General features: G+C 61.1%; 53 protein-coding genes and 2 riboswitches (1 of these 55 only partly in view). Of the genes, 40 read left to right on the plus strand and 13 right to left on the minus strand.

The window, feature by feature from the left end:
• From Q8M42_RS17980 to Q8M42_RS17990, 3 genes are all read right to left on the minus strand, one after another.
• On the minus strand, positions 1-255 hold a 255-nt coding region (locus Q8M42_RS17980; protein WP_305285102.1), incomplete at its 3' end, for a PilZ domain-containing protein.
• A 68-nt stretch (positions 256-323) separates the two neighbouring features.
• A complete protein-coding gene (locus tag Q8M42_RS17985) occupies positions 324-1,211 on the minus strand; it encodes a lysophospholipid acyltransferase (protein ID WP_304865017.1) in 888 nt (295 codons plus the stop codon).
• A 45-nt stretch (positions 1,212-1,256) separates the two neighbouring features.
• Complete coding sequence (locus tag Q8M42_RS17990) at positions 1,257-1,814, minus strand: DNA-3-methyladenine glycosylase I (RefSeq protein ID WP_304865015.1); 558 nt, start codon at positions 1,812-1,814, stop codon at positions 1,257-1,259.
• Between the two features lie 66 nt (positions 1,815-1,880).
• Here Q8M42_RS17990 and glyQ point away from each other — a divergent pair, with 66 nt between their 5' ends.
• The 4 genes from glyQ to Q8M42_RS18010 all read left to right on the plus strand — a co-directional run bounded on the left by glyQ (position 1,881) and on the right by Q8M42_RS18010 (position 6,309).
• The gene (gene glyQ, locus Q8M42_RS17995) at positions 1,881-2,828 is read left to right on the plus strand and encodes a glycine--tRNA ligase subunit alpha (RefSeq protein ID WP_170050290.1); all 948 of its coding nucleotides are present in this window, start codon (positions 1,881-1,883) and stop codon (positions 2,826-2,828) included.
• The gene (glyS, locus tag Q8M42_RS18000; RefSeq protein WP_304865010.1) at positions 2,825-4,879 is read left to right on the plus strand and encodes a glycine--tRNA ligase subunit beta; all 2,055 of its coding nucleotides are present in this window, start codon (positions 2,825-2,827) and stop codon (positions 4,877-4,879) included. The genes glyQ and glyS overlap by 4 nt, the downstream gene beginning before the upstream one ends.
• A gap of 90 nt (positions 4,880-4,969) precedes the next feature.
• On the plus strand, positions 4,970-5,503 hold the full coding sequence (gmhB, locus tag Q8M42_RS18005; protein ID WP_304865008.1) for a D-glycero-beta-D-manno-heptose 1,7-bisphosphate 7-phosphatase: 534 nt from the start codon (positions 4,970-4,972) through the stop codon (positions 5,501-5,503).
• Between the two features lie 32 nt (positions 5,504-5,535).
• Positions 5,536-6,309 (plus strand): 1-acyl-sn-glycerol-3-phosphate acyltransferase, encoded by a 774-nt coding sequence (locus Q8M42_RS18010; RefSeq protein WP_304865006.1) that lies wholly within the window; start codon positions 5,536-5,538, stop codon positions 6,307-6,309.
• 288 nt (positions 6,310-6,597) lie between these two features.
• Here Q8M42_RS18010 and gyrB read toward each other — a convergent pair whose 3' ends face one another.
• The 4 genes from gyrB to dnaA are packed head-to-tail and all read right to left on the minus strand — an operon-like array spanning position 6,598 to position 12,735.
• Complete coding sequence (gyrB, locus tag Q8M42_RS18015) at positions 6,598-9,015, minus strand: DNA topoisomerase (ATP-hydrolyzing) subunit B (protein WP_304865004.1); 2,418 nt, start codon at positions 9,013-9,015, stop codon at positions 6,598-6,600.
• Positions 9,016-9,019: 4 nt separating this feature from the next.
• Positions 9,020-10,123: a DNA replication/repair protein RecF gene (gene recF / locus Q8M42_RS18020; RefSeq protein WP_304865002.1), complete on the minus strand. Its 1,104-nt coding sequence runs from the start codon at positions 10,121-10,123 to the stop codon at positions 9,020-9,022.
• Positions 10,124-10,130: 7 nt separating this feature from the next.
• On the minus strand, positions 10,131-11,234 hold the full coding sequence (gene dnaN, locus Q8M42_RS18025; protein ID WP_304865001.1) for a DNA polymerase III subunit beta: 1,104 nt from the start codon (positions 11,232-11,234) through the stop codon (positions 10,131-10,133).
• Between the two features lie 31 nt (positions 11,235-11,265).
• Entirely contained in the window at positions 11,266-12,735 is a 1,470-nt protein-coding gene (dnaA, locus tag Q8M42_RS18030; protein WP_304864999.1) for a chromosomal replication initiator protein DnaA, read from the minus strand.
• Between the two features lie 522 nt (positions 12,736-13,257).
• Here dnaA and rpmH point away from each other — a divergent pair.
• The 23 genes from rpmH to Q8M42_RS18145 all read left to right on the plus strand — a co-directional run bounded on the left by rpmH (position 13,258) and on the right by Q8M42_RS18145 (position 34,875).
• Positions 13,258-13,392: a 50S ribosomal protein L34 gene (rpmH, locus tag Q8M42_RS18035; RefSeq protein ID WP_002551315.1), complete on the plus strand. Its 135-nt coding sequence runs from the start codon at positions 13,258-13,260 to the stop codon at positions 13,390-13,392.
• A gap of 11 nt (positions 13,393-13,403) precedes the next feature.
• Positions 13,404-13,808 carry a ribonuclease P protein component gene (gene rnpA / locus Q8M42_RS18040; protein ID WP_370692692.1) on the plus strand — a complete coding sequence of 135 codons (405 nt, stop codon included), beginning with the start codon at positions 13,404-13,406 and terminating at the stop codon, positions 13,806-13,808.
• A complete protein-coding gene (yidD, locus tag Q8M42_RS18045) occupies positions 13,801-14,046 on the plus strand; it encodes a membrane protein insertion efficiency factor YidD (protein ID WP_275960026.1) in 246 nt (81 codons plus the stop codon). Before rnpA ends, yidD begins: the two co-directional genes overlap by 8 nt.
• A 2-nt stretch (positions 14,047-14,048) precedes the next feature.
• The gene (gene yidC / locus Q8M42_RS18050; RefSeq protein ID WP_304864996.1) at positions 14,049-15,800 is read left to right on the plus strand and encodes a membrane protein insertase YidC; all 1,752 of its coding nucleotides are present in this window, start codon (positions 14,049-14,051) and stop codon (positions 15,798-15,800) included.
• 75 nt (positions 15,801-15,875) lie between these two features.
• Positions 15,876-17,243, plus strand: coding sequence for a tRNA uridine-5-carboxymethylaminomethyl(34) synthesis GTPase MnmE (gene mnmE / locus Q8M42_RS18055; RefSeq protein ID WP_304864994.1), 1,368 nt, complete (start codon positions 15,876-15,878; stop codon positions 17,241-17,243).
• A 645-nt stretch (positions 17,244-17,888) separates the two neighbouring features.
• Positions 17,889-19,781, plus strand: coding sequence for a tRNA uridine-5-carboxymethylaminomethyl(34) synthesis enzyme MnmG (mnmG, locus tag Q8M42_RS18060; protein WP_304864992.1), 1,893 nt, complete (start codon positions 17,889-17,891; stop codon positions 19,779-19,781).
• A complete protein-coding gene (gene rsmG, locus Q8M42_RS18065; RefSeq protein WP_304864990.1) occupies positions 19,781-20,428 on the plus strand; it encodes a 16S rRNA (guanine(527)-N(7))-methyltransferase RsmG in 648 nt (215 codons plus the stop codon). Before mnmG ends, rsmG begins: the two co-directional genes overlap by 1 nt.
• A 12-nt stretch (positions 20,429-20,440) precedes the next feature.
• Positions 20,441-21,229: a ParA family protein gene (locus Q8M42_RS18070; protein WP_304864989.1), complete on the plus strand. Its 789-nt coding sequence runs from the start codon at positions 20,441-20,443 to the stop codon at positions 21,227-21,229.
• 10 nt (positions 21,230-21,239) lie between these two features.
• Entirely contained in the window at positions 21,240-22,112 is an 873-nt protein-coding gene (locus Q8M42_RS18075) for a ParB/RepB/Spo0J family partition protein (protein WP_304864987.1), read from the plus strand.
• Positions 22,113-22,269: 157 nt separating this feature from the next.
• A complete protein-coding gene (locus tag Q8M42_RS18080; RefSeq protein ID WP_304864985.1) occupies positions 22,270-22,677 on the plus strand; it encodes a F0F1 ATP synthase subunit I in 408 nt (135 codons plus the stop codon).
• 14 nt (positions 22,678-22,691) lie between these two features.
• Positions 22,692-23,561, plus strand: coding sequence for a F0F1 ATP synthase subunit A (atpB, locus tag Q8M42_RS18085; RefSeq protein WP_304864983.1), 870 nt, complete (start codon positions 22,692-22,694; stop codon positions 23,559-23,561).
• A 116-nt stretch (positions 23,562-23,677) separates the two neighbouring features.
• Complete coding sequence (gene atpE, locus Q8M42_RS18090) at positions 23,678-23,935, plus strand: F0F1 ATP synthase subunit C (RefSeq protein WP_002555987.1); 258 nt, start codon at positions 23,678-23,680, stop codon at positions 23,933-23,935.
• Positions 23,936-23,990: 55 nt separating this feature from the next.
• The gene (locus Q8M42_RS18095) at positions 23,991-24,461 is read left to right on the plus strand and encodes a F0F1 ATP synthase subunit B (RefSeq protein WP_275960033.1); all 471 of its coding nucleotides are present in this window, start codon (positions 23,991-23,993) and stop codon (positions 24,459-24,461) included.
• Between the two features lie 15 nt (positions 24,462-24,476).
• Positions 24,477-25,013: a F0F1 ATP synthase subunit delta gene (locus Q8M42_RS18100; protein WP_304864980.1), complete on the plus strand. Its 537-nt coding sequence runs from the start codon at positions 24,477-24,479 to the stop codon at positions 25,011-25,013.
• 21 nt (positions 25,014-25,034) lie between these two features.
• A complete protein-coding gene (gene atpA, locus Q8M42_RS18105) occupies positions 25,035-26,579 on the plus strand; it encodes a F0F1 ATP synthase subunit alpha (protein ID WP_305285122.1) in 1,545 nt (514 codons plus the stop codon).
• Positions 26,580-26,629: 50 nt separating this feature from the next.
• The gene (atpG, locus tag Q8M42_RS18110) at positions 26,630-27,490 is read left to right on the plus strand and encodes a F0F1 ATP synthase subunit gamma (RefSeq protein ID WP_304869720.1); all 861 of its coding nucleotides are present in this window, start codon (positions 26,630-26,632) and stop codon (positions 27,488-27,490) included.
• A 47-nt stretch (positions 27,491-27,537) separates the two neighbouring features.
• Positions 27,538-28,914 carry a F0F1 ATP synthase subunit beta gene (gene atpD, locus Q8M42_RS18115; RefSeq protein ID WP_304869722.1) on the plus strand — a complete coding sequence of 459 codons (1,377 nt, stop codon included), beginning with the start codon at positions 27,538-27,540 and terminating at the stop codon, positions 28,912-28,914.
• An 83-nt stretch (positions 28,915-28,997) separates the two neighbouring features.
• Positions 28,998-29,423, plus strand: a complete 426-nt coding sequence (locus Q8M42_RS18120; protein ID WP_090254171.1) for a F0F1 ATP synthase subunit epsilon — start codon at positions 28,998-29,000, stop codon at positions 29,421-29,423.
• 142 nt (positions 29,424-29,565) lie between these two features.
• Positions 29,566-30,924 (plus strand): bifunctional UDP-N-acetylglucosamine diphosphorylase/glucosamine-1-phosphate N-acetyltransferase GlmU, encoded by a 1,359-nt coding sequence (gene glmU, locus Q8M42_RS18125; protein ID WP_304869725.1) that lies wholly within the window; start codon positions 29,566-29,568, stop codon positions 30,922-30,924.
• Between the two features lie 273 nt (positions 30,925-31,197).
• Positions 31,198-31,968 (plus strand): DeoR/GlpR family DNA-binding transcription regulator, encoded by a 771-nt coding sequence (locus Q8M42_RS18130; protein WP_304869727.1) that lies wholly within the window; start codon positions 31,198-31,200, stop codon positions 31,966-31,968.
• Between the two features lie 13 nt (positions 31,969-31,981).
• Positions 31,982-33,844: a glutamine--fructose-6-phosphate transaminase (isomerizing) gene (gene glmS / locus Q8M42_RS18135; RefSeq protein ID WP_304869729.1), complete on the plus strand. Its 1,863-nt coding sequence runs from the start codon at positions 31,982-31,984 to the stop codon at positions 33,842-33,844.
• 14 nt (positions 33,845-33,858) lie between these two features.
• A complete protein-coding gene (locus Q8M42_RS18140) occupies positions 33,859-34,089 on the plus strand; it encodes a hypothetical protein (protein ID WP_304869731.1) in 231 nt (76 codons plus the stop codon).
• A gap of 24 nt (positions 34,090-34,113) precedes the next feature.
• Entirely contained in the window at positions 34,114-34,875 is a 762-nt protein-coding gene (locus tag Q8M42_RS18145) for a YoaK family protein (protein ID WP_370692749.1), read from the plus strand.
• A 21-nt stretch (positions 34,876-34,896) separates the two neighbouring features.
• Here the strand turns inward: Q8M42_RS18145 and cobM are convergent, their stop codons facing one another.
• Both cobM and Q8M42_RS18155 read right to left on the minus strand, forming a co-directional pair.
• Positions 34,897-35,652, minus strand: coding sequence for a precorrin-4 C(11)-methyltransferase (gene cobM / locus Q8M42_RS18150; RefSeq protein WP_304869733.1), 756 nt, complete (start codon positions 35,650-35,652; stop codon positions 34,897-34,899).
• Positions 35,649-36,092 (minus strand): cobalamin biosynthesis protein, encoded by a 444-nt coding sequence (locus tag Q8M42_RS18155; protein ID WP_304869735.1) that lies wholly within the window; start codon positions 36,090-36,092, stop codon positions 35,649-35,651. Before Q8M42_RS18155 ends, cobM begins: the two co-directional genes overlap by 4 nt.
• Before the next feature lie 235 nt (positions 36,093-36,327).
• Positions 36,328-36,513: riboswitch (cobalamin riboswitch) on the plus strand.
• 99 nt (positions 36,514-36,612) lie between these two features.
• Here Q8M42_RS18155 and cobW point away from each other — a divergent pair.
• The 6 genes from cobW (at position 36,613) to Q8M42_RS18185 (ending at position 45,602) form a co-directional block, all read left to right on the plus strand.
• Positions 36,613-37,668 carry a cobalamin biosynthesis protein CobW gene (gene cobW, locus Q8M42_RS18160; protein WP_304869737.1) on the plus strand — a complete coding sequence of 352 codons (1,056 nt, stop codon included), beginning with the start codon at positions 36,613-36,615 and terminating at the stop codon, positions 37,666-37,668.
• 6 nt (positions 37,669-37,674) lie between these two features.
• The gene (gene cobN / locus Q8M42_RS18165) at positions 37,675-41,409 is read left to right on the plus strand and encodes a cobaltochelatase subunit CobN (RefSeq protein WP_304869738.1); all 3,735 of its coding nucleotides are present in this window, start codon (positions 37,675-37,677) and stop codon (positions 41,407-41,409) included.
• A gap of 343 nt (positions 41,410-41,752) precedes the next feature.
• Positions 41,753-42,769 carry an ATP-binding protein gene (locus tag Q8M42_RS18170; protein ID WP_304869740.1) on the plus strand — a complete coding sequence of 339 codons (1,017 nt, stop codon included), beginning with the start codon at positions 41,753-41,755 and terminating at the stop codon, positions 42,767-42,769.
• A 2-nt stretch (positions 42,770-42,771) separates the two neighbouring features.
• Entirely contained in the window at positions 42,772-43,458 is a 687-nt protein-coding gene (locus Q8M42_RS18175; RefSeq protein ID WP_304869871.1) for a VWA domain-containing protein, read from the plus strand.
• Positions 43,455-44,219, plus strand: a complete 765-nt coding sequence (cobF, locus tag Q8M42_RS18180) for a precorrin-6A synthase (deacetylating) (RefSeq protein ID WP_304869742.1) — start codon at positions 43,455-43,457, stop codon at positions 44,217-44,219. The genes Q8M42_RS18175 and cobF overlap by 4 nt, the downstream gene beginning before the upstream one ends.
• A gap of 219 nt (positions 44,220-44,438) precedes the next feature.
• Positions 44,439-45,602 (plus strand): ATP-binding protein, encoded by a 1,164-nt coding sequence (locus Q8M42_RS18185; protein ID WP_304869744.1) that lies wholly within the window; start codon positions 44,439-44,441, stop codon positions 45,600-45,602.
• 90 nt (positions 45,603-45,692) lie between these two features.
• On the opposite strand, the gene cobJ is transcribed toward Q8M42_RS18185, so the two are convergent.
• The 4 genes from cobJ to cobG form a co-directional block, all read right to left on the minus strand.
• Complete coding sequence (cobJ, locus tag Q8M42_RS18190; protein WP_304869746.1) at positions 45,693-47,354, minus strand: precorrin-3B C(17)-methyltransferase; 1,662 nt, start codon at positions 47,352-47,354, stop codon at positions 45,693-45,695.
• Between the two features lie 110 nt (positions 47,355-47,464).
• Positions 47,465-48,217, minus strand: a complete 753-nt coding sequence (locus Q8M42_RS18195; protein WP_304869748.1) for a precorrin-2 C(20)-methyltransferase — start codon at positions 48,215-48,217, stop codon at positions 47,465-47,467.
• Positions 48,214-48,840 carry a precorrin-8X methylmutase gene (locus Q8M42_RS18200; RefSeq protein ID WP_304869750.1) on the minus strand — a complete coding sequence of 209 codons (627 nt, stop codon included), beginning with the start codon at positions 48,838-48,840 and terminating at the stop codon, positions 48,214-48,216. The genes Q8M42_RS18195 and Q8M42_RS18200 overlap by 4 nt, the downstream gene beginning before the upstream one ends.
• Positions 48,833-50,188, minus strand: a complete 1,356-nt coding sequence (gene cobG / locus Q8M42_RS18205; protein ID WP_304869751.1) for a precorrin-3B synthase — start codon at positions 50,186-50,188, stop codon at positions 48,833-48,835. The genes Q8M42_RS18200 and cobG overlap by 8 nt, the downstream gene beginning before the upstream one ends.
• Positions 50,189-50,425: 237 nt before the next feature.
• A riboswitch (cobalamin riboswitch) is annotated at positions 50,426-50,627 on the minus strand.
• Positions 50,628-50,685: 58 nt separating this feature from the next.
• Between cobG and cbiE the strand changes: the two genes are divergently transcribed.
• From cbiE to Q8M42_RS18240, 7 genes are all read left to right on the plus strand, one after another.
• Positions 50,686-51,888, plus strand: a complete 1,203-nt coding sequence (gene cbiE, locus Q8M42_RS18210; RefSeq protein ID WP_304869753.1) for a precorrin-6y C5,15-methyltransferase (decarboxylating) subunit CbiE — start codon at positions 50,686-50,688, stop codon at positions 51,886-51,888.
• The gene (locus Q8M42_RS18215) at positions 51,885-52,619 is read left to right on the plus strand and encodes a cobalt-precorrin-6A reductase (protein WP_304869754.1); all 735 of its coding nucleotides are present in this window, start codon (positions 51,885-51,887) and stop codon (positions 52,617-52,619) included. Before cbiE ends, Q8M42_RS18215 begins: the two co-directional genes overlap by 4 nt.
• Before the next feature lie 213 nt (positions 52,620-52,832).
• Positions 52,833-53,549 carry a (2Fe-2S) ferredoxin domain-containing protein gene (locus Q8M42_RS18220; protein WP_304869755.1) on the plus strand — a complete coding sequence of 239 codons (717 nt, stop codon included), beginning with the start codon at positions 52,833-52,835 and terminating at the stop codon, positions 53,547-53,549.
• A 121-nt stretch (positions 53,550-53,670) separates the two neighbouring features.
• Complete coding sequence (locus Q8M42_RS18225; protein WP_160013906.1) at positions 53,671-53,928, plus strand: hypothetical protein; 258 nt, start codon at positions 53,671-53,673, stop codon at positions 53,926-53,928.
• Between the two features lie 56 nt (positions 53,929-53,984).
• On the plus strand, positions 53,985-54,830 hold the full coding sequence (locus tag Q8M42_RS18230) for a DUF692 domain-containing protein (RefSeq protein WP_304869756.1): 846 nt from the start codon (positions 53,985-53,987) through the stop codon (positions 54,828-54,830).
• Positions 54,821-55,609, plus strand: coding sequence for a DUF2063 domain-containing protein (locus Q8M42_RS18235; protein WP_304869758.1), 789 nt, complete (start codon positions 54,821-54,823; stop codon positions 55,607-55,609). The genes Q8M42_RS18230 and Q8M42_RS18235 overlap by 10 nt, the downstream gene beginning before the upstream one ends.
• Before the next feature lie 54 nt (positions 55,610-55,663).
• Positions 55,664-57,099, plus strand: partial view of an ATP-binding protein gene (locus Q8M42_RS18240; RefSeq protein WP_305285134.1) — the 5' portion only. It continues 319 nt past the right edge of the window; only the first 1,436 of its 1,755 coding nucleotides appear in the window; it begins with the start codon at positions 55,664-55,666; its stop codon lies off the right edge, out of view.

A 57,099-nucleotide genomic window follows, 5' to 3' on the forward strand; every position in this document is an offset into this window, starting at 1 on the left:
AAAGCGCAGGCCAACGCCCAGGGCTTCGACGCGTACCACTTCAAGCGTGAGAATCGGCGCTTCCATCGGCAAACCCTGCACCTGACCCTGCACCTGCTCGCCCATGCTGAGCATATTCTGCGCCTGGTCCATCAGCACATAGACGCCGCATTCGGAAATATCCCGGGTGGTGACCAGCAGCTCGCCGTGCACCGGGTGGTCGATACGCAGGCGTACCTTGAGGGGTGTGCGGACATTCTTTCGACTATTGCTCATGCGCCGTCCGTCAGAGTGAGTTTCCCCAGCCTAGTCGAGAGCAGGCTCAGCCTGCAACTCGGCCCGCTTCAATACCACTTGGCCTCGCCAGCAGGACGCTTCTTGAAGCGCTTCATGCTCCACATGTACTGGCTCGGGTAGGTGCGTACATAACGCTCGATAACCTTGCTCATCGCGGCAACGGCGGTGGCCGTATCGGTGCTGTACATGTCTTCCGGCGCAGCTTCGAGGATGACCTTGAAGCCCGAGCCATCCGGCAGACGCAGTGCATGCAGAAACACCCCGCAGGCCTTGCCGCCACTCAACATGCCGGCAACAAACTTGCTGGTCAGCGCCTCGGTCGCCAGGAAGGGCACGAAGACTCCGGACGACAGGCTCGGCTCGGGATCAGCCGGAATACCCACCGCACCGCCTTTGCGCACTTCCTTAATCACGCTGAGGATGCCTTCCTTGGTCGATGGCGCAACACGGTTACCCAGTTGCACACGCTGCTGACGCAGCAGCTCATCAACAGCCTTCAGCTTCGGCGGACGGTAGAAGATAATCGGTTTGCACTGCGCGCAGTAGAAGTGGTTAAGCACTTCCCAGTTACCCAGGTGGCTGGTGATGCCGACTACGCCCTTGCCGCTGGCCAGAGCCTCCTTAAGCACATCCAGACCCTCGACTTCACGCACCAGGCCGATGGATTTCTGCGCCGGCCAGATCCAGGCACAGGCGCTTTCTGTCAGGGTTCTGCCGATATCCATCAGCGATTGACCCAGCAGACGCTGGTGCGCGGCCTCATCCAGTTCGGGAAAGCATTTACGCAGGTTGATGCTCGCCACTTCGCGTGAACCGTTCGGCAGCTTCCACATCAGCCAACCAATCGCCGCGCCCACAGCCTGCACCGCGCGCCATGGCAGCAGGGCAAACAGGCGTAAGAAACCCACCACCAGGGCACCTTTGAACTTTTCCACAGGCAACTCCAGCCGATCAAAAGGTGGCCATTGTAACCGCCTGCGCTAGTGGCCGTTGAGTTGCGCGTAGCGGTCACAGTTCGTGGTGTGATCCATGACCATGCCGCTGGCCTGCATATAGGCATAACAAATGGTCGGCCCGACAAAGATGAAACCGGCCTTCTTAAGCGCCTTGCTCATCGCCTCGGCATCAGCGGTTACCGCCGGCACCTGGCCGCGCTCGCTGAAGTGGTTGATCTTCGGTACGCCGCCGACAAACGACCAGAGCAACGCCACTGGGTCTTCCAGCTTGAGCCAGGCCTGAGCGTTTTTGCGCACAGCCTTGAGCTTGAGGCGGTTACGAATGATGCCGGCGTCCTGCATCAGGGTTTCTTCGATGTACTCGTCGGTAAGCATGGCCAGACGCTGCACATCAAACCCGAACAGCACCTTGCGATAGTGCTCGCGCTTCTTCAGCACGGTGATCCACGACAGACCTGCCTGAAAACCCTCCAGCAGCAGTAACTCGAACAACACCTGGGGGTCGCGTTGTGGCACGCCCCATTCTTCATCGTGGTACGCCTGATACAGCGGATCGTCATTGCACCAGAAACAGCGTGGCATGCGGGTTTTCCTGAGCTTCGGTATACTCGCGGACTTTCTGAAGCCGCCAAAGTACGGGTGAAATTTGTGAGCCAGACTACGCCTGCCGTGCGCACCTTCCAAGACTTGATCCTCGCCCTGCAACAGTACTGGGCCGAGCAGGGCTGTGTGGTGTTGCAGCCCTACGATATGGAAGTTGGCGCGGGCACCTTCCACACCGCCACGTTTCTCCGTGCCATCGGCCCAGAGACTTGGAACGCCGCCTACGTGCAGCCTTCCCGTCGTCCGGCTGACGGCCGCTACGGCGAAAACCCCAACCGCCTGCAGCACTACTACCAGTTCCAGGTGGTGCTCAAGCCGAACCCGGAAAACTTCCAGGAGCTGTACTTAGGCTCGCTGAAAGCCATCGGCATCGACCCACTGGTGCACGACATCCGCTTCGTCGAAGACAACTGGGAATCGCCGACGCTCGGCGCCTGGGGTCTGGGCTGGGAAATCTGGCTGAACGGTATGGAAGTCACCCAGTTCACCTACTTCCAGCAGGTCGGCGGCATAGAGTGCTACCCGGTAACCGGTGAGATCACCTACGGTCTCGAGCGCCTGGCCATGTACCTGCAGGGCGTCGACTCGGTGTACGACCTGGTTTGGACCGACGGCCAGTTCGGCAAGGTCACCTACGGCGATGTGTTCCACCAGAACGAGGTGGAGCAATCGACCTACAACTTCGAACACGCCAACGTCGAGAAACTCTTCGAGCTGTTCGACTTCTACGAAAGCGAAGCCAACCGCCTGATCGAACTGGAGCTGCCGCTGCCAACCTACGAGATGGTGCTCAAGGCCTCGCACACCTTCAACCTGCTGGATGCGCGCCGGGCCATCTCGGTGACCGCGCGTCAGCAATACATCCTGCGCGTGCGTGCCCTGGCCCGCTCGGTGGCGCAGAGCTACCTGCAAGCGCGGCGCAAACTCGGCTTCCCGCTCGCGGCACCCGACCTGCGTGATGAAGTATTGGCCAAGCTGGAGGCAGCAGAATGAGTGCGCGTGATTTCCTGGTAGAACTGGGCACCGAAGAGCTGCCACCGAAAGCCCTGAAAACCCTGGGTGAAGCTTTCCTCGCCGGTATCGAAAAAGGCCTGAAAGCCGCTGGCCTGAGCTATGGCCAAGTGCGCTATTACGCCGCGCCGCGCCGTTTGGCCGTGCTCATCGAGCAGCTTGAAGAGCAGCAAGCCGATCGTACGCAGAACCTCGATGGCCCGCCCGTGCAGGCGGCGTTCGACAAGGACGGCAACCCGACTCAGGCCGCGCTTGGCTTCGCCAAGAAGTGCGGCGTCGAGCTGAGCCAAATCGACCAAAGCGGCCCCAAGCTGAAATTCAGCCAGAGCATCCCAGGCCAGGCTGCGGCCGGCCTGCTGCCGGCCATCGTCGAAACCTCGCTGAACGAGCTGCCGATTCCCAAGCGTATGCGTTGGGGCGCGCGCAAGACCGAATTCGTCCGCCCGAGCCAGTGGCTGGTGATGCTGTTCGGTGACGAAGTGATCGACTGCGAAATCCTCGCCCAACAAGCCGGTCGCGTATCCCGTGGCCATCGCTTCCACGCTAACCACGAGGTGCGCATCAGCGCGCCGGCCAACTACGCCGAAGACCTGCGTAGCGCCTATGTGATTGCCGACTTCGCCGAGCGTCGCGCGCAGATCATTGCCCGGGTCAATGAACTGGCTGCAGCAGAGCAGGGCACGGCCATCGTGCCGCCGGCGTTGCTGGATGAAGTCAGTGCCCTGGTCGAATGGCCGGTGCCGCTGGTCTGTTCCTTCGAGGAACGCTTCCTCGAAGTGCCGCAGGAAGCACTGATCACCACCATGCAGGACAACCAAAAGTACTTCTGCCTGCTCAACAGCAACGGCAAGCTGCTGCCGCGCTTTATCACCGTGGCCAACGTTGAAAGTAAAGACCCGGCGCAGATCATTTCCGGCAACGAGAAGGTGGTGCGTCCGCGCCTGACGGACGCCGAGTTCTTCTTCAAGCAGGACAAGAAGCAAAAGCTTGAGACCTTCAACCAGCGCCTGGCCAACGTGGTGTTCCAGGCCCAGCTGGGTTCGGTCTACGACAAGGCCCAGCGCGTCTCGGCGCTGGCCGGCTTTATCGCCCAGCGTATCGGTGGCGACGCCACCCGCGCCGCTCGCGCCGGCATCCTCTGCAAATGCGACCTGGCCAGTGAGATGGTTGGCGAGTTCCCGGAAATGCAGGGCATCGCCGGTTACTACTACGCCAAGCATGATGGCGAAGCCGAAGACGTCGCCCTGGCGCTAAACGAGCAGTACATGCCACGCGGCGCCGGCGCTGAGCTGCCGAGTACCCTCACCGGTGCCGCCGTGGCCCTGGCCGACAAGCTGGATACCCTGATCGGGATATTCGGCATCGGCATGCTGCCCACCGGCAGCAAAGACCCCTATGCCCTGCGTCGCGCCGCCCTTGGCGTGTTACGCATCCTGATCGAGAAGCAGCTGGATCTGGATCTGGTTGAAGCCGTTGGTTTTGCAATCAAGCAATTCGGCGACAAGATCAAAGCCGATGGCCTGGCTCTCCAGGTGCAGGACTTTATCTTCGACCGTCTGCGCGCGCGTTATGAAGACGAAGGCGTCGAAGTGGCCGTGTACCAGGCCGTGCGTGCGGTTAGCCCGACTTCGCCATTGGACTTCGATCAGCGCGTACAGGCCGTGCAGGCCTTCCGGGCATTGCCACAGGCGGCCGCTCTGGCGGCGGCGAACAAGCGCGTGTCCAATCTGCTGAGCAAGGCCGAAGGCCAGGTCGCGGCGAGCGTCGAAGCCCATCACTTCGACAACCCCAGCGAGTTCGCCCTCAACGCCGCTATCCAGCAGGCCGAGCATGCAGTACGGCCGCTGGCTGCAGGGCGTCAGTACAACCTGGCACTGAGTCAGTTGGCCAATCTGCGCGAGCCGGTGGATGCCTTCTTCGAGGCCGTACTGGTCAACGCCGAAGACCCTGCCGTACGGGCCAATCGTTATGCGCTGCTGGCCAAGCTGCGTGGCCTGTTCCTCGGTGTGGCCGATATCTCAGTACTCGGCTAACGCCTGCCGCGAGTCCGATGGGCTACGCGCAGCCCATCATCACCTTTACCAGCTGGCGGCCATCACCGTCAGCCGGTTACGGATTTCCCCATGAAACTGCTGATTCTCGACCGCGACGGCGTCATCAATTACGACTCCGACGCCTATATCAAAAGCCTCGCCGAGTGGATTCCGCTACCCGGCGCCATCGAAGCCATCGCGCGCCTTTCGCAAGCCGGCTGGACGATCGCCGTGGCCACCAATCAATCCGGGGTCGCCCGCGGCTATTACGACCTGGCCACACTGGAAGCCATGCATGCGCGCCTGCGTGAACTGGTGGCGGCGCAGGGCGGCGACCTGGGCCTGATCGTGCACTGCATCCACGGCCCGGATGAGGGCTGCGCCTGCCGCAAACCGAAACCCGGCATGCTCGAGCAGATTGCTGCGTACTATGGCGTTGCACTTAAGGGCGTGTGGTTTGTCGGAGACAGCAGCGGTGACCTGACAGCGGCCGGCGCCGTCGACTGTCAGCCAGTTTTGGTAAAGACCGGCAAGGGCGAACGCACCCTGGCGAAAGGATTGCCAGCGGGCACCCTGGTATTCGATGATCTGGCGGCGGTTGCCGCACAGCTTCTCCACTTATAAAGCAGGCACTGCCTGCGACGGTAAAAGCTCCCATGTCGACAGTGCAGACCCTCAGAACCGTTCTCTTCTATCTGTTGTTGTCTTCCAGCGCCTTTGTCTGGTGCACCCTCAGCGTCTTCGTTGCCCCCTTCCTACCGTTTCGCGCGCGCTATCGCTTTGTTATCCAGAACTGGTGCCGCTGCGCCACCTGGCTGGCCAAGGTGGTAGCCGGCATCAACTATGAGATCAAGGGCCTGGAGAATATCCCCGAGCAGCCCTGCGTGATCCTCGCCAAGCACCAAAGCACCTGGGAGACCTTCTTCCTCTGCGGCTACTTTGAGCCGCTCAGCCAAGTGGTCAAGCGCGAGCTGCTGTATGTACCGTTCTTCGGCTGGGCGATGGCCATGCTTAAACCTATCGCGATTGACCGCAGTAACCCCAAGGCGGCGCTCAAGCAGCTGGCCAAGCTTGGCCACAAACGCCTGGGGCAGGGCGCCTGGGTGCTGGTATTCCCGGAAGGCACGCGTATTCCACCAGGCCAGATCGGCAAATTCAGCCGTGGCGGCGCCTCCCTCGCAGTGAATGCCAACCTGCCGGTGCTGCCGATTGCCCACAACGCTGGTGAGTTCTGGCCCAAGCAGGGCTGGCGCAAGACCCCTGGCACCGTCCAGGTGATTATCGGCCCGCCGATGTACGCCGAAGGCACAGGCCCGCGCGCCATCGCCGAACTCAACGACCGCGCCTTTGCCTGGGTCAGCCAGGCGCAACGCGATATCGGCTCACTGGATGCGCAAAGCCAGCCGCTGGAAACCCAAGCGCCGGCCTGAGTAATTGTGGATAAGCTGTGCGCGAAATACCGGCAGAGTGCCATTAAGCCTTTCAAGATAATGATTCATAAGCAGTTTTCATCAAGGTCTGGCTAACTGTGTTTCGTGCATAAGTTTTCCAGCGCACTCTCAAGCCGGCCTTAGTGCCGGCTTTTTAATCGATCAAATCTCCGTAGCCGTCGCATTGCAGCTGCATGTTCCATGTGGAACAAAAAAGCCCCTGCTGAGGTTAATCAGCAGGGGCTTCTTATGCAGAGGCCAGAAGCGCTCTGGCCTCCTTCAGGCCGTTTAGAAGTCCAGGTTGGACACAGCCAAGGCGTTGGTCTCGATAAAGTCCCTACGCGGCTCTACAGCGTCACCCATTAGGGTGTTGAAGATCTGATCGGCAGCGATCGCGTCTTCGATACGCACCTTGAGCATGCGGCGTACTTCCGGGTCCATGGTGGTTTCCCAGAGCTGATCCGGGTTCATTTCACCGAGACCCTTATAGCGCTGAATGCTGTGGCGCTTGGTGCTTTCCGCCATCAGCCAGGCCAGTGCATCCTTGAAGGTGCTGACGTGCTTCTTGCGCTCGCCGCGCTGCACAAAGGCACCTTCTTCCAGCAGGCTGTTGAGCTGATCGCCCAGGGTGGTAACGGTCTTGTAATCGTTACTGGCGAAGAAGTCGCGGTTGAAGATGATGTAGCTGGAAACTCCATGGGATACCAGTTCCACCTGCGGCAGCCAGAGGTGACGTTCCTGGTCTTCGTGCAGGCTGGTCTTGTAGATCAGGCCAGACTTCTCCATCCCCTTGAGGCGCGCATCGAGCAGGCCCAGCCATTGTTCCATGGCTGCCTTGTCCGCCAGTTGCTCGGTTTCCACGCGCGGGATGTAGACGAAGTGCTCGGTGAGCTCCAGCGGGTACAGGCGCGACAAACGGTTGAGGGTCTTCATCACCAGGCGGTAATCGTTGACCAGACGCTCCAGTGCCTCGCCAGACAGGCCTGGCGCGCTTTCGTTGACGTGCAGGCTGGCATCTTCCAGAGCCGACTGGGTCATGTATTCATCCATGGCCTCGTCGTCCTTGATGTACTGCTCCTGCTTGCCCTTCTTGACCTTGTACAGCGGCGGCTGAGCGATGTAGATGTAGCCACGCTCGACCAGCTCCGGCAGCTGACGGAAGAAGAAGGTCAGCAGCAGGGTACGGATGTGCGAACCGTCGACGTCGGCGTCGGTCATGATGATGATGTTGTGGTAGCGCAGCTTGTCGATGTTGTACTCATCGCGGCCGATACCACAGCCCAAGGCGGTGATCAGGGTGCCGACTTCCTGGGAGGAAATCATCTTGTCGAAGCGGGCTTTCTCGACGTTGAGGATCTTGCCCTTGAGCGGCAGGATCGCCTGGGTCTTGCGGTTACGGCCCTGCTTAGCAGAACCGCCCGCGGAGTCCCCTTCCACGATATAGAGTTCGGAAAGGGCAGGGTCTTTCTCCTGGCAGTCGGCCAGTTTGCCCGGCAGCCCGGCGATATCCAGCGCGCCTTTACGGCGAGTCATTTCACGGGCTTTACGCGCGGCTTCACGGGCGCGCGCGGCGTCGATCATCTTGCCGACTACGGCCTTGGCCTCGTTGGGGTTTTCCAGCAGGAAGTCGGAGAAGTACTTGCCCATTTCCTGCTCGACCGCAGTTTTCACTTCGCTGGAAACCAGCTTGTCTTTGGTCTGCGAACTGAACTTGGGGTCCGGTACTTTTACCGAAATAATCGCGGTCAAACCTTCACGGGCATCGTCACCGGTGGTGGCGATCTTGTGCTTCTTGGCCAGGCCTTCCTGCTCGATGTAGGTATTCAGGTTACGTGTCAGCGCCGAGCGGAAGCCGGCCAGGTGGGTACCGCCGTCGCGCTGGGGAATGTTGTTGGTGAAGCACAACAGGTTCTCGTTGAAGCTGTCGTTCCACTGCAGGGCGACTTCTACGCCGACACCGTCATCGCGCTGCACGGTGAAGTGGAACACCTGGTTGACCGGGGTTTTGTTGTGATTGAGGTATTCAACGAAGGCACGCAGACCGCCTTCATACTTGAACAGCTCTTCCTTGCCGCTGCGTTCATCCTTGAGCAGGATGCCCACGCCGGAGTTGAGGAACGACAGTTCGCGCAGACGCTTGGCCAGAATGTCCCAGCTGAAATGGATATTGGCGAAGGTGTCTTCGGACGGCTTGAAGTGGATCTGCGTACCAGTGACATCGCTGTCGCCGACCGCTGCGATCGGTGCCTGAGGCACGCCGTGGATGTAGGTTTGCTCCCAGATCTTACCGCTACGGCGGATGGTCAGGATCAGTTCCTTGGACAGGGCGTTAACCACAGAAACGCCTACGCCGTGCAGACCGCCAGAAACCTTATAGCTGTTGTCGTCGAACTTACCGCCTGCGTGCAGGACAGTCATGATCACTTCAGCGGCGGAAACGCCTTCTTCCTTGTGCATATCGACCGGAATACCACGGCCGTTATCGCGCACGCTGATCGACTCATCCGGGTGGATGGTGATGGTGATTTCGCTGCAATGCCCAGCCAACGCCTCGTCAATCGAGTTGTCGACCACCTCGAACACCATGTGGTGCAGACCGCTGCCATCGTCGGTATCGCCGATGTACATGCCAGGCCGCTTGCGTACGGCATCCAGGCCCTTGAGGACCTTAATGTTATTGGAGTCGTACGTTTGGTTTTCGCTCATGCCTTCACTCCCGGTGGTCGTGGGTCTGGGTAATGCCACCATGTTCCACGTGGAACATGGCAACTGGCGTATCCGTGCGCCAGCCTTCCCTCAACAATTCATGGTCTACACAGGTGATAAACACCTGGCAGTGCAAGTCTTCCAACAATCGGCACAACGCACGGCGGTGCTGTTCATCCAGTTCTGACGGCAGGTCATCCACCAGATAGATGCATTGGCCGTGCTTGGCCTGATTAACTAAGTGGCCCTGCGCAATACGCAGAGCACATACAACTAATTTCTGCTGACCGCGCGAGAGTATCTCGGCGGCATTGTGCGCCCCTAAACGCAGCCTTAAATCGGCGCGCTGCGGACCTGCCTGGGTATGGCCCAGTTGCTGATCGCGGGCGAGGGTAGAGGCAAGTACCGTATTGAGCTCGCGCTCCTTATCCCAACCGCGGTAGTAACTGAGGGTCAACCCTTGCAGCTCAACCAGCTCATTCAGGGTGCGCTCGAAAGCCGGTTTCAGGGCCTGGATATAGGCACGCCGATAACCGTCTATTTCGTCGCTGGCCAGGCACAACTCTCGGTCCCAGGCCGACTGCGAAGCGGCGTCAAGTGTACCATGCCGCAGCCATGAGTTCCGCTGACGCAGGGCCTTCTGCAGGCGCTGCCAGGCCGGCAGAAAGCGGGGTTCCACGTGGAACACTCCCCAGTCGAGGAACTGCCTACGAATCTTCGGCGCGCCTTCGAGCAGGCGGAAGCTGTCAGGATTGATCAACTGCAGCGGCAAGGTCTCTGCCAGTTGTGCAGCACTGCGTGCATTCTGCCCGTCGATACGAATCTGAAATTCACCCTGACGATCCCGCGAAATACCGAGATTGCTTTGCCGACCATCAGACATCTGCACCTGACCGAAAATAGTGCAAGCGAGCTGATCGTATTGAATAACCGGAAGCAGGCGAGTGCTGCGAAAGGAGCGAGCCAGGCCCAGCAGATGAATGGCTTCGAGCAGGCTGGTTTTTCCGCTGCCATTGTCGCCGGAAAGGATGTTGATACGCGGGGAGGGGGAGAGGGTCACCGGGTGCAGATTACGCACCGCGGTGACGGTAAAGCGAGTAAGGGACATTCAGCAGTTACAGGCGCATCGGCATAACAACATAAGACGAATCGTCGTTGTCAGCTTCCTGCACCAAGGCACTGCTGTTGGCATCGGAGAGAATCAGACGCACCTGGTCGGTGGTCATCACGCTCAACACGTCAAGCAGGTAGCTGACGTTAAAACCGATTTCCAGCGAGCTGCCGTTGTAGTCCACGGCGATCTCTTCTTCCGCTTCTTCCTGCTCAGGGTTGTTGGCCTGAATTTTCAGCAAGCCAGATTCCAGTTGCAGGCGAATGCCGCGGTACTTCTCGTTCGACAGAATCGCGGTACGGCTAAAGGCTTCACGCAGACCCTGACGATCTGCAACCACCAGCTTGTCACCACCACGCGGCAACACACGCTCGTAGTCAGGGAACTTGCCGTCGACCAATTTCGAGGTGAAGGTGAACTCACCAGTGGTGGCACGAACATGGTGCTGACCGAGAACGATGCTGACGCTGCCGTCTTGTTCGGTCAGCAGACGTGCCAGTTCGAGAATACCTTTACGCGGCACGATGACCTGGTGGCGCTCAACCTGCTCGATCGCCGCCTCCATCGAACACATGGCCAGACGGTGACCATCGGTGGCAACCGCGCGGAGGATGCCGGTCTGTACTTCCAGCAACATACCGTTGAGGTAATAACGGACATCCTGCTGCGCCATCGCGAAGCTGGTGCGCTCGATCAGACGGCGCAGCTTGCTTTGCGACAAACTGAAGGTCAGCGAACCCGGGCCTTCTTCAACAGTCGGGAAATCATTGGCAGGCAGGGTGGACAGACTGAAACGGCTGCGGCCCGCTTTGACCAGCAGCTTCTGCTCGTCGATACGGATATCGATCAGGGCGTCAGCCGGCAGGCTTTTGCATATGTCCATCAGCTTGCGCGCCGGCACGGTGATCTCACCGGACTCCGCTGGCTCTTCCAGGGTGACGCGGCCGACCAGCTCGACTTCCAGGTCGGTACCGGTCAGCGACAGCTGCTGGCCTTCGACCACTAGCAGCACGTTAGAGAGAACCGGCAAGGTCTGACGGCGTTCCACGACGCCGGCGACCAGTTGCAGAGGTTTCAACAAGGCTTCGCGTTGAATGGTGAAATGCATGGTCTAGTCCCTTGCCTAGTGGAGTTGCGTATTAGGTTGTCAGCGTACGCAGCAAATTTTTATAGTCCTCGCGGATATCCGCGTCGGACTCCTTAAGTTCAGCAATCTTACGGCATGCATGCAATACCGTTGTGTGATCGCGACCGCCGAAGGCATCACCAATTTCCGGCAGGCTGTGGTTGGTCAGCTCTTTCGATAAAGCCATGGCCACCTGACGCGGGCGCGCGACTGAACGCGAGCGGCGCTTGGACAGCAGATCAGAAATCTTGATCTTGTAGTACTCGGCGACCGTGCGCTGAATATTGTCGATGCTGACCAGCTTGTCCTGCAGCGCCAGCAGGTCCTTGAGCGATTCGCGGATCAGCTCGATGGTAATGTCCCGGCCCATGAAGTGCGAGTGGGCGATAACGCGCTTCAATGCACCTTCCAGCTCACGTACGTTGGAACGAATGCGCTGGGCAATAAAGAAGGCAGCATCATGCGGCAGATCGACTTTGGCCTGATCGGCCTTCTTCATCAAAATCGCCACGCGGGTTTCCAGCTCAGGCGGCTCGACGGCGACCGTCAGACCCCAACCGAAACGCGACTTGAGACGTTCTTCCAGGCCTTCGATTTCTTTCGGGTAACGGTCACTGGTGAGAATCACCTGCTGACCACCTTCGAGCAAAGCGTTGAAAGTGTGGAAGAACTCTTCCTGGGAACGCTCTTTCTTGGCGAAGAATTGAATGTCATCGATCAGCAGCGCATCCACCGAACGGTAGAAGCGTTTGAATTCGTTGATCGCATTCAGCTGCAAGGCCTTGACCATGTCCGCGACGAAACGCTCGGAATGCAGGTACACCACCTTGGCATTCGGGTTCTTCGCCAGCAGGTGGTTACCCACCGCATGCATCAAGTGAGTCTTACCCAAGCCCACGCCGCCATAAAGAAACAGCGGGTTGTAACCGTGCTTGGGGTTGTCCGCCACCTGCCAAGCCGCCGCGCGGGCCAACTGGTTGGACTTACCTTCGACAAAGTTATCAAAGGTAAAGGTGCGGTTCAGGTAGCTGGTGTGCTTCAACCCGCCTTCGACCTGCACCGTACGCTCAGTGCGTGCTGGCGCCTGCTGACTGGCCGCACCGGCCATGGGATCAAAGCTTGCGCGCGACGGCTCTGTCTGTGCTGGGCCAGTGGTTGCTGTCGCAACTGGATTGGAGGCTGGCGCACTCGGCGCAGCTGACGGCGTACTGACCGCCGCCGCACGAGGAGCCGAACTGCGTTTGCTGCCTATTAATAAGGAGAGCGCAGGAACCAGACCATTGGTCCGTTCGCTGAGTAACTCAAGCAAACGGCTGAGGTACTTTTCATTGACCCAGTCGAGGACAAAACGGTTCGGCGCATAGACGCGAAGTTCGTCGCCTTCGGCTTCGACCTGCAGTGGACGGATCCAGGTGTTGAATTGCTGAGCAGGCAGCTCATCGCGCAGAAGCTCGACGCACTGCTGCCAAAGTTCCACAGACACGGACATCCCCTAAATCGCAAGGCGCGAGGCAAAAAACAACCGTCATTGTAGCCGCCGAGGCTTGAGTTATCCACATGTAAGCTTGCTTATGCGCAAGGAAAATCAACGTGTTATTAGCGTTAGCGGCTTATAAAGCTGGGCGGACAAAGGCTGTGGATAACCGCCCATAAGCTCACGGGATAACCTAGGGTAAAAACCGGTGGAAAACCCCGCTGTGGGTAAAATGGCATTCCATCCTCAGCTTGTGGACGGCTTCCACACAGTTGCAGCACGCCTTTTCGACAGACTTACCCTTGGCTGAACAACGCTAAACTGTTGGCCTTCAAGCACTTATGCACAGATCGATGGCTAGCTAATAGCTACTAACATTACTAAACATCTTTAAATATTCTCTTCTTTATATTTCTTTATGCAGGAAAAGCCTGGTTGGAAATTGACCTGACCCTCGGGTTTCTCTAGAATTGCCGGTCTCTTAAAACGGGGGCCATTCCGGCCCGTAGTCGACCACCCAGGTACCGCACCATGAAACGCACTTTCCAACCCAGCACTATCAAACGCGCTCGCACCCACGGTTTCCGTGCTCGTATGGCCACCAAGAACGGCCGTGCTGTCCTGTCGCGTCGCCGCGCCAAGGGCCGTAAGCGTCTCGCCGTCTAAATTTCGGTCTTGTGGTGAGTCGAGACTTCAGTCGGGAAAAGCGTCTGCTAACCCCCCGGCAATTCAAGGCAGTCTTCGACTCCCCTAGCGGCAAAGCTCCGGGCAAAAATGTCCTGCTGCTGGCGCGCAACAACGAACTTGATCACCCCCGTCTGGGCTTGGTGATCGGCAAGAAGAGCGTCAAGCTCTCTGTTGAGCGCAATCGTCTGAAACGCCAGATCCGCGAATCGTTCCGTCTCAATCAGGACAACCTGGTGGGATGGGACATCGTGGTGGTTGCGCGTAAAGGCCTTGGTGATTTGGAAAACGTCGAACTGGCTCGCCAGTTTGGCAAGCTCTGGAAACGCCTCGAACGCAGTAAGCCAAGCCCGGAAGCCGTCGCAACACCTGGGGTGAACGACAGTCCCCATGCGTAAACTGGTTTTGCTACCCATCCAGTTCTACCGCTACGCCATCAGCCCCTTGATGGCCAGCCACTGTCGTTTCTACCCAAGCTGTTCTTGCTACGCGCTTGAAGCCATTGAACATCATGGCGTCATGCGCGGTGGCTGGCTGACCCTGCGTCGGCTTGGCCGCTGTCACCCGTGGAATCCCGGTGGCTACGATCCGGTTCCCTGCGCAAAAACCTCCCGTTCCTCTTCGATGGCCGAATAATCATGGATATTCAACGCTCGATCCTGATCGTCGCCCTGGCAATCGTGTCCTATATGATGGTTCTCCAGTGGAACCAGGACTACGGTCAAGCTGCCCTGCCGACAGAAATTGCCGCGACCAGCAGCAGCGTACCCGGCTTGCCGGATACCACTGCCACCCCTTCAACTCCAGCTGGCAGCGACGATATTCCGAGCGCGACCACGGCTGTTGAACCCAGCGCCATCAGTGCTGCACCGGCTGCCGCCAGCGATGAGCTGATTCGGGTGAAGACCGATGTGCTGGATCTGGCCATCGACCCGCGTGGTGGTGATGTGGTGCAACTGCGTTTGCCGCAGTACCCGCGTCGTCAGGATCGTCCGGATGTACCGTTCCAGTTGTTCGACAACGGTGGTGAGCGCACCTACCTGGCGCAGAGCGGTTTGATCGGCAGCAACGCGCCGGACAAATCCAGCGGTCGTGCCCTGTGGAGCAGCGAGCAGAAGAGCTATGAACTGGCCGATGGCCAGGATCAGCTGCAGGTTGACCTCAAACTCAGCGAAGACGGCGTCAACTACATCAAGCGCTTCACCTTCAAGCGCGGTCTGAACGCTGAATGTACGGCCAAGGACCAACAGCAAAAGAAACCCGGCTGCGTTGATCCATCGTCCTATCAAGTGACCGTCAGCTACCTGATCGACAACCAGAGTGGTCAGGCCTGGAGCGGCAACATGTTTGCCCAGCTCAAGCGTGATGGCAGTGACGATCCGTCCTCCACCACCGCCACCGGCACTGCGACCTACCTCGGTGGTGCGCTGTGGACGCCTGAAAAGTCATACCAAAAAGTGTCGATGAAAGACATCGACAAACAAGCCTTCAAAGAAACCGTTCAAGGAGGCTGGGTTGCCTGGCTACAGCATTACTTCGTCACTGCCTGGATTCCAGGCAAAGACAGCACTAACCAAGTACAGACCCGTAAAGACAGCCAAGGCAACTACATTGTCGGCTTTACCGGCCCGGCCATTCAGGTTGCTGCCGGCGCTCAAGGTGAAACCAGTGCAATTCTGTATGCCGGCCCGAAGCTACAAGGCCATCTGAAGACCCTGTCTCCAGGTCTTGAGCTGACCGTCGACTACGGCATTCTGTGGTTCCTGGCTCAGCCGATCTTCTGGCTGCTGGAAGTTATCCACAACCTGCTCGGCAACTGGGGCTGGTCGATCATCATGTTGACTGTGATCATCAAGCTGATCTTCTTCCCGCTGTCCGCCGCCAGCTACAAATCCATGGCGCGCATGCGTGCCGTTGCACCGAAACTCGCTCAGCTGAAAGAGCAGCACGGTGACGATCGCCAGAAGATGTCCCAGGCGATGATGGAGCTGTACAAGAAAGAGAAGATCAACCCGCTGGGCGGCTGCTTGCCGATCCTGGTGCAGATGCCGGTATTCCTCGCGCTCTACTGGGTGCTGCTGGAATCCGTGGAAATGCGTCAGGCCCCATGGCTGCTGTGGATAACTGACCTGGCGATTAAAGATCCGTTCTTTATCCTGCCGATCATCATGGGCGCGACCATGTTTATCCAGCAGCAGCTCAACCCAACGCCGCCTGACCCGATGCAAGCCAAGGTACTGAAGATGATGCCGATCATTTTCACCTTCTTCTTCCTCTGGTTCCCGGCTGGTCTGGTGCTGTACTGGGTGGTCAACAACGTCTTGTCCATCGCTCAGCAGTGGTACATTACCCGCAAGATCGAAGCGGCGACGAAGGCTGCCGAAGCCTAAAGGCAGGTTGCTTCTACGCTTGAATAAAACGCCCCTCTTCAGGGGCGTTTTGCTATGCCCAGTTTGGAGAACCCCATGCAAGTAGCCCGCGAAACCATAGCCGCCGTTGCCACCGCTCAAGGCCGTGGTGGCGTCGGCATCGTCCGTGTCTCCGGTCCCCTGGCGGGGCAACTGGCCCAGGCGATCTGCCAACGCGAGTTGCAACCGCGTTACGCCCACTACGGGCCGTTCTTCGCAGACGCCCAGCAGGTGCTGGATGAAGGCCTGGCGCTGTATTTTCCTGGCCCCAACTCCTTTACCGGCGAAGACGTGCTGGAACTGCAAGGCCATGGCGGGCCGGTGGTGCTCGATCTGCTGCTGCGCCGCTGTGTACAACTCGGCGCACGCCTGGCGCGCCCGGGTGAGTTCAGCGAACGCGCCTTTCTCAATGACAAGCTCGATCTGGCTCAGGCCGAGGCAATTGCCGACCTGATCGAGGCCAGTTCCGAGCAGGCCGCGCGCAATGCCCTGCGCTCGCTGCAGGGCGAGTTCTCGCGTCGCGTGCATGGCCTGACCGAGCGGCTGATCAGCCTGCGCATCTACGTCGAAGCGGCCATCGATTTTCCCGAAGAGGAAATCGACTTTCTCGCCGATGGCCATGTACTCAGCTTGCTCGATGGCGTGCGTGTCGACCTTGCCGGTGTGCTACGTGAGGCCGGCCAAGGGGCCCTGCTGCGCGATGGCATGACAGTGGTGATTGCCGGCCGCCCCAACGCGGGTAAATCCAGCCTGCTCAATGCCCTGGCCGGTCGCGAGGCGGCCATCGTTACCGAAATCGCCGGCACCACCCGCGACGTGCTGCGCGAACATATCCACATCGATGGCATGCCGCTGCACGTGGTGGATACCGCCGGCCTGCGTGATACCGAAGATCAGGTCGAGCGCATCGGCGTCGAGCGCGCGCTGAAAGCCATTGGCGAAGCTGACCGCATCCTGCTGGTGGTGGATGCTACAGCGCCTGAAGCCGACGACCCCTTTGCCCTGTGGCCGGAGTTTCTCGACCAGCGGCCAGATCCGGCCAAGGTCACCCTGATTCGCAACAAGGCCGACCTATCCGGCGAATCGGTGGTGCTGGAAGTCTGCAATGACGGCCACGTCACCATCAGCCTGTCGGCCAAATCCGCTGAAGGCTTGGACCTGCTGCGCGAACACCTCAAGGCCTGCATGGGCTATGAACAGACCTCTGAGAGCAGCTTCAGCGCGCGCAGACGCCACCTGGAGGCGCTACGCCAGGCCTCCACACATCTGGAACACGGCCATGCTCAGCTGACCCTGGCCGGCGCTGGCGAACTGCTAGCCGAAGACCTGCGTATGGCTCAGCAAGCCCTGGGCGAAATCACCGGTGCGTTCAGTTCCGATGACCTGCTGGGGCGGATTTTTTCCAGCTTTTGTATTGGCAAGTAGGATGGGTTAGCGACGCAGGACACCTAACCTGCGAGCAACACAAGTCCTCCCGCGTCGCGTAACCCATCATGACGTGGTGCATTCTGATGGGTTACGGCGCATCGAATCATGCCCCTCATCCGCAATACCCTCCCTGCGCACAACCCATCCTACGTCCTGAAATCCCAACTAATGTCGTTCAGGAAGGCCTTCGTCTGGGCGAAATAGGCATGCTCAGCCACTTATTTATCCACCTAAGCCCTGTGGAAAAACGGGCCTAAGCCCTGCCTATAACCCGGTGATAAAACGGAGGATAACCGCCCCTGTGGATAACCATGCATTTAATCCACAGCTTGCGTACGGCAACTGAACAGGCAGATGGCAGGATCAGCACAGACTTTTAAAACGCTGTAGATACTGAATCCATTGGCCTGTAGCAATCTATCCACAGAAAAGCCGTTGCTAAGTAATAAACATATAAACAAGGCTTTATAAAAATTCTCTCTTTTATTCTTTATTAACCGACATACCAAAACAGCCCACAAGCGAGCTGGCTATTTTTTGTGCAAAAGGCTTCTTTCACACCGGCTAAATCCCTATACTTGCCGCCTTTCCCGCTTTTCAACCCAAAAAGCCCCCCATTTCTCAACAGGCACGAGGTGCGTGGTGGATTTCCCTTCCCGTTTTCAGGTGATCGTCATCGGCGGCGGTCATGCCGGTACCGAAGCTGCGTTGGCAGCTGCACGCATGGGGGTAAAAACCCTGCTGCTGACCCACAACGTGGAAACTCTCGGGCAGATGAGCTGCAACCCGGCGATTGGCGGAATCGGCAAGAGCCATCTGGTCAAGGAAATCGACGCCCTTGGCGGCGCCATGGCTGAAGCCACCGACAAAGGTGGTATCCAGTTCCGTGTGCTGAACAGCCGCAAGGGCCCAGCGGTACGCGCCACTCGCGCCCAGGCTGATCGCGTGCTGTACAAAGCCGCTATTCGCGAAACCCTGGAAAACCAGGCCAACCTGTGGATATTTCAGCAAGCCGCTGATGACCTGATCGTCGAAAACGCTGAAGTCAAAGGCGTAGTCACCCAAATGGGCCTGCGTTTTCTCGCGGATTCCGTGGTGTTGACCACCGGCACCTTCCTCGGTGGACTTATCCACATAGGCCTGCAGAACTACTCCGGCGGCCGCGCCGGTGATCCACCGTCGATTGCCTTGGCACAGCGTCTACGTGAATTGCCGCTACGCGTCGGTCGTCTGAAAACCGGTACGCCGCCACGCATCGATGGCCGTTCAGTAGATTTCTCGGTGATGACCGAGCAGCCGGGTGACACGCCAACGCCGTTGATGTCTTTCCTCGGTCGTGCCGAACAGCAACCGCGTCAGGTCAGCTGCTGGATCACTCACACCAACGCCCGCACCCACGAAATAATCGCGGCCAACCTCGACCGTTCACCGATGTATTCCGGGGTGATCGAAGGCGTCGGTCCGCGTTACTGCCCGTCGATTGAAGACAAGATCCACCGCTTTGCCGACAAGGACAGCCATCAGGTATTTATCGAGCCGGAAGGCCTGAATACCCACGAGCTGTACCCCAACGGCATTTCCACCTCGTTGCCGTTCGATGTGCAATTGCAGATCGTCCGTAGCATCCGTGGCATGGAAAACGCGCATATTGTCCGCCCCGGCTACGCCATCGAGTACGACTACTTCGACCCGCGTGATCTCAAATACAGCCTGGAAACCAAGGTAATCGCCGGGCTGTTTTTCGCCGGGCAGATCAACGGCACCACCGGTTACGAAGAAGCCGGTGCACAAGGGTTGCTCGCCGGTGCTAACGCCGCACTGCGTGCCCAGGGCAAAGACAGCTGGTGCCCGCGTCGCGATGAGGCTTACATCGGCGTGCTGGTCGACGACCTGATCACCCTGGGTACCCAGGAGCCGTACCGCATGTTCACCTCGCGCGCCGAATACCGGCTGATCCTGCGTGAAGACAACGCCGACCTGCGCTTGACCGAGAAAGGCCGCGAGCTGGGATTGGTTGATGACGTACGCTGGGCCGCGTTTGAAACCAAGCGCGAAGCCATCGTGCAGGAAGAACAGCGCCTGAAAAGCACCTGGGTACGCCCAGGCACGCCGCAAGGTGATGCGATTGCCGAGCACTTCGGCACGCCGCTGACCCACGAATACAACCTGCTCAACCTGCTGGCCCGCCCTGAAATCGATTACGCCGGGCTGGTGACCATCACAGGCGGCGGCGCGCAGGACCCGCAGGTGGCCGAACAGGTCGAGATCAAGACCAAATACGCCGGCTATATCGACCGCCAGCAGGATGAAATCGCCCGCCTGCGCGCCAGCGAAGACACCAAGCTGCCAGTCGATATCGACTACGCAGGCATTTCCGGGCTGTCCAAGGAAATCCAGCACAAGCTCGGCAACAGCCGTCCGGAAACCCTGGGCCAGGCCTCGCGGATTCCCGGCGTCACCCCGGCAGCGATTTCCCTGCTGCTGATCCATTTGAAAAAGCGCACTGCCGGCCAGCAGTTGGAGCACAGCGCCTGATGTCGTTGGTTACTGCACGTCACGCCGAAGAACTGAGCCAGGGCGCGCTTGAGCTGGGTGTTGAACTCAGCGCGCAGCAGCACGAACAGCTGCTGGCCTACCTGGCCCTGCTGATCAAGTGGAACAAGGCGTACAACCTCACCGCGGTGCGTGACCCGAATGAAATGGTTTCGCGCCATCTGCTCGACAGCCTGTCCGTTGTGCCTTTCGTCGCTGAGGCTGGGGATAACTGGCTGGATGTCGGCAGTGGCGGTGGTATGCCGGGCATTCCCCTGGCCATCCTGTTTCCCGAGCGGCAGTTCACCCTGCTGGACTCCAACGGCAAGAAGACCCGCTTCCTGACGCAGGTGAAGCTGGAGTTGAAACTGGCCAACCTGCAAGTTATCCACAGCCGTGTTGAGGAATTCACCCCAGCTGTGCCATTCAGCGGGATTTGCTCGCGGGCGTTCAGTTCACTGGAAGATTTCAGCAACTGGACTCGCCATCTGGGCGATAGCAATACCCAGTGGCTGGCGATGAAAGGCGTCCATCCGGATGACGAACTGCAGGCGCTGCCAGCGGACTTTCGTCTCACCGCCACCCATGTACTCAAGGTTCCCGGTTGCCAAGGTCAGCGCCATCTGTTGATACTGCGTCGCTCGGTTTAGGGGGAACGCAGCATGGCTAAGGTATTCGCAATCGCTAACCAGAAAGGCGGCGTGGGCAAAACCACCACCTGCATCAATCTGGCTGCCTCGCTGGTGGCAACCAAACGCCGTGTGCTGCTGATTGATCTCGACCCCCAGGGCAACGCGACCATGGGCAGCGGTGTGGATAAGCACGGCCTGGAGCATTCGATCTATGACGTGCTGATCGGCGAATGCAACCTGGTCGATGCTATGCAGTTCTCCGAGCACGGTGGCTACCAGCTGCTGCCGGCCAACCGCGACCTCACAGCCGCCGAAGTCTCGCTGCTGGAAATGAAAATGAAGGAAAGCCGCCTGCGTTATGCGTTGGCGCCGATCCGCGAAAATTACGATTACATCCTCATCGATTGCCCGCCCGCGCTGTCGATGCTAACGGTCAACGCCTTGGTGGCAGCCGACGGGGTGATCATCCCCATGCAGTGCGAGTATTACGCGCTGGAGGGCTTGAGCGATCTGGTCAACAGCATTCAACGCATCGCCGAAATTCTAAATCCCAAGCTGAAGATCGAGGGCCTGCTGCGCACCATGTATGACCCGCGTATTAGCCTGACCAACGATGTTTCAGCGCAACTCAAACAGCATTTCCCCGACCAGCTCTACGACGTGGTGATCCCGCGTAACGTACGCCTGGCCGAGGCGCCAAGCTTTGGTATGCCGGCGCTGGTGTATGACAAGCAATCCCGTGGTGCCATTGCCTACCTGGCGCTGGCCGGCGAGTTGGTACGCCGCCAACGCGCAAATGCCCACACCGCAACCGCATAAGGAAATACCCATGGCTGTGAAAAAACGAGGACTGGGACGCGGTCTGGATGCCCTGTTGGGCGGCACCAGTGTCACTGCCTTGCAGGAAGAGGCCGCGCAGGTCGACAGCCGTGAACTGCAATACGTGCCCCTGGACCTGATTCAGCGCGGTAAATACCAGCCGCGCCGCGACATGGACGCCACCGCTCTGGAAGAGCTGGCACAGTCGATCAAGGCCCATGGCGTGATGCAGCCGATTGTGGTGCGGCCGATTGGCGAAGGGCGTTTCGAGATCGTTGCCGGTGAACGCCGCTGGCGTGCCAGTCAGCAAGCCGGCCTGGACAAAATTCCGGCCATGGTGCGCGAACTGCCGGATGAAGCCGCCATCGCCATGGCGCTGATCGAGAACATCCAGCGCGAAGACCTCAACCCCATCGAAGAAGCCATGGCCTTGCAGCGGCTGCAGCAGGAGTTCCAGCTGACTCAGCAGCAGGTCGCCGATGCGGTGGGTAAATCGCGGGTGACCATCAGCAATCTGCTGCGCCTGATTGCCCTGCCGGAAGAGATCAAAACCCTGCTGTCCCACGGTGATCTGGAAATGGGCCATGCTCGCGCCTTGCTCGGTTTACCGGCCGAACAGCAGACTGAAGGTGCGCGACATGTTGTCGCACGCGGCCTCACTGTGCGCCAAACCGAGGCACTGGTTCGCCAGTGGTTGAACAGCAAAGAGAAGCCGGCGGCGGTGGTCAAGGCCGACCCGGACATCACCCGTCTGGAACAGCGCCTGGCTGAGCGCCTGGGCTCGCCGGTGCAAATCAAGCATGGGCAGAAAGGCAAAGGTCAGTTGGTGATCAGTTACAGCTCACTGGATGAGCTGCAGGGTGTACTTGCCCACATTCGCTGAAACAATTGCGCGTGTAGCGACTAGTCGGAAATCACTACCCGGCAGTTGAATGGGGGGGGAAGCGCCCCTATACTCTGCGCGCATTTCGTCGGCACAAAGTATGCCAAGTTATTGATTTCAGGTGCCGACGCCCGAGTTCAGCTTTCAGGAAAACAAGATGGACGCTCGCACGCCGAATCGCCTGCCCTTCCATCGTCTAGCTGTTTTCCCGGTACTGCTGGTGCAACTGCTGGTACTGCTGTTGTTGGCCCTGGTGGTGTGGCAGTGGCAAGGCGCAGTGGCAGGCTACTCCGGGTTATGTGGTGGCCTGATTGCCTGGCTACCAAATCTGTACTTTGCCCACAAGGCGTTCCGATTCAGTGGAGCGCGGGCTGCTCAAGCCATCGTCCGGTCTTTTTATGCCGGTGAGGCGGGCAAACTGGTTTTAACGGCAGTGCTGTTTGCACTGACCTTTGCAGGAGTGAAACCTCTTGAACCGCTGGCGGTATTTGGCGTGTTCTTCCTGACCCAGTTGGTCAATTGGTTTTCGCCCCTGCTGATGAAAACAAGACTTTTAAGACCTTAGCGCTCGAGGGATATATGGCAGCAGCACAAACCGCTTCGGGTTATATCCAGCACCACTTGACCAACCTGACCTACGGTCAGCACCCGGTCAACGGCTGGAGTTTCGCCCACAACGCAAAAGAAGCTCAGGAAATGGGCTTCTGGGCATTTCACGTAGACACCCTGGCGGTGTCTGTCGTGTTGGGCCTGTTCTTTATCCTGCTGTTCCGTGCCGCTGCTAAACGCGCCACTTCCGGGCAACCGGGCAAGCTGCAGAATTTCGTTGAAGTCCTTGTGGAGTTCGTTGACGGCAGCGTCAAGGACACCTTCCACGGCCGCAACGCCCTGATCGCACCGCTGGGTCTGACCATCTTCGTCTGGGTCTTCCTGATGAACTTTATGGACCTGATCCCGGTAGATTGGTTGCCAATGCTGGCAGCAAAAATCTCCGGCGACCCGCATCTGTACTTCCGCGTCGTACCGACTACCGATCCAAACGCTACCCTGGGCCTGGCCCTGTCGGTCTTCGCGTTGATTCTGTACTACAGCATCAAAGTCAAAGGCCTCGGTGGCTTTATCGGTGAGCTGACCCTGCACCCGTTCGGCAGCAAGAACATCGTGGTTCAGGCGCTGCTGATTCCGGTCAACTTCCTGCTTGAGTTCGTCACCCTGATCGCCAAGCCGATTTCCCTGGCGCTGCGTCTGTTCGGCAACCTGTATGCAGGCGAACTGATCTTTATCCTCATCGCGATCATGTTTGGCGGCGGTCTGCTGCTGGGCGCGCTGGGTATTGTCCTGCAGTGGGCGTGGGCAGTGTTCCACATCCTGATCATCGTGCTGCAGGCGTTCATCTTCATGATGCTGACCATCGTCTACCTGTCGATGGCGCACGAAGACAACCACTAAGAGCGTTTAGGCGCTCGCAGTGGACGCCCGCAAGGGCAACCAGAAGTACTGATTTTGCTTTACCGCTTTACCTTAGAAAACCTTAACCAATACGACATAAAAAGTCGGGAGGAAAGATGGAAACTGTAGTTGGTCTGACCGCTATCGCTGTAGCACTGCTGATTGGCCTGGGTGCCCTGGGTACCGCCATTGGTTTCGGCCTGCTGGGCGGCAAGTTCCTGGAAGGCGCTGCGCGTCAGCCGGAAATGGTTCCAATGCTGCAAGTGAAAATGTTCATCGTCGCTGGTCTGCTCGACGCCGTGACCATGATCGGTGTTGGTATCGCACTGTTCTTCACCTTCGCGAACCCCTTCGTTGGTCAACTCGCAGGCTAATCACTCGGTTTTCGAGTGATTGGTTTGATGGACAACGAACGAGCGAGGTGTTGGCGTGAACATTAATGCAACCCTGATTGGCCAGTCCGTTGCCTTCTTCATCTTCGTGCTGTTCTGCATGAAGTACGTATGGCCTCCGGTCATTACGGCTTTGCAAGAACGTCAGAAGAAGATCGCAGATGGCCTGGATGCAGCTAGCCGTGCGGCTCGTGACCTGGAGTTGGCCCAAGAGAAAGCGGGTCAGCAACTGCGCGAAGCCAAAGGCCAAGCAGCCGAGATCATTGAGCAAGCCAAGAAACGCGGTACCCAGATCGTCGACGAAGCCCGTGAACAGGCCCGTGTCGAAGCTGACCGTGTGAAGGCCCAGGCTCTGGCCGAGATCGAGCAGGAACTGAATGGTGTCAAAGACGCGCTGCGTGCCCAACTGGGTAGTCTGGCCGTTAGCGGTGCCGAGAAGATCCTGGGCGCATCTATCGACCAAAACGCGCATGCGGAGCTGGTTTCCAAACTGGCAGCCGAAATTTAAGCGAGGGGCGCGATCATGGCAGAACTGACCACGCTGGCCCGACCTTACGCTAAGGCTGCCTTTGAGTATGCCCAGGCCCACCAGCAGCTGGCCAATTGGTCAGCCATGCTCGGCCTGGCTGCAGCGGTGTCGCAAGACGACACCATGCAGAGCATGCTTAAGGCTCCGCGTTTGACGAGTACAGACAAGGCCACCACGTTTAATGACGTGTGTGGTGACAAGTTCGACGCCCAGGTACGCAATTTCATTCACATCGCCGCTGAAAATGATCGTCTGGCCCTGTTGCCAGAGATCGTTGAACTGTTCGAGCTGTACAAAGCCGAGCAGGAAAAGTCGATCGACGTGGATGTCACCAGTGCCTTCGCATTGAGCGATGAACAGCAAGACAAACTCGCCAAGGTTCTCAGTGCACGGCTCGGCCGAGAAGTGCGTCTGCACGCCGCGGAGGATGCCGCCCTTATTGGTGGTGTCGTCATTCGCGCCGGCGACCTGGTTATCGATGGCTCAGTTCGCGGCAAAATCGCGAAGCTGGCCGAAGCATTGAAATCTTGAGTTTGAAGGGGCAGCAGAGCTATGCAGCAACTCAATCCTTCCGAAATAAGTGAAATCATCAAGGGGCGTATCGAGAATCTCGATGTCGCCTCTCAAGCCCGTAACGAAGGCACTGTCGTCAGCGTATCTGACGGTATCGTGCGTATTCACGGTCTCGCCGATGTGATGTACGGCGAAATGATCGAGTTCCCGGGCGGTGTCTACGGTATGGCACTGAACCTGGAGCAAGACTCCGTGGGTGCAGTGGTTCTGGGGGCTTATACCTCCCTGGCCGAAGGCATGAGCGCCAAGTGCACTGGCCGCATCCTGGAAGTTCCGGTTGGTCCGGAATTGCTGGGTCGCGTTGTCGACGCACTGGGCAACCCAATTGACGGCAAAGGCCCGCTGAACAACGTCGCTACCGACGCTGTTGAGAAGGTTGCGCCGGGCGTGATCTGGCGTAAGTCGGTCGACCAGCCGGTGCAAACCGGTTACAAGTCGGTCGATGCCATGATCCCGGTTGGCCGTGGCCAGCGTGAGCTGATCATCGGTGACCGTCAGATCGGTAAAACCGCTCTGGCCATCGACGCCATCATCAACCAGAAGAACAGCGGCATTAAGTGCGTCTACGTAGCCATCGGTCAGAAGCAATCGACCATCGCTAACGTGGTTCGCAAGCTGGAAGAAAACGGCGCGTTGGCTAACACCATCGTGGTCGCGGCTTCCGCTTCCGAATCCGCTGCGCTGCAGTTCATTGCACCGTACGCCGGTTGCACCATGGGCGAATACTTCCGCGACCGCGGTGAAGACGCGCTGATCGTTTATGACGATCTGTCCAAGCAAGCAGTGGCTTACCGCCAGATTTCCCTGCTGCTGCGCCGTCCGCCAGGCCGTGAAGCTTACCCAGGCGACGTGTTCTATCTCCACAGCCGTCTGCTGGAGCGCGCTTCCCGCGTTTCCGAAGAGTACGTTGAGAAGTTCACCAATGGCGCTGTGACTGGCAAGACCGGTTCCCTGACCGCTCTGCCGATCATCGAAACCCAGGCGGGCGACGTTTCCGCGTTCGTTCCGACCAACGTGATCTCGATCACCGACGGTCAGATCTTCCTGGAATCGGCCATGTTCAACTCGGGCATCCGTCCTGCGGTCAACGCCGGTATTTCGGTATCCCGCGTGGGTGGTGCTGCGCAGACCAAGATCATCAAGAAGCTCTCCGGTGGTATCCGTACCGCTCTGGCTCAGTACCGTGAACTGGCGGCATTCGCCCAGTTTGCTTCTGACCTGGACGAAGCCACCCGTAAGCAGCTTGAGCACGGTCAGCGCGTTACCGAGCTGATGAAGCAGAAGCAATATGCGCCAATGTCGATCGCTGACATGTCGCTGTCGCTGTATGCCGCCGAGCGTGGTTTCCTGGTCGATATCGAAGTCGCCAAAGTTGGTGCATTCGAGCAGGCCCTGATTGCTTACTTCAACCGGGATCACGCCGCACTGCTGGCGAAGATCAACGAGAAGGGTGACTTCAATGACGACATCGATGGCCAGCTGAAAGCCGGTATCGAGAAGTTCAAGGCCACCCAAACCTGGTAAGCCGCAGCGGGGGCCGCGAGGTTCCCGCTTGCTAACCCGATAGGTGTCAAATGGCAGGCGCAAAAGAGATTCGCAGCAAGATTGCGAGCATCAAAAGCACGCAGAAGATCACCAGCGCCATGGAAAAGGTGGCGGTCAGCAAAATGCGCAGAGCACAACAGCGCATGGTTGCTAGCCGTCCCTACGCGGAACGTATCCGCCAGGTTATTGGTCATCTGGCCAACGCCAACCCGGAATACCGTCATCCGTTCATGATCGAGCGCGAAGTTAAGCGCATTGGTTATGTTGTGGTGAGCTCGGACCGTGGTCTGTGTGGTGGTCTGAACACCAACCTGTTCAAGGCTCTGGTCAAAGACATGGCGAGCAATCGCGAGCAAGGCGTGGAGATTGATCTCTGCGTGGTTGGCAGCAAAGGCGCGGCATTCTTCCGCAACTTTGGTGGCAACATCGTTGCTGCGATCAGCCACCTGGGCGAAGAACCGTCGATCAATGATCTGATCGGTAGCGTCAAGGTAATGCTCGATGCCTACCTCGATGGTCGCATCGATCGTTTGTCCGTGGTCTCGAACAAGTTCATCAATACCATGACGCAAAAGCCGACAGTGGAGCAGTTGATTCCGTTGGTGGCCGATCCGGATAAAGAACTCAAGCACCACTGGGATTACCTGTACGAACCCGACGCCAAAGAGCTGCTCGACGGCTTGATGGTGCGTTATGTGGAGTCGCAGGTGTACCAGGCAGTGGTTGAGAACAACGCGGCTGAACAAGCGGCCCGGATGATCGCGATGAAGAACGCCACCGACAACGCTGGCGATATCATCAAAGACCTGCAGTTGATCTACAACAAGGCACGTCAGGCAGCGATCACCCAGGAAATTTCGGAAATCGTCGGCGGCGCTGCCGCGGTTTAAGCACGGTTCAACTGTTAGACGGTTGAAAAAAGTCAGAGGAACCAAAGATGAGTAGCGGACGTATCGTTCAAATCATCGGCGCCGTTATCGACGTGGAATTCCCGCGTGATCAAGTGCCGAGTGTTTATGAAGCGCTGAAAGTAGTCGGCGCCGAAACCACCCTGGAAGTTCAGCAGCAGCTGGGCGACGGCGTGGTACGTACCATTGCAATGGGTTCGACCGAAGGCCTCAAGCGTGGCCTGAGCGTTGGCAGCACTGGCGCAGGTATCCAGGTACCGGTTGGGGTGAAAACCCTGGGCCGTATCATGGACGTGCTGGGCAACCCAATCGACGAAGCTGGCCCGATTGGCGAAGAAGAGCGTTGGGGCATTCACCGTCCTGCGCCTTCCTACGCTGAACAAGCTGGCTCCAACGAGCTGCTGGAAACCGGCATCAAGGTTATCGACCTGGTTTGCCCGTTCGCCAAGGGCGGTAAAGTCGGTCTGTTCGGTGGTGCCGGTGTCGGCAAAACCGTAAACATGATGGAACTGATCCGTAACATCGCCATCGAGCACAGCGGTTATTCCGTGTTCGCCGGTGTGGGTGAGCGTACTCGTGAGGGTAACGACTTCTACCACGAGATGAAGGACTCCAACGTTCTCGACAAGGTAGCCCTGGTTTACGGTCAGATGAACGAGCCACCAGGCAACCGTCTGCGCGTAGCACTGACCGGCCTGACCATGGCCGAGAAGTTCCGTGACGAAGGCCGTGATGTGCTGTTCTTCGTGGACAACATCTACCGTTACACCCTGGCCGGTACTGAAGTATCCGCACTGCTCGGCCGTATGCCGTCGGCAGTGGGTTATCAGCCGACCCTGGCCGAAGAAATGGGCGTTCTGCAAGAGCGTATTACTTCGACCAAGACCGGTTCGATCACCTCGATCCAGGCCGTATACGTACCTGCGGACGACCTGACCGACCCAAGCCCGGCGACCACCTTCGCCCACTTGGACGCCACCGTTGTACTGTCCCGTGACATCGCTTCCCTGGGTATCTACCCAGCGGTCGATCCACTCGACTCGACGTCGCGCCAGCTGGACCCGATGGTTATCGGCCAGGAGCACTACGACACCGCTCGCGGCGTGCAGTACGTACTGCAGCGCTACAAAGAGCTGAAGGACATCATCGCGATTCTGGGTATGGACGAACTGTCCGAAGCAGACAAGCAGCTGGTATCCCGTGCTCGTAAGATCCAGCGCTTCCTGTCCCAGCCGTTCTTCGTGGCCGAAGTCTTCACCGGTTCGCCAGGCAAGTACGTTTCCCTGAAGGACACCATCGCCGGTTTCAGCGGCATTCTGAAAGGTGATTACGATCACCTGCCAGAGCAGGCGTTCTACATGGTTGGCAGCATCGAAGAAGCTGTTGAGAAAGCGAAGAAACTGTAATCACCCGTGCGCCCGGCAACGGGCGCTTACGGTCTGTTTATCCGCCTAGTAGTGGGTAAATAGATCGATACGTGAGGTTAGACATGGCTATGACAGTCCATTGCGACATCGTCAGCGCAGAAGGCGAGATCTTCTCCGGTCTGGTCGAGATGGTGATTGCGCACGGCAACCTGGGTGATATCGGTATCGCTCCAGGCCACGCGCCGCTGATCACCGACCTCAAACCGGGTCCGATTCGTCTGGTCAAGCTGGGTGGCGAAACCGAGGTGTTTTACATCTCCGGTGGCTTCCTCGAAGTTCAGCCGAGTGTGGTGAAAGTTCTCGCCGATACCGTGCAGCGTGCTGCCGATATCGATGAAGCTGCTGCTCAGGAAGCCCTCCGGGCTGCCGAGAATGCCTTGAATGAGAAGGGCGCGGAGTTCGATTACGGTTCCGCAGCCGCTCACCTGGCCGAGGTCGCGGCTCAGCTGCGTACCGTTCAGCAGTTGCGCAAGAAGTTCGGCGGTTAATTCCGACGCTTCATCGCAAACGAGTAAAAGGGTAGCCTTGGCTACCCTTTTTCTTTGCCTGTCATTTAGCAGGTAGCCCGGATGCAATCCGGGACGATCACCCCCGGATTGCATCCGGGCTACTTAATAGGATCTGCCCCCCATGTCGCTCGATATCGTTATCCTCGCCGCCGGCCAAGGCACCCGCATGCGTTCGGCCTTGCCCAAGGTGCTGCACCCGGTTGCCGGCAAAGCCATGCTTGGTCATGCGATCGACACCGCCCGTCAGCTCAACCCGCAAGGCATTCATGTGGTGATCGGCCATGGCGCGGAACGGGTGCGCGAGCGACTGGCGGCGGATGACCTGAATTTCGTGCTGCAGAGCGAGCAGCTCGGTACCGGCCATGCCGTGGCTCAGGCGCTGCCGGCATTGAGCGCCGAGCGCGTGCTGATTCTCTATGGCGATGTGCCGCTGATTGAAGTGGAAACCCTTAAGCGTCTGCTGCAACAGGTCAGCGAGCAACAGCTTGGCCTGCTGACCGTTAACCTGAACGACCCAACCGGCTACGGCCGTATCGTGCGCGATGAGCAGGGCGTGGTGAAGGCCATCGTTGAGCACAAGGACGCCAGCACCGAGCAGCGCCTGATCAGTGAAGGCAACACTGGCATCCTCGCCGTACCGGGGAAAAAACTGGGTGACTGGCTCGGTCGTTTGTCCAACAGCAACGCCCAGGGCGAGTACTACCTGACGGACGTGATCGCCATGGCCGTGGCCGACGGCCTGGTAGTCGCCACCGAGCAGGCGGCTGACGAGATGGAAGTGCTGGGGGCCAACGACCGTATCCAGCTTTCGCAGCTGGAGCGTCACTACCAGTTCCGCGCTGCGCGCCGCTTGATGCTGCAGGGCGTGACCCTGATCGACCCGGCGCGTTTCGATTTGCGCGGTGAAGTTACGGTAGGCCGCGATGTGACCATCGATATCAACGTAATCCTCGAAGGCCGGGTGGTGATCGAAGAGGGCGTGCAGATCGGCCCGAACTGCGTGATCAAGAACAGCACATTGCGTAAAGGCGCCATCGTCAAAGCCAACAGCCATCTGGAAGGTGCCGAAGTGGGTGAGGGTGCTGACTGCGGTCCGTTTGCTCGCCTGCGTCCGGGTTCCGTGCTGGGCGCCAAGGCCCATGTGGGTAACTTCGTCGAACTTAAAAACGCCAAGCTGGGCGAGGGCGCCAAGGCCGGTCACCTGTCTTACCTGGGCGACGCTGAAATCGGCGCGCGCAGCAATATCGGCGCTGGCACCATCACTTGTAATTACGATGGCGCCAACAAGTTCAAGACGGTGCTGGGTGAGGACGTGTTTATTGGCTCCAACAGCGCCCTGGTCGCTCCGGTCACGTTGGGCGACCGTGCCACTACCGGCGCAGGTTCGGTAATCACCAGCGACGTGCCGGATAACACCCTGGCGGTCGGCCGCGCCAAGCAGCGCAATATCGAAGGCTGGAAGCGTCCAACCAAGAAGTGACGATGACGTAGATGGGATGCCTGATGTAGCCCGGATAAGCGCAGCGTAATCCGGGGCGGCGCGATCCCGGATTGCGCCAAGGCTTATCCGGGCTACGGGGGGTAGTAGCAGCTGTGACGGATGGGTTAGCCGCGCAGCGGCGTAACCCATCATTGGGCAGCATGGGTATCGCTACGCTCAACCCATCCTACGATCATTTGTCGTTTCAGACTTGACGGAAAAGCTTCATTAGGTTTTGATTCGCGCCATTATCTTTCGTATCGAAACTTAAGCATGTCGAAACGCAACACTCCGCAACGTCGCCACACCATTCTTGCCCTGCTCGCCGAGCAAGGCGAGGTGAGTGTGGATGAGTTGTCGAAAGCGTTCGCCACCTCCGAAGTGACCATTCGCAAAGACCTCGCCGCCCTGGAAAAAAGCGGCCTGCTGCTGCGCCGCTATGGTGGTGCGGTGCCCATGCCGCAGGAGCTGATCAGCGACGTTCAGCCGATCTCGCAGTACAAGCAGGCCATCGCCCGCGCCGGTGTGGCGCGCATTCGCGAACATGCACGGATCATCATCGACAGCGGCACCACCACCGCCGCGATGATCCCGCAACTCGGCCACAAGCCCGGCCTGGTGGTGATGACCAACTCGATGAACGTGGCCCGCGCCATCAGTGAGCTGGAGCATGAGCCGGTGCTGCTGATGACGGGTGGCACCTGGGACCCTCATTCGGAATCCTTCCAGGGCCAGGTCGCCGAGCAGGTGCTGCGCTCTTACGATTTCGACCAGCTGTTTATTGGCGCCGATGGCATTGACCTGAACCGTGGCACCACCACCTTCAATGAATTGCTCGGGCTTAGCCGGGTGATGGCGGATGTAGCCCGCGAAGTGGTGGTGATGGTCGAGAGCGACAAGATCGGCCGCAAGATTCCCAACCTGGAGCTGCCCTGGAGCGGCATCCATACCCTGATAACCGACGAACGCCTCAGCCCTGAGGCCCGTGAACAATTGACCGAGCGCGGCATCCAGCTAATTCTCGCGCCGCTCGACGCTTCTTAAGGAGAAGATGACCATGTGTGGAATCGTAGGCGCAGTCGCCGAACGCAATATCACCGCCGTGCTGGTTGAAGGCCTCAAGCGCCTGGAATACCGAGGTTACGACAGCGCCGGTGTGGCGCTGCTGACTGATCATAACGGTCTCGACCGTCGCCGCCGCGTCGGCAAGGTTAGCGAGCTGGAAAGTGCCTTGAGCGTCGAACCGCTGGCCGGCCGTCTGGGTATCGCGCACACCCGCTGGGCCACCCACGGTGTGCCGAGCGAGCGTAATGCCCACCCGCATTTTTCTGGTAAAGAGCCCAGCCAGTCGCTGGCAGTGGTGCACAACGGCATTATCGAAAACCACGAAGCACTGCGCGACCAGCTCAAGGGCCTGGGTTACGTGTTCAGCTCCGACACCGACACCGAAGTGATCGTGCACTTGCTCGACCACAAGCTGAAAACCCAGCCGGATCTGACTGCAGCGCTGAAAGAAGCGGTCAAGGACCTGCACGGCGCTTACGGCCTGGCGGTGATCAGTGCCAAGCAGCCTGACCGTCTTATCGCTGCGCGCAGCGGCAGCCCGCTGGTGATCGGTCTGGGCCTGGGCGAAAACTTCCTCGCTTCCGACCAACTGGCGCTGCGTCAGGTCACCGACCGCTTTATGTACCTGGAAGAAGGCGATATCGCCGAAATTCAGCGCGACAGCGTACAGATTTGGGACGTCTCCGGTGAGCCGGTGGTGCGCGAGAGCGTGCAATACCACGAAGGCGCGGAAGCCGCCGACAAGGGCGAGTACCGCCACTTTATGCTCAAGGAAATCTTTGAACAGCCCAAGGTCGTGCAACGCACCCTGGAAGGCCGTCTGGGTTCCGACCATGTATTGGTGCAGGCATTCGGCCCGCAGGCCGCCGAGCTGTTCGCCAAGGTGCGCAACGTGCAGATCGTCGCCTGCGGCACCAGTTACCACGCCGGCATGGTCGCCCGTTACTGGCTGGAAGGTCTGGCCGGGATTCCCTGCCAAATCGAAGTGGCCAGCGAATTTCGTTACCGCAAGGTGGTGGTGCAGCCGGACACCCTGTTTGTCAGCATTTCCCAGTCTGGCGAAACCGCCGACACCCTGGCTGCCCTGCGTAACGCTAAAGAGCATGCGCCTGGCCAGGGCGGCTACCTGGCCAGCCTGGCGATCTGCAACGTCGGTATCAGCTCGCTGGTGCGCGAATCCGACCTGACCCTGCTGACCCAGGCCGGCCCGGAAATCGGCGTGGCTTCAACCAAGGCCTTCACCACCCAACTGGTCGCGCTGATGCTGCTGACCCTGTCCCTCGGCCAGGTGCGTGGCACCCTGGATAAAGGCCTGGAAGCCGAGCTGGTGGATGAACTGCGCCGCCTGCCGACCCGCCTGGGTGAAGCCCTGGCCATGGACAGCGTGGTCGAGAAGGTCTCCGAACTGTTCGCCGAGAAGCACCACAGTCTGTTCCTTGGCCGTGGCGCGCAGTACCCGGTGGCAATGGAAGGTGCGCTCAAGCTCAAGGAAATCTCCTATATTCACGCCGAAGCCTACCCGGCTGGCGAGCTCAAGCATGGCCCGTTGGCGTTGGTCGACAGCGATATGCCGGTGGTCACCGTGGCACCAAACAACGAGTTGCTGGAAAAACTCAAATCCAACCTGCAGGAAGTGCGCGCCCGTGGCGGCGAGCTTATCGTCTTCGCTGACGAGCAGGCCGGCATGCGCAATGGCGAGGGCACCCACGTGGTGAACATGCCGCATATCCACGACGCCCTGGCGCCGATCCTTTACACCATTCCGTTGCAGTTGCTGTCCTACTACGTGGCTGTGCTCAAGGGCACCGACGTCGACCAGCCGCGTAACCTGGCCAAGAGCGTAACGGTTGAGTAAGCAGGAGCCAGCTGATGCGGCGTGAAGAGATAAAGAGCAAACAGGCCCAGGGCGTGCTCTTTGATACGCATATCATCGCCAACCCGGCCAATACCCGGGAATGGATCGTGCTGTTGAAGAAAGGTGCGGGCACCAGCTTCTTTCTGGTCGATGCCCAGGAGCAGGTGGAGTCCTTCGCCGACCTTAATGGCCTGATCGAAGAGCTGCGGTTACTGGGCATCAAGGGCGCGGAGATTCATCTCTAGCCCGGCCGTTCACCCGAGGCACTTATGCCTATTCGCTATGCGAGAAATCTGACCGGCCGTACGCGCAGTGCGGCTGCCAACCGCCATCTGGGTTTTGCCCTGGCCTTTGTTGCCGGGGCGATCAATGCCGGCGGCTTTCTTGCCGTGCAGCAGTACACCTCGCATATGACCGGCATTGTCTCGGCCATGGCGGACAATATTGCTCTGGGTGCCTATGGCCTGGTGTGGAGTGGTCTCGGCGGCGTGCTGTCGTTTCTCCTGGGTGCAGCCTGCTCGACGGTGATGATCAATTACTCGCGGCGCCGCCAGCTGCACAGCGAATATGCTTTGCCGTTGCTGCTCGAAGCCGCGCTGCTGCTGTGCTTTGGCTTTCTTGGCGCGTCGCTGGCGCAGATTACCGGTCTGTTCGTGCCGCTGACGGTGATGCTGCTGTGCTTCATCATGGGCTTGCAGAACGCGCTGATTACCAAGCTCTCCAGGGCGGAAATCCGCACCACCCATATCACCGGGATCATTACTGACATCGGCATCGAGCTGGGCAAGCTGTTCTATTGGAACCGCACGCGCGGTCCTGATATCGCTCGGGTGATGGCCGACCGCCAGCGCTTGCGGGTGCTCAGCCTGTTGGCGCTGTACTTCTTCCTCGGTGGAGTGATCGGCGCACTGGGTTTCAACCACCTGGGGTACATCGCCACCGTGCCGCTGGCCCTGCTGCTGGTGTTGCTGGCCAGCGTACCGGCGCTGGATGATCTGTTGCTGCTCACGCGGCGCGTATTGCGCCGATAAGCTTGGCCGACTGCCTGCGGCTCAGTCCTCTGCCGACCTGAACAGATGCCGATGCTCGGCGTTGTACAGCGCCGAGTCGGCGAACTGTTCGGCGTGCAGCACGCGGCCGACGAGGATCAGCGCGGTGCGGCGAAAGCCTTTGGCGCGCACCTGTTTTTCGATGGTGGCCAGGGTGCCGCTGACCCAATCCTGATCCGGCCAGCTGGCGCGATGCACGACGGCAATCGGGCAATCCGCGCCGTAATGCGGCAGCAGCTCAGTGACGATCTTGCTCAGGTGCACCACGCCCAGATGGATGGCCATGGTCGCACCGTGGCGGGCCAGGTCGTGCAACTGCTCGCCGGCGGGCATACCTGACTTGCTCGCGTAGCGCGTGAGAATCAGCGTCTGTGACACCTCGGGCAGGGTCAGCTCGCTTTCCAGCAGGGCGGCGCAGGCGGCGGTGGCAGTCACCCCGGGGATGATCTCAAAGGCAATGCCTAGCCGGCGCAGATGACGGATCTGCTCGCCAATCGCGCCATACAGCGACGGGTCGCCGGAATGCACGCGGGCCACGTCCTGACCTTTGCTGTGCGCCTGGGCAATCAGCTCGATAATTTCATCCAGATGCAGTTCGGCGGTGTTGATCACCTGCTCGGCGCGGTGACCTTCGAGCACCGCTGCCGGCACCAGCGATCCGGCATAGAGAATCACCGGGCAGCTGCGCAGCAGGCGCTGGCCTTTGACGGTGATCAGCTCGGGGTCGCCAGGGCCGGCGCCGATAAAGTAAACGGTCATGACACATCCTTGGGTGCAATCGACGCCAACGCACAGGTGGCGCTAGCGTTACGGGTTTTTTCGCCGAGCAGGCGGGCAGTATTGCCGCTCATAAGCGTGGCCAGGGCCAGGGCGCAGGGTTCCGCGACGGCCGGGCTGCCGGTGGCGGCCAGGGTAAGCGGCGAGCCTTGCACGCGGTGCTGATAGGGCAGCAGTTCTTCGGAACTAAAACAGCTCAACTGCAAACCGAGGTGCTGAGCTAGAGCCAGCAGGCCCGGCTCGCTCTGTTTATGCGCGATGCTGGCCAGTCCGGCCAGGTTATCCACAGTCAGGCCGTGCGCCTGCAAGCTATGCAGCAGCAGGCTGAGCAAGTCCTCCACACCGCAACCACTGCGGCAGCCCAGCCCGGCGACCACCTGAACGGCGGCAGCGGGGTGGCGAGGTGCGTTACTGGGGATCATCTGCGGCGCTCGGTGTGTGCGGCGGCGTAGCTCACCATGGCGGCAGGCAGTGGTCAACCGCGATTGACCGGCTGCTGTGGCCTGCGTAGCCTTGTCGCGTTCGAGGTTCTTCGTGGGAAGAGCCTGTTCACAATCTAGCGAGCTAGAGCCATGCAAGGCGGAAAGAGGCGAGGAAGCGGAGTTTACTGGTGTAAATGAGCATTCCGAGCCTCTTTCCAACGCAGCAGGGCCGACGCGCAGCAGATTGTGGATAGGTTCTTAGCCGAAGCTAAGAGGGAACAGGGTTGATGCCCTGGCTGCCCCCGCAACTGTGAACGGTCCAAAGTCCTTCGATACACCACTGCCATAAGGCGGGAAGGTGAAGGGTGGCGCAACGCGCAGACCGTGAGCCAGGAGACCTGCCTCGTCACGCTTTCGACAACCGGGCGGGGTGATCCGGTGGTGTTGGCTGACGCCCCGTGGCTGTCATGTCTGTGCCGCCTCCTGCTCGTCTTTCTTCCGACGCCATGCAGGACTCGCCATGCAAACCCTCGCCAAACTTCCCGTCACCATCGTTACCGGCTTTCTCGGCGCCGGCAAAACCACCTTGCTGCGGCACATGCTTGGCCACGCCGACGGGCGGCGCATCGCGGTGATCGTCAACGAGTTCGGCGAGCTGGGCATCGACGGCGAAATTCTCAAGCAGTGCTCCATCGGTTGCAGCGAAGAAGAAGCCAACGGCCGTATCTTCGAACTGGCCAACGGCTGCCTGTGCTGCACCGTGCAGGAAGAGTTTTTCCCAGTGATGCGCGAGCTGGTGGCACGGCGCGGCGAGTTGGACCATATCCTCATTGAAACCTCCGGTCTGGCGTTACCCAAGCCGCTGGTACAAGCCTTTAACTGGCCGGAAATCCGCAACGCCTGCACGGTGGACGCGGTCATCACCGTGGTCGACAGCCCGGCCGTGGCCGCCGGCACCTTCGCCGCTTTCCCCGAGCAGGTCGATGCGCAGCGCAAGCTCGACCCAAATCTGGACCACGAATCGCCGCTGCACGAATTGTTCGCCGACCAGCTGGCCAGCGCCGATCTGGTGATCCTCAACAAGGCCGACCTGCTCGACACTGCAGCTCTGGCTGCGGTGCGTGCGGAAGTGGCGGAAGAGCTGCCGCCGGCGGTGAAAATCATCGAAGCCCATGGCGGCGAGCTGCCGCTGGACGTGCTGCTGGGCCTGAACTGCGAGACCGAGCTGCATATCGAGGGCCGCAAGACCCACCATGATCTGGAGGGCCATGAAGACCACGATCACGACGAATTCGCCTCGTTCCACGTCGAGCTGCCCGAGGCTGAAGAAGCCCGTCTGCTGCAAGCGTTGAAGGATGCGGTCAGCAAACACGGCATTCTGCGTATCAAGGGTTTCGCCGCCATTCCCGGCAAGCCGATGCGCCTGCTCCTGCAAGGCGTTGGCCAGCGTTTCGACAAACACTTCGACCGCGCCTGGCAGGCCGATGAGCCGCGCATCACCCGCCTGGTAGTGATTGGCCAGACGTTGGACCAGGCCGCTATCGAAGCCGAGCTTAACGCCGCGCTGGCAGGCTAAGCCCGCATGCACCTGCTGCGCACCCAGCCCGGCAGCCAGCTGCCGGTCGACAGCATTGCCGACCTCGGCCAGACCCCGGCCGAGCTGGTGATCCTGTGCACCGGCGATTCGCACCTGTCGTTGCTGGCCGAAGTGGCGCGGCAGTTGCCGGCGGATTACCCCAGCCTGCGCCTGGCCAGCCCGGCGCAGCTGAGCAATCACGCCTCGGTGGATCTCTACGTCGAGCAGGTGCTGCAGCACGCCAAGGTCATTTTGATTTCCGTGCATGGCGGCGTCAGCTATTGGCGCTACGGCATCGAGCGTTTGGTCGAACTGGCCGAGCGCGGCGCGCGGGTGATCATGGTGCCGGGTTGCGATAACCCGGATCCGGAGCTGATGGCCCTGAGCAACGTGCCGCTGGCTGACGCCGAGCGGCTTTGGCAGTTTCTCCGCCAGGGCGGTGCGGGCAATGCGTTGCAGCTGTTCAACTGCGTCGCCAGCACCTGGCTGCAGCGCGACTATGCCTGGGTAGAACCGCAGTCCCTGCCGCGCGTGGGCCTGTATCACCCGCAGTGCAGCAATCCGACCCTGGCCGATTGGCAAGCCAGCTGGCAGGCCGATGCGCCGGTGGCGGCGCTGTTGTTCTACCGCACCCAGGTGCAGGCGGCGAATACCGGGTTTATCGATGTGTTCTGCCAACGCCTGCAGGCCCAGGGCCTTAATCCGCTGCCGATTGCCGTGGCCAGCCTCAAGGAGGCGGCCTGCCTGGCTCAGGTCGAGGACTGGCTGGACCAAGCCGATGCCCGCCTGATTATCAACACCACGGCCTTTGCCCTGTCCAACCCGGAAGCGCCGAGCGCACGACCCTTTCGCCGCGATATCCCGGTGCTGCAAGCCATCTGCTCGCTGGATAACCATGCACAGTGGCAAGCCAATGCTCAAGGCTTGGGTTCGCGTGACCTGGCCATGCATATCGTGCTGCCCGAGCTGGACGGCCGGCTGATAACCCAGCCGATCAGCTTCAAGGGCCTGGCCTGGCGTAGCGAGCGTAGCCAGAGCGATGTGGTCTGTTACCAGCCGCACCTGCCGGGGATGGATTTCGTCGCCGAGCTGGCGCGCAACTGGATGACTCTGGCGCACAAAAGCAATGCCGACAAGCGCATCGCCCTGATCCTCGCCAACTACCCGACCCGTGATGGGCGTATCGGCAATGGCGTCGGCCTGGATACCCCGGCGGCGGCGCTGAATATCCTCAAGGCGCTGCAACAGCAGGGCTATCCAGTCGCAGAGCTGCCCGACAGCGGCACCGCGCTGATCCACCAGCTGCTTGGCGGCGTGACCAATGATCTGGACAGCCTCGACGCGCGGCCCTGCGCCCAGAGTCTGGCGCTGGATGAGTACCTGGCGTTCTTCCACAGCCTGCCGGCGGCCAACCAGCAAGCAGTACGCGAACGCTGGGGCGAGCCGCAAAGCGACCCGATGTTCCGCAGCGGCCGGCTGATGATCGCCGGCTTGCGATTTGGTTTGACCTTTGTCGGCATCCAGCCGGCGCGCGGATATCAGCTGGACGCGGCAGCGGTGTATCACGACCCGGATCTGGTGCCGCCGCATGGTTACCTGGCGTTTTACTGCTGGATTCGTAGGGCATTTGCGGCGAACGCCGTCATTCATGTAGGCAAGCACGGCAATCTGGAATGGCTGCCGGGCAAGAGCGTCGGGCTGTCCGCGCAGTGCTGGCCGAGCGCGATTCTCGGCCCGCTGCCGAATATCTACCCCTTTATCGTCAACGATCCGGGCGAGGGCGCGCAGGCCAAGCGGCGTAGCCAGGCGGTGATCATCGACCACCTGATGCCGCCGCTGACCCGCGCGGAAAGCTACGGCCCGCTGCGTGATCTGGAGCGCCTGGCCGACGAATATTACGAAGCCAGCCAGCTCGACCTGCGCCGCGCCGCCGAGCTGCGCGGCGAGATTCTGCTCAAGGTGCGCGAGGCCAGCCTCGACCGCGAGCTGGGTCTGCAACTGAATGCCGACCCCAACAGTTGGCTGCCGCAGCTGGATGCCTACCTGTGTGATTTAAAGGAATCGCAAATCCGCGACGGCCTGCATGTGTTTGGCGAATCACCGGCCGGCACCCTGCGCCGCGACACCTTGCTGGCGCTGCTGCGCATTCCCCGTGGCGACGGCCAGGGCGGCAACGCCAGCCTGCTGCGCGCCCTGGCCCGTGATCTGGAGCTGGATTTCGATCCGCTTGACTGCAACATGGCCGCGCCTTGGCAGGGCGCGCGTCCGGCGCTGTTGCAGCGCCTCAGCGATGACAGTTGGCGCAGCAACGGCGATACCCGCGAGCGCCTTGAACTGTTGGCCTTGCAGCTGATTAGCGCGACGGATTTTGCATCCGTGGGTGCGGACAGTAGCCAGGTGCTGCAACGTCTGCGTGAGCAGATCGCCCCCTTGCTGGACGCCTGCGGCCCGGCCGAAATGCACGGCCTGCTCGCGGCGTTGAGCGGGCGTTTTGTCCCGGCCGGGCCGAGCGGCGCGCCCAGTCGCGGACGGCTGGATGTACTGCCCACCGGGCGCAATTTCTACAGCGTCGATGTGCGCAACCTGCCCACACCGACCGCCTGGCGTATCGGCGTGCAGGCGGCGGATCGGCTGCTCGAACGGCATCTGCAGGACCATGGCGACCACCTGCGTCAGCTCGGCCTGTCAATGTGGGGTACCGCGACCATGCGCACCGGCGGCGACGATATGGCCCAGGCCCTTGCATTGATGGGCGTGCGCCCGGTGTGGCAGGCCGGCAGTCAGCGCGTCGAGCGTTTCGAGGTGCTGCCGCTGGCGCAACTCGGCCGCCCGCGCGTGGACGTGACCCTGCGCGTGTCCGGCTTCTTCCGCGATGCCTTTAGCAACCTGATCCGCCTGTTCGATGATGCGGTGCAGGCGGTGGTGGATCTCGATGAACCGGAAGAGATGAATCCGCTGTCGGCGCGGGTCTGGCGCGAATCGCTGACCCTGCAGGACAGCGGCCTGGACGAGAACGAGGCGCGCAAGCAGGCCGGCTGGCGGGTATTCGGCAGCAAACCCGGGGCCTATGGCGCGGGCGTGCAGAACGCCATCGAAGAGCGCCTGTGGCAAACCCGCGAAGATCTGGCCGAGGTTTACCTGAACTGGAGCGGCTACGCCTACGGCAGCCACAGCGAAGGCACCCCGGCGCGCGCGCAGTTCGCCGAGCGCCTGGAACAGATGCAGGCGGTGCTGCACAACCAGGACAACCGCGAGCACGACATCCTCGACTCCAACGACTACTACCAGTTCCAGGGCGGCATGCTGGCGGCGGTGGAAACCCTGCGCGGCGCCAAGGTGGCCAGCTATCACGGCGACAACAGCCAGCCGGACACGCCGCGCATCCGCACCCTGAAGGAAGAACTCAATCGCGTGGTGCGCGCCCGCGCGGCCAATCCCAAGTGGATCGACGGCATGAAGCGCCACGGCTACAAGGGCGCGTTCGAGCTGGCGGCGACCATCGACTACCTGTTTGCCTTCGACGCCACCAGTGAACTGGTCGATGACCACCAGTACGCGTTACTCACCGATGCCTATCTGCTCGATAAAAGCACCCGCGACTTTATCCAGCAGCACAACCCCGGCGCCTTGCAGGATATCCTCGAACGCCTGCTCGAAGCCCAGCAGCGCGGCCTCTGGCAGCACCCCGGCGAGTACCGCGAGGCGCTGGAAAACCTGCTGATTGATAGCGAGGAAAGCTGATGCAGGTGCCGCGCTGTTTATTCTCCCCTCGCCCATTTATGGGAGAGGGGCCGGGGGAGAGGGCGATCATCGACGTCGACAAGCCTATTGTGGGAGGCGCTTTAGCGGCGAAAAGCTCGCGGCTAAAGCCCCTCCTACAGATGGTGAGTGCTTCTGTAGGGTGGGTTAGCCGCATGCCGGGATTTTCAAACATCACGCCTTTCAGGGCGTGGCGTAACCCACCATCGGCGCAACGCACTCCATCGCCTGGTGGGTTACGCGGCGCGCCACAATCGAATTCGGATTATCGGTCGGCGACCTGCGCCGCTAACCCACCCTACGTTCAACTCCACGGATCACGCCCATGACCGAATACCACTTCCCCCTCGCCGCCGTGGTCGCCGCCGATGACTTGAAATTGGCGCTGTGCCTGGCGGCCATCGACCCGGCGATTGGCGGCGTGCTGATCGAAGGGCCGCGCGGCATGGCCAAATCGACCCTGGCCCGTGGCCTGGCCGATCTGCTGGCCAGCGGCACCTTTGTCACCCTGCCGCTGGGCGCGAGCGAGGAGCGTATCGTCGGCACCCTTGATCTGGACGCCGCGCTGGGTGAGGGCCGCGCGCAGTTTTCTCCGGGCCTGCTGGCCAAGGCCAATGGCGGCGTGCTGTATGTCGATGAGGTCAATCTGCTGCCCGATCATCTGGTCGACCTGCTGCTGGATGCCGCCGCCAGCGGGGTCAACCATATCGAGCGCGACGGCATCTCCCATCGGCATGCCGCGCGCTTTGTGTTGATCGGCACCATGAACGGCGAAGAGGGCGAGCTGCGCCCGCAACTGCTCGACCGCTTCGGCCTTAACCTGGCCCTGGACGCCCAGCCGCAACCGGCCCAGCGCGCCGAAATCGTTCGCCGCCGGCTGGCCTTTGATGCCGATCCGCAGGCGTTTCTTGAGCGCTGGCAAGCGCAGCAGGATGAACTGCGCGAGCGTTGCCAGAGTGCCCGTGTGCGCCTGGCGGTGATTGCGCTGGATGACGCCGCTCTGGAGCAGATCAGCCAGCGCTGTTTCGCCGCCGCCGTCGATGGCCTACGCGCCGACCTGGTCTGGCTGCGCGCCGCCCGCGCCCATGCCGCCTGGCGTGGCGTCGAGCGGATTGAAGTGGAGGATATCGACGCGGTGGCAGACTTCGTTCTGCGTCACCGTCGCCGCCACAACCCGCCGCCTGCTGCACAACCGCCGCAGCCGCAAACGCAACCCGACAACAGCGCCGCCAGTGAGCAGCCACAAACGCCGCAAGGCGAAGGTCAGTGGGGCGAATTACCTGCCCAAGTGCAAAGCCTCGGCGTCCGGCGTGAACCGCCGCGCTGGACAAAAAAGCCCTAGGCATCCGCCCGCGCACAGCCCCAGGCGCGGATGCCCGGGCCGCTCCCGGCACACTGGGCAATGGTCGCAACGGTGCCAGTCGCGCGGGTTCGGCGGGGCGTATCGACTGGCCGGCGAGCCTGCTTAAAGGCCGCCCGCGCAGCCGGCAAGATCTCGTGCTGCGTCCGCGCAGCAGCAAACCCGCTGAACTTTGGCTAGTGATAGTCGATGCTTCGGCTTCGACCCGCCGGCATGGTGCGCTAAGCAAGGCCAAGGGTCTGCTCAGTGAAGTGTTCGAGCAGGCCCGCCGCCAGCGCGCGCGATTGGCGTTGCTGCACGCCACCGGCCGCCAGGCGCAGTGGTTGTGGCAGGGGCAGAAAGCCTCCCAGGCGTTGCAGCAGTGGTTGGCCGAGCTGGGCGCGGGCGGCGGCACACCGCTATTTGATGCTTTGCAGCAGGGCGCCGACTGGCAGGCGCGGCGGCAGCGTCTGCATCCGGCCGAGCGTCAGCGTTTATTGATCATCACTGATGGCCGCCTGCGCGACTGGCCAGCGTTAACCCCGAGCGCCTGCCCGGCGTTGCTGGTGGATATCGAAAGCGCACCGATCCGCCTCGGCCGCGCGCATCAGCTGGCCACCGAGTTGGGCGCCGACTACCGACATATCGATTCGCTGCCGCTGTTAGCTGGCAGCCTGGAGACCGCCTTATGAAAACCCTGTTGATAATCGGCATCGGCGCCGGCGACCCGGACTACCTGACCGTTCAGGCGATCAACGCGCTCAACCGCACGAATGTGTTCTTTCTGATGGATAAGGGCAGCACAAAGGACAGCCTGATCGGCCTGCGCAAAACCATCTGCGAGCGCTTTATCCAGGGTCGCGACTACCGCTTTGCCAGCGCCGACTGCCCGGAGCGGGTGCGCGATGTGCCGGACTATCGCGGCAGCGTGGTCGATCTGAATCAGGACAAGCAGCAGGTGTTCGAGGGCATGATCCGCGAGCAGATGAGTGATGGCGAAACCGGCGCCTTTCTGGTCTGGGGTGACCCGGCGCTGTACGACAGCACCCTGCGCATCGTCGAACAAATCGTGGCCAACAGCAGCGAACACATTGAGTACGAAGTGATCCCTGGCATCACCAGCCTGCAAGCCCTGGCGGCCAAGCATAAGGTCTGCTTTAACAGCATCGGCCAGGCCTTCCAAATCACCCCGGCGCGGCGTCTGGCCGAAGCCGGCTTTCCCGAGGGCTTGGACAGCGTGCTGGTGATGCTCGACGCCCAGGACACCTACCAGCGCTTTGTCGATCAGGCGATGCAGATCTACTGGGGCGCCTATATCGGCACCCCGGACGAAGTGCTGATCGCTGGGCCGCTCAGTGAGGTCGCCGAGACCATCCACAGCCGTCGTGCAGAACTGCGCGAGCAGCATGGGTGGATTATGGATAGTTATTTACTGCGCAAGAACGCTTCGTAGGGTGGATGACGCTTTATCCATCCACCATTGGCATGATCTTAAGGTGGACAAGCAAAGCATTGTCCACCCTACTTGCTGAGCAGGCTGCAGCAGGGGCGGGGCTGCGGGTGGCCACTCACCACGCGCTTGCAACTCGTGTAAGTAGCAAAATATATGCGTGTATAGCTAAATTAACTATATTTGCCTATGCTTTGCTAGAGATCAGTGGAGGCAAGAAATATGGATCCGTACCGTAACCCTTTTGCGCCAGGTGCAGGAAGTAGGCCGCCTGAACTTGCGGGGCGCGATGCAACCCTTGAGGCCGCAAGGATCTCATGTGGCCGCGCCATTAAAGGGCGGAGCGCCCGATCCATCATGCTCCTTGGGTTGAGGGGGACCGGCAAGACAGTCCTGCTTAATGAAATAGGGAAAATCGCTCAGGAAGAAGGCCTTCTGGTTTCTAAGGTCGAGTCTCCAGAACGTGAGAGTCTTGCACGCCTTCTCTATCCTGAAATGCGCAAGGTCATGCGCTCTCTTTCGGGTATCGAAGCAGCTAAGCAAATCGCTAGCCGTGGATTAAAGGGCCTTCGCAGTTTTGCGGCAATCTTCAAGATTGATATTGCGGGTGTTGAGGTCGGCGTTGAACCAGAGCCCGGTCTCGCTGATAGTGGAGATCTTCAGTACGATCTTCCGGACCTTTTTGATGTAATTGGTCGTGCAGCACAGGCGGCAGGTAAGGGGTGGATTCTTCTAATTGACGAAGTGCAGTACCTTTCCGATGCAGATCTATCAGCACTAATCGTTTCCATCCACCGTATGTCTCAGGAAGGTCTCCCGGTACTTCTTGTAGGTGCTGGTCTTCCACAAGTCGCGCGGCTCGCAGGCGAAGCAAAGTCCTATGCAGAGCGGCTTTTTCTTTACCCGGAAGTTGGTGCTCTCGATCAACCGTCTGCTATTCAAGCTGTTGAAAAGCCGATAGTGGATGAGGAAGCCACTATCGAACCGACGGCGCTCGGCGAAATCGTCGAACGTACACGCGGCTATCCCTTCTTTCTCCAAGAGTGGGCCTCCACAGCTTGGAACAATGCCGAGGGACCAGAAATCACCCTTGATGACGTGAGCCAATCCTATGCCGAGACACTAGCTTCGCTTGATGCGGGTTTCTTCAGGGTACGCATTGATAGGCTGACAAAGTCAGAGGTTCAGTTTGTTAAAACTATGTCGGAGTTGGGCGATGGTCCTTATGCGATGGCTGATATTGCCAAAGCAATGGCGCGAACCCAGTCATCGCTTGGCCCCACTCGGGCTAACATTATTTCTAAGGGAATGATCTACAGCACGGATCATGGCTATCTAAACTTTACTGTCCCACTCTTCGCGGAATATATGAGACGGCAGGGTTGAGCACAGCGATACCCATGCTGCTGCCAGCCCACCATAAGTGAACCGTCTAAACCCTCGATGGGTATCGCAAGCTCAACCCATCCTACGGTTCTACAGCTGCGGATAACTCCTCGGCGTATAGACCCACTCGCCACCCTCGGCGCGGGGGAAGCGGCATGTCTGGCTGGAGCCGATAATCACTAGGGTGCGCATATCGACCATCTCGGGCGTTAGTTCACCTAGGGTGAGGGTGCGCAGGGTTTCGCCGGGGCGGCCGATATCGCGGCCGAGGACCACCAGGGTTTCTGGAGTGCGTTGCTGGCGGATGATTTCCAGCGCAGAGCCGAGCTGCCAGGGGCGGGCTTTGGAGATGGGGTTGTAGAAGGCCATCACCAGGTCGGCGGCGGCGGCGTGGGCCAGGCGCTTTTCGATAATGGCCCAGGGTTTGAGGTTGTCCGACAGGGAGATCAGGCAGAAGTCGTGGCCCAGCGGGGCTCCGGCCTTGGCGGCGGTGGCCAGGGCGGCGGACACGCCGGGGAAGATCTGCAGGTCAACGCGCTGCCACTCGGCGTTGGTGGATTCGTGCAGGGCTTCCAGCACGGCGGCGGCCATGGCGAACACGCCGGGGTCGCCGGACGACACCACCACCACGCGCCGCCCGCTGGCGGCCAGCGCAAAGGCGTGGCGGGCGCGCTGCATTTCTTCGCGGTTATCGGTGCAATGGCGCACCTGCTCCGGGCGCAGCGGGCCGGCCATATTGATATAGGTTTCGTAGCCGAGCAGGTCCTGCGCTTCGTCCAGCGCCTGGCGCGCGGCGGGCACCATCAATTCGGCAGCACCGGGGCCGAGGCCGATCACCGTCATGCGGCCACGGGGGCGACCAAGTTGCGTCGCGTCGATCGGCGCAGCGGCCAGTAGCAGGCGTAGGTTGGTGTGCTGGCTATGCAGCGGCGGCAGTTGCTGCGCGTCATCGATAAAGCGCAGCGGCAGTTTGAGCTGCGCGGCGGCGCTGTGCAGTTCGGTGTTGGCCATCAACGCTGGTGCGGCCAGCAGGCAGGCCAGGCTTTGCGGAGCCAGGTTGCGGGTTTGAAGTGCCTGCTGCAGTTCGCTGAGTAAATCGGCGCCGACGCGTTCAACCCATACGGCCACCTGTTGCGGGTGGATCAGCAGTTCGTCTGTATTGGCCGCGCGACTATGCGGGCTGATATGGATCACCCGGTTGGCGTGGTTATCCACCGGTAGCTTGGCCTGGGCCAGCCAGGGTGCGTCGCCTTCGATGCGCACGGCCTGGCCGCCGAGCAGGTCGCTGACAAAGCCTTTGCCTTGCTCAAGATCGGCTAGCACATAGCCAGCGGGCGGTTCCAGCAGGCAGGTGCCGAAACGCAGTTCACCGCTGGTGGTGATCGACGCGTTGACCTCTAAGTGCGCTGCAACTTCGCGCGCCATCCGGTTAACTCCACCCAGACCACCGAGCAGCGGCACCACGGCGCTGCCGTCTTCCGCCAAGGCCAGCACTGGCGGTTCGCGGTCCTTCTCGCCGAGCACGGCGGCCAGGCTACGGATGACGATGCCGGCGGCGCACAGGGCGATGATCGGCGTACCGGCTCGGTAAAGCGTGCGCAGGGTGTCGCCGAAGTCTTCATACAGCCGCTCGACATCCGCCACTCGACCACTCAGGCCGTGGATCTGCGCCTGTGGATAAAGCGCCTGGATGCGCCGCGCGCAAGGCAGGGCTGAGGGGCCGAGGATGATAATGGCGGGGGCGCTGGTCATAAGGTGTTCCATCTGTTCTGTGGGAGGGGCTTTAGCCGCGAGCTACATAAGGCATGTCGCGGCTAAAGCGGATCGCCGCCCGGCCCCTCCCACGGGTTGTTTGCAGTTTGCTAACCGCGCCATTTCTCGCCGGGAATCACGATCATCGAGAAGTACGGCGAGGACATTGGCTCTACCTCATCCAGCGGCACGATGCGTTGATTGCCCATGGTGGCGCGCTCGACGTAGTGGGCGCGGTCGTCGATGCCCAGCTCTTGCAGCACGCGGCGGACTTTCTCGAAGTTGCGCCCCAGCTTCATGATCACGGCGGCTTCGGCGCTGTGCAGGCGCTGCTTGAGTTCGTCTTCGGGGAGCACGCCGGAGAGCACGCTTAACGATTGGTTGCGGTACACCAGCGGGGTGCCGAGCACCGAGGCGCAACCGAGCATGGAGCACACGCCGGGCACGACTTCCACGTAGTACTGGCCGGCCAAACGGTCGTGCAGGTACATGTAGGAACCGTAGAAAAACGGGTCGCCTTCGCAGATCACCGCCACGTCATGGCCGGCGTCGAGCCGGGCGGCGATCTGCACCGCGCAGGTGTCGTAGAAATCGCTGATCACATCTTCATAGCTGAGCGGCGCGGCGAGTTTTTCTGTGGTCACCGGGTACACCAGTGGCAGGCGCTGCTGGGCGTCGGTGAGGTGCTGTTCGATAATGCCGAAGGCGTTGCCGCCCTGGCCCTTGTTGGCTTTGGCCTTGGCCACAAAGTAGCCGACCACCGCTGCCGATTGCAGCAAACGCAAGGCTTTGAGGGTGATCAGCTCCGGGTCGCCGGGGCCGACGCCGATGCCGAGCAGACGGCCTTTTTGCACGCTCATCACTCCACCTCCGTGGCCAGGGCGTTGACCGCCGCCACCGCCATGGCGCTGCCGCCACGCCGACCCCGCACGATCACATAGGGCACGCCACGGCTATCGGCGGCCAGGGCGTCCTTGGATTCCGCTGCGCCGATAAAGCCCACCGGCATGCCGATAATCAGCGCCGGTTTCGGCGCTCCGGCGTCGAGCATTTCCAGCAGATAGAACAGCGCGGTGGGCGCATTGCCGATCACCACCACGCTGCCTTGCAGATGCTCGCGCCAATGCTCCAATGCGACTGCCGAACGGGTATTACCCAGTGCGCGGGCCTGCTCAATCACGCCGTCGTTATGCAGGGTGCAGATCACCGGGTTATTCGCGGTCAGGCGCGGGCGGGTGATGCCTTCGGCGACCATCCGCGCATCGCAGAGAATCGCCGCGCCCTTGGCCAGCGCGGCGCGGCCGGCGGCACCGGCCCCGGGGGAGAAGCGCAGGTCCTGCACCACATCGACCATGCCGCAGGCGTGGATAACGCGCACGGCGAGCTTTTCCAGATCAGCCGGGATGTTGCTGAGGTCAGCCTCGGCGCGGATGGTGGCGAACGATTGGCGGTAGATTTCCTGGCCGTCGCGGATGTACTCAAGCATTGCTGTTTCCTGTTGCGCAGTGGGCGGCGAACCAGTCGCCGGCCTCGTCGATAGTCATGGCGCTGGCCAGCAGTTGGCCGAAACCGGCCGCCTCGCGAGTGCGTTGATAGAGTTGGTAATGCCCGGCGCTGCTGGCCAGCAAGGTAAAGGGCGCGGTGTGCGCGGCGGCGCAGGAGCGCGGGCAGGCACTGAGATGTACGTGCGGCCGCGCTGTGCTGGTGCGCAGGCGCTCGGCGAGGCGCAAGGCATCGGCCTTGCTGTCGGCCAGGCCTTTGGCGCAGGCGGCTGAGCCGGTGCAGGCGATCAGATTGCTAAGCGGTTCCTGCGCATCGATCAGCAGGCCCAGTTCGGCCAGTGTGTGCAGCAGTTTGTCTGCCGATGGCTCGGGGATATTCGGCAGCAGCAGACCCTGCCAGGGCGTCAGGCGCAGGCTGGCATCGCCGTACTGCTCAGCCAGCTCGGTCAGGGCGCGCAGCTGCGCGGCGTTGATCCGGCCCAGGCGCGAGCTGGCTGCAACCATGCACAGGCCGGCCTGCTGCTGTGGATAAATGCCGAGTGCTGGATGTGGGTGGATCGAGGTGCGCTGCCAACTGAGTGGGACCGCTTGCAGGGCGAAGGGCAGTCGCGTTTGCAGCTGTTGCAGCAGTTGGTGGGCGGGAATCACGCTTAGCAGCTGGCGCATCCGGCTGTGTTCGTTGCCAGCCAGATCGAGGAACAGCCTGAGCAGTTGCTCCACCAACGGCACGGCTTGCCCAATGTCGACCACACCCAGTGGCTTGTCAGTCGGGCAACCCGCCAGACCAAAGGCCAGTCGAGCCGGCGTGCCAGGCAGGGCGCTAAGCCAGATATCGTGGGGGTGTTCGAGCATCGCCAGGGCTTCGCCGCCGTCCAGCTGAATGGCGAATTTGGCCGACAGCCCATGCAGCGCCGGGGTGCTTTGCAGCAGGTCGAGTAGCGCGCTGGTCAGCGGGCGGGTGTCGAGCAGGGCATGCGAGTCGAGGCCGGCGGCGGGGCTAAGCAGCAGATTGCGTATATCGTCGGCGGCCGGGCTGCTTGGGCCGAGGCCGGCGGCGAGCAGGCGTTCGATCAGTTCGGCTTGCTGGCCGGGCAACACGCCACGAATCTGCAGATTGCTGCGGTTGGTCAGCTCTAGTACGCCGCTGGCGCAGCGCTCGGCAGCCTCGGCGATGGCGCGTGCCTGTTGGCTGCTGAGTACGCCGCCGGCCAGCTTGACCCGGCAGATGCCACCGTCCAGCGCCGGAACGATACGCAGCAGGCCGGGGCACGCCGATCCCGGTTTTTCGGGGCGTGGAGCAGGCAGATCTAAGGTGGCGGCAAGGTCGCGCAACAAGTTCACCAGCAACAACGAACCTGTCTACGATCTGCTGCGCGTCGGCCCTACTGCGTTAAAAACAGGCTCGGAATGCTCATGTACAGCTCGTACACTCCGCTTCCTCGCCTGTTTTTGCCTTGTAGGGCTCTAGCTCGCTAGATCGAAAACGGGTTCTACGACGCGGCGACCGAACCAGCGAAATCCGCCCACAGGGGATTTCATGGCATCGGTACACCCCGCCCGATGTTGGCACTCGCGACTAGCGTCGTCGGCAGGTCTCCTGGCTGACAGGTCATCATCTGCTGCGGCCTTCCCGGTTACCCAGTGGCACAGTGGCGGCAGACTCGCTGTTTACAGTTGCGGGGGCAGCTCGGTCACGATCAGCGGATCGCTCCGGATTCCCTCTTAGGCCCTTTGCGCTATGGCAGTGGGCACCGACGAAGGCGCTATTATGCCCGCTTTGTTTGACGTGCAGACACCCTTGCTCGTCGGGCGGGCGCAGAGGAGTAGGTATGACGGCCTGGTTAACCCTAGTGGGTATAGGTGAAGACGGCTACGCCGGCCTGGGTGAGGCGGCGCGGTTGGCGCTGAGCGAGGCGCATTGCATCGTCGGCGGTGCCCGCCAGTTGGCGCTATTGCCTGCTGATCTGCCAGGGCAGCACGAGCTCTGGCCGAGCCCCTTTAGCCTGGAGCCGGTGCTGGCGCGGCGTGGTACGTCGGTGTGCGTGCTGGCCAGCGGCGACCCGTTGTTCTATGGCGTGGGCGCGAGCCTGGCGCGGCAGCTGCCGGCTGAGGAATTGCGGGTGTTTTCCGCGCCCTCGTCGGTGTCCCTGGCCGCTGCTCGTATGGGTTGGCCATTGCAGGAGGTGACGGTGCTGTCGCTGGTGGCGCGGCCGTTGGCGGCGTTGCAGGCGCAGATTTTTCCCGGCGCGCGGCTACTGGTGCTGAGCAATGACGGCGACAGCCCGGCAGCCGTGGCCGAGTTGCTGCGCGCGCGTGGTTTTGGCCCCAGCCGGTTGAGTGTGCTGGAACACCTGGGCGGCGCCAGTGAGCGGCGCATCGACGGCCTGGCCAGCGATTGGGTGCAGACGCGGGTGGCCGATCTTAATCTGCTGGCTGTCGAGTGCGAGGCCGGGCGCGACGCGCGTCTATTGCCGCTCACGCCGGGGTTACCGGACGACGCCTATCAGCACGACGGCCAGCTGACCAAGCGCGACGTGCGCGCCATCACCCTGGCACGCCTGGCGCCGCAACCCGGTGAACTGCTGTGGGATGTTGGCGCCGGTTGCGGCTCCATCGGTATCGAGTGGATGCGCGCGCATCCCAGCTGCCGGGCGCTGGCCATCGAGGCCGATGCCGGTCGTCAGGCGCATATCCAGCACAACCGCGATGCCCTCGGCGTACCCGGCCTGCAACTGGTCGCTGGCCGTGCGCCCGAGGCACTGGCCGGGTTGGCCGCGCCGGATGCGATCTTTATCGGCGGTGGGGTGACCGTTCCTGGCGTGTTGGAACAGTGCTGGGCCAGCCTGAAACCGGGCGGGCGCTTGCTGGCCAATGCCGTGACCCTGCAAAGCGAGGCGGCGCTGGTGGCCTGGCGTGAACAGGTGGGCGGTGAGCTGACCCGCATCAGTGTGGCCCAGGCGCAGCCGCTGGGCGGCTTCGACACCTGGCGCAGCGCCTTGCCGATCACCCTGCTGGCGGTGCGCAAGCCGTGAGCCCGCGCATCCTGCTGCTCGGCGGCACCACCGAGGCGTTGCGTCTGGCGCGGCGGCTGAGTCCCGAAGCCATCTACAGCCTGGCCGGGTTGGGCCAGGTGCCGGATGATTTGCCCTGTCAGGTGCGCGTTGGCGGCTTTGGCGGGGCCGAAGGTTTGGCGGGGTATATCCGCGAGCAGGGCATCGAACTGCTGCTGGATCTGACCCATCCCTATGCCGCGCAGATCAGCGCCAATGCGGCGCGCGCTTGTGAGCTGAGCGGAATTGCTTGCTGGGCGCTGCGCCGTCCCGGCTGGCAGGCCGGTGAAGGCGATGACTGGCGTGAGGTGGATGACTGGGCTGAGTTGGTTGTCGCGTTAGAACACTTTCAGCGCCCGCTATTTACCCTTGGCCGCGAGCCGCTGGAACATCTGCACGAAATTCCCCTGCATCAGCACTGGACCGTGCGCTGCCTAACGGCGCAGCAAGCCGTGCCGCGTGCCGAGATTATCGGCGCGCGCGGGCCGTTCGCGCTGGACGAGGAGCGCGAGTTATTCGTTCGTCTGGGCACCGATGTGCTGATCAGCAAGAACAGCGGCAGCCAGTCCACCGAGCCGAAATTGCAGGTGGCGCGTGAGCTGGGCCTGCCGGTGCTGTTGCTGCGCCGGCCCGAGTTGCCGGCGGTGGAGCGCGAGTTTGTCAGCCTCGAAGCGCTGGCCGAGGCGTTGAGCGGGATAGCGGTAGGTATGTAGCCCGGATAAGCGCAGCGCAATCCGGGGGGCCGCGTCCCGGATTGCGCCAAGGCTTATCCGGGCTACGGGGGTTCGTAGCAGCAAGGTAGGGTGGATGACGCTGTTTTCATCCACCATCGCAGTTGGTGGATGGGTGAAGCGTCATCCACCCTACGTGCTGCCACTCAAGCAAAAAATCCCCTGTTAGACTGCCGCCCCGCTTTGGAGGCCGCCATGACTACGCCCGTTTCGCCCTATGCCCGCATTCTGTTTGTCGGCCCCGACCTGGCCGAGGGCTCGTTTGCTGAGCTGCTGCGCCGGCGCCTGGCTGAGCTGCGCGGTGAAGCGGCGCTGGCCGATATCGTCGACACCAGCGCAGGCTATGCGCCGCTCTGGCAGCGCGTGGCCGAGGGTGAGCGGCCGTTGCTGGTGATCGATCTGGAGCCGCAGAGCAGCAGCCCGCACCTCGATTGGCTGCGCAGCGAGCTGTGCCAGCAGGCCAACCCCGAGCAGCTGTTTGTCGCCAGTGCGATTGGCCAGGCCGAAGGCTGGCCAGTGGAAGCCGCCTGCGCGCTGATCGAGCGTCCCGAGCTGCACCTGCCCTGCGTTGGGGTGGCCGCCGTGCCGGGGCATCACGCCTGGTCGCAGATTCCGCCGCACGCGCAGCGTTTGTTGCTGTGTAACGGCCCGCGCTGCACCCGGCGCGGTGCGCTGAACCTGTGGAAAACCCTGCGTCAGCGCCTCAAGGCCGCCGGCAAACTGGAGTGTGAAGGCGGGGTGCATATCACCCGTAGCCAGTGCCAGTTCCCCTGCGATCTGGGCCCGACGGCCAGCCTCTACCCGGCCGGTGAGTGGTTCCGCGTGCGCGATGAAGCCGAGCTGATCCGCCTGGTCGATGAGCGCCTGGTGGCCGGCCGCGCAGTGCCCGAGCTGCGCATTGATCAGGGCTAAGTAAGCGTCGGCAAATATTTTCATGGTGCCTGTAACGCGCGCTCATCTCGCGGCTCTAGTTGAATGCCGGCACACAAACCCCTTTTCGTCCGGCTCACCCAGATCACCCGAGGATACGCACATGACCATGAAATCCACCGCTGCTACTGGTGCCGCCATCGCCTTCGCTGCTGCTGCCATGTTCGCCGGCATGTCCGGCACTGTCGTCGCGGCTGAAGAAGCCAAGGTGCACTGCTACGGCGTTACGTCCTGCAAAGGCCAGAATGACTGCAAAACCGCCGAAAACAGCTGCAAAGGCCAAGCCGTCTGCAAGGGCCACGGCTTCAAGGCCATGACCCAGGCTGAGTGTGATGCTGCTGGTGGCACTGTCGGCGAGTAAGTGAGCCGGGGCGGCCGCCGCGCGGTTGCCCCGCATCACCTAGCAAGGAGCCAGCAATGAATGCTCAACGCGGCAATCTGGGCTTTGGCCTGGGCCTGCGCAGCACCTATTACCAAGCCATTCTTGAACAGCGGCCGGCGGTCGACTGGTTCGAGATTGTCTCGGAAAATTATCTGGTAGCGGGCGGCAAGGCCCTCTACTTTCTCGATGCCATCGGCGAGCAATACCCGCTGGTGATGCATGGCGTGTCGCTGTCGATTGGCGGCCCGCATAAGTTGGATCTGGATTATCTAAACAGCCTCAAGCAACTGGCCGCACGCGTGCAGCCGGCATGGATCTCCGATCACCTGTGCTGGAGCCGGGGCAATGCCCACCAGCTGCACGACCTGCTGCCGCTGCCTTATACCGAGGAGAGCCTGCAGCATGTGGCCGCGCGGGTGCGCCAGGTGCAGGACGTGATCGAGCGGCCGCTGGTGCTGGAAAACGTCTCCAGTTACCTGCGCTGCGCCGATGATCAGTTCAGCGAATGGCAGTTCCTCGCCGCACTCAGCGAGTTGAGCGGCTGCGAGCTGTTGCTGGACGTCAACAATGTCTACGTCAGCGCGCGCAACCATGGCTTTGATGCCTGGACCTTTATCAGTAGCCTGCCCAAGCAGCGTATCCGTCAGCTGCACCTGGCCGGCCACAGCGATTACGGCAGCTACCTGATCGACACCCATGATCAGCCGGTCAGTGATCCGGTCTGGCAGCTTTATCAGCGCACCCTGCAGCACCTTGGCCCGGTGTCCACGCTGCTGGAGCGCGACGATCATTTTCCCGATCTGGACGTGCTGCTCGACGAGCTGAATACCGCACGCCGGCTTGCCGCCCAAGCGCTGCAAGGCACAGCGCAATGCGCCTGAGTGACTGGCAGGCGCAGGTGCAGGCCTACCTGATCAACCCCGATGCCCAGCCCAACCCGGCGTTGCAGGCCAGTCTGCTGGGCAGCGCGGCGCTGAGTGCGGAGCAGGGCCTGGCGATTTACCACAACGCCTACCGCGCGCGCCTGCTGGAGGCCTTGCGTGGTGACTATCCGGCGGTGCATGGCTGGCTCGGTGACGAGGAATTCGATGCCCTGGCCCTGGCCTATCTCGACGCGCACCCCTCGCAGCATTTCAGCCTGCGCTGGTTAGGCGCAAAGCTGGCTGACTTTATCGACGGCTACCTGATTCCCGCACAGGCCGCGCCGCTCAGCGAACTGGCGCGGCTGGAATGGGCGTTTACTTTGGCTTTTGATGCCGTCGACGCTGCGCCCTTGAGCCTGGCGCAGATGGCCGAACTGCCGGCCGAAGACTGGCCGACCCTGCAGGTGCGTTTGCTGCCGAGCGTGCAGTGGCTGGCGTGCCGGCATAACAGCCTGGCAATCTGGCGCGCGTGCAAGGCGCAGGGTGATTTCCCCGGCAGCCAGCCACTGGTTGCGACAGAGACCTGTGTGGTCTGGCGTGATCAGCTGATTACCCGTTACCGCAGCCTGGCGGCCGATGAAGCGGCGGCGTTGCAGGGCATGGCCGTGCAGGGTTGGAGCTTCGCTGAGCTGTGCGGCGAGCTGGCGCACCTGGGTGAACAGGCGCCGGCGCAGGCGGTGAGCTGGTTGCGTCAGTGGCTGGCGGACGGGCTGTTGCAGCGCCTCTATCCGGCCTGATCGCGGCAGGCGTTTTGCCTTACCATGCCGGCTCCGCCTTGTTGCGAGCCACGCATGTCTGCCTTTCTGCTGCGTTACCGCGTTGCCCTGATCGTCCTGCTGATTCTGCTCGGCCTGTTGGCGAGTATCTGGCTGGCCGGGCGCTATGCCGAGCAGCGCGCCTGGCAGGAGCGCAGCCTGGAGGCGCGCGGGCAGTTGCAGCTGTATGCGCAGTCGATCCACACCTTGGTCGAACGCTTCCGCTCGGTGCCCGAGGTGCTGGCGCTGGACAGCGATATCAAGTCGCTGCTGCGTGCGCCGACGGACAGCTTGCTGCGCAGCAAACTCAATGAACGTCTGGAGCAGCTCAACACTGCCGCCGGCTCCAATGTGCTGTATTTGCTCAACGATAAAGGCGAAACCCTGGTGGCCAGTAATTGGCGTGACTGGAGCAGTTTTGTCGGCAACAACTACGCCTTTCGCCCGTATTTTCAGGATGCCGTGCGCCAGTCCTCCGGGCGCTATTTTGCGGTGGGCGTGACCACCGGCATCCCCGGTTATTTCCTCTCCCATGCGGTGCGCGACGACGACGGCACGGTGCTCGGCGTGCTGGTGGTCAAGCTGGAGCTGGAAGAGTTGCAGCGCGAATGGGCCAGCCAGCCCGGCGTGCTGCTGGTGGCCGACAGTTACTCGGTGGTGATCCTCAGCAACCGCCCGGCCTGGCGTTTTCTCGCCCTCGACAGTTTGAGCGAGCAGGCCCGCGCCGAACTGGTGGAGGTGCGCAAATACGCCGAACAGGCGCTGCAGCCGTTGCCCAGCACGCTGCGTCGGCAGATCGACAGCGCCAGCCAGTGGCGCCGGGTCGAGGGGCCGGACGGCCCGCGTGATTACCTCTGGCAGCGCCAGGATCTCGGCGATGAAGGCTGGACCCTGCACCTGCTGCACGAGCCGAAAACCCTGGTCGACAGCGTGCGCAGCTACCGCCTGGCCGCCGCTGGGGTGTGGATGACCCTGGCCTTTCTGCTGCTCTACCTGGCCCAGCGGCGCAAGACGCAGCGCCTGCAAGCGGGCATTCGTGAGCGTCTGGAACGTGAGGTGGCGCTGCGTACCGCCGAGTTGCGCGAGGCTCAGGAAGGTTTGGTGCACGCGGCGAAGATGGCGGCGCTGGGGCAGATGTCGGCGGCCATGGCCCATGAAATCAATCAGCCGCTCACCGCCATGCAGATGCAGTTGGGCAGCTTGCGCCTGTTGCTCGATAGTGGCCGCCAGGACGATGTGCGTGAGGGGCTGCAACGTATCGATGGCCTGCTGCAACGCATCGCCGGGCTCACCGGCCACCTGAAAACCTTTGCCCGCAAAAGCCCGGCAGGCCTGAGTGAGCGCCTGCGCCTTAGCGATGTGCTGGAGCAGGCGCTGCAACTGCTGGCGCCGCGCCTGCGCAGCGAACAGGTGCAGCTGCACAGCGAGATCGACACCGAGGCACGGGTGCTGGGCGATGCCATTCGTCTGGA

It is taken from the genome of Pseudomonas sp. (genome assembly GCF_030684895.1).
In the GTDB taxonomy this organism is placed as follows: domain Bacteria; phylum Pseudomonadota; class Gammaproteobacteria; order Pseudomonadales; family Pseudomonadaceae; genus Aquipseudomonas.

Excerpts from the sequence above, each read along its gene's own strand:
- Q8M42_RS17990 (WP_304865015.1), bottom strand. The coding sequence starts at position 1,814 with ATGCCACGCTGTTTCTGGTGCAATGACGATCCGCTGTATCAGGCGTAC.
- glyS (WP_304865010.1), top strand. The coding sequence starts at position 2,825 with ATGAGTGCGCGTGATTTCCTGGTAGAACTGGGCACCGAAGAGCTGCCA.
- gmhB (WP_304865008.1), top strand. The coding sequence starts at position 4,970 with ATGAAACTGCTGATTCTCGACCGCGACGGCGTCATCAATTACGACTCC.
- Q8M42_RS18010 (WP_304865006.1), top strand. The coding sequence starts at position 5,536 with ATGTCGACAGTGCAGACCCTCAGAACCGTTCTCTTCTATCTGTTGTTG.
- gyrB (WP_304865004.1), bottom strand. The coding sequence starts at position 9,015 with ATGAGCGAAAACCAAACGTACGACTCCAATAACATTAAGGTCCTCAAG.
- recF (WP_304865002.1), bottom strand. The coding sequence starts at position 10,123 with ATGTCCCTTACTCGCTTTACCGTCACCGCGGTGCGTAATCTGCACCCG.
- dnaN (WP_304865001.1), bottom strand. The coding sequence starts at position 11,234 with ATGCATTTCACCATTCAACGCGAAGCCTTGTTGAAACCTCTGCAACTG.
- rpmH (WP_002551315.1), top strand. The coding sequence starts at position 13,258 with ATGAAACGCACTTTCCAACCCAGCACTATCAAACGCGCTCGCACCCAC.
- yidD (WP_275960026.1), top strand. The coding sequence starts at position 13,801 with ATGCGTAAACTGGTTTTGCTACCCATCCAGTTCTACCGCTACGCCATC.
- yidC (WP_304864996.1), top strand. The coding sequence starts at position 14,049 with ATGGATATTCAACGCTCGATCCTGATCGTCGCCCTGGCAATCGTGTCC.
- mnmE (WP_304864994.1), top strand. The coding sequence starts at position 15,876 with ATGCAAGTAGCCCGCGAAACCATAGCCGCCGTTGCCACCGCTCAAGGC.
- rsmG (WP_304864990.1), top strand. The coding sequence starts at position 19,781 with ATGTCGTTGGTTACTGCACGTCACGCCGAAGAACTGAGCCAGGGCGCG.
- Q8M42_RS18070 (WP_304864989.1), top strand. The coding sequence starts at position 20,441 with ATGGCTAAGGTATTCGCAATCGCTAACCAGAAAGGCGGCGTGGGCAAA.
- Q8M42_RS18075 (WP_304864987.1), top strand. The coding sequence starts at position 21,240 with ATGGCTGTGAAAAAACGAGGACTGGGACGCGGTCTGGATGCCCTGTTG.
- Q8M42_RS18080 (WP_304864985.1), top strand. The coding sequence starts at position 22,270 with ATGGACGCTCGCACGCCGAATCGCCTGCCCTTCCATCGTCTAGCTGTT.
- atpB (WP_304864983.1), top strand. The coding sequence starts at position 22,692 with ATGGCAGCAGCACAAACCGCTTCGGGTTATATCCAGCACCACTTGACC.
- atpE (WP_002555987.1), top strand. The coding sequence starts at position 23,678 with ATGGAAACTGTAGTTGGTCTGACCGCTATCGCTGTAGCACTGCTGATT.
- Q8M42_RS18100 (WP_304864980.1), top strand. The coding sequence starts at position 24,477 with ATGGCAGAACTGACCACGCTGGCCCGACCTTACGCTAAGGCTGCCTTT.
- atpA (WP_305285122.1), top strand. The coding sequence starts at position 25,035 with ATGCAGCAACTCAATCCTTCCGAAATAAGTGAAATCATCAAGGGGCGT.
- atpG (WP_304869720.1), top strand. The coding sequence starts at position 26,630 with ATGGCAGGCGCAAAAGAGATTCGCAGCAAGATTGCGAGCATCAAAAGC.
- atpD (WP_304869722.1), top strand. The coding sequence starts at position 27,538 with ATGAGTAGCGGACGTATCGTTCAAATCATCGGCGCCGTTATCGACGTG.
- Q8M42_RS18120 (WP_090254171.1), top strand. The coding sequence starts at position 28,998 with ATGGCTATGACAGTCCATTGCGACATCGTCAGCGCAGAAGGCGAGATC.
- glmU (WP_304869725.1), top strand. The coding sequence starts at position 29,566 with ATGTCGCTCGATATCGTTATCCTCGCCGCCGGCCAAGGCACCCGCATG.
- Q8M42_RS18130 (WP_304869727.1), top strand. The coding sequence starts at position 31,198 with ATGTCGAAACGCAACACTCCGCAACGTCGCCACACCATTCTTGCCCTG.
- glmS (WP_304869729.1), top strand. The coding sequence starts at position 31,982 with ATGTGTGGAATCGTAGGCGCAGTCGCCGAACGCAATATCACCGCCGTG.
- Q8M42_RS18140 (WP_304869731.1), top strand. The coding sequence starts at position 33,859 with ATGCGGCGTGAAGAGATAAAGAGCAAACAGGCCCAGGGCGTGCTCTTT.
- Q8M42_RS18145 (WP_370692749.1), top strand. The coding sequence starts at position 34,114 with ATGCCTATTCGCTATGCGAGAAATCTGACCGGCCGTACGCGCAGTGCG.
- cobM (WP_304869733.1), bottom strand. The coding sequence starts at position 35,652 with ATGACCGTTTACTTTATCGGCGCCGGCCCTGGCGACCCCGAGCTGATC.
- Q8M42_RS18155 (WP_304869735.1), bottom strand. The coding sequence starts at position 36,092 with ATGATCCCCAGTAACGCACCTCGCCACCCCGCTGCCGCCGTTCAGGTG.
- cobW (WP_304869737.1), top strand. The coding sequence starts at position 36,613 with ATGCAAACCCTCGCCAAACTTCCCGTCACCATCGTTACCGGCTTTCTC.
- cobN (WP_304869738.1), top strand. The coding sequence starts at position 37,675 with ATGCACCTGCTGCGCACCCAGCCCGGCAGCCAGCTGCCGGTCGACAGC.
- Q8M42_RS18170 (WP_304869740.1), top strand. The coding sequence starts at position 41,753 with ATGACCGAATACCACTTCCCCCTCGCCGCCGTGGTCGCCGCCGATGAC.
- cobF (WP_304869742.1), top strand. The coding sequence starts at position 43,455 with ATGAAAACCCTGTTGATAATCGGCATCGGCGCCGGCGACCCGGACTAC.
- Q8M42_RS18185 (WP_304869744.1), top strand. The coding sequence starts at position 44,439 with ATGGATCCGTACCGTAACCCTTTTGCGCCAGGTGCAGGAAGTAGGCCG.
- cobJ (WP_304869746.1), bottom strand. The coding sequence starts at position 47,354 with ATGACCAGCGCCCCCGCCATTATCATCCTCGGCCCCTCAGCCCTGCCT.
- Q8M42_RS18200 (WP_304869750.1), bottom strand. The coding sequence starts at position 48,840 with ATGCTTGAGTACATCCGCGACGGCCAGGAAATCTACCGCCAATCGTTC.
- cbiE (WP_304869753.1), top strand. The coding sequence starts at position 50,686 with ATGACGGCCTGGTTAACCCTAGTGGGTATAGGTGAAGACGGCTACGCC.
- Q8M42_RS18220 (WP_304869755.1), top strand. The coding sequence starts at position 52,833 with ATGACTACGCCCGTTTCGCCCTATGCCCGCATTCTGTTTGTCGGCCCC.
- Q8M42_RS18225 (WP_160013906.1), top strand. The coding sequence starts at position 53,671 with ATGACCATGAAATCCACCGCTGCTACTGGTGCCGCCATCGCCTTCGCT.
- Q8M42_RS18230 (WP_304869756.1), top strand. The coding sequence starts at position 53,985 with ATGAATGCTCAACGCGGCAATCTGGGCTTTGGCCTGGGCCTGCGCAGC.
- Q8M42_RS18235 (WP_304869758.1), top strand. The coding sequence starts at position 54,821 with ATGCGCCTGAGTGACTGGCAGGCGCAGGTGCAGGCCTACCTGATCAAC.